This is a genomic window from Magnetospirillum sp. SS-4, assembly GCF_902729425.1.
Lineage (GTDB): Bacteria > Pseudomonadota > Alphaproteobacteria > Rhodospirillales > Magnetospirillaceae > Phaeospirillum.
Genome location: NZ_CACVCH010000092.1, coordinates 109,743 through 164,769 on the forward strand (window position 1 = coordinate 109,743; position 55,027 = coordinate 164,769).

Annotated in this window: 55 protein-coding genes (2 of these 55 only partly in view); 26 read left to right on the forward strand and 29 right to left on the reverse strand. The window is 67.3% G+C overall.

What is annotated here, in order from left to right:
- The 5 genes from MTBSS4_RS16680 to MTBSS4_RS16700 all read left to right on the forward strand — a co-directional run.
- Positions 1-34 carry the 3' end of an ABC transporter substrate-binding protein gene (locus MTBSS4_RS16680; protein ID WP_173984528.1) on the forward strand. Its footprint begins 1,124 nt before the window's first position, so the window shows 34 of its 1,158 coding nt (coding positions 1,125-1,158); its start codon lies beyond the left edge, outside the window; its stop codon occupies positions 32-34.
- A 91-nt stretch (positions 35-125) separates the two neighbouring features.
- Positions 126-1,001: a branched-chain amino acid ABC transporter permease gene (locus MTBSS4_RS16685; protein ID WP_173984529.1), complete on the forward strand. Its 876-nt coding sequence runs from the start codon at positions 126-128 to the stop codon at positions 999-1,001.
- Between the two features lie 5 nt (positions 1,002-1,006).
- On the forward strand, positions 1,007-1,954 hold the full coding sequence (locus MTBSS4_RS16690; RefSeq protein ID WP_173984530.1) for a branched-chain amino acid ABC transporter permease: 948 nt from the start codon (positions 1,007-1,009) through the stop codon (positions 1,952-1,954).
- Complete coding sequence (locus MTBSS4_RS16695; RefSeq protein ID WP_173984531.1) at positions 1,951-2,712, forward strand: ABC transporter ATP-binding protein; 762 nt, start codon at positions 1,951-1,953, stop codon at positions 2,710-2,712. Before MTBSS4_RS16690 ends, MTBSS4_RS16695 begins: the two co-directional genes overlap by 4 nt.
- Positions 2,712-3,425, forward strand: a complete 714-nt coding sequence (locus MTBSS4_RS16700) for an ABC transporter ATP-binding protein (RefSeq protein WP_173984532.1) — start codon at positions 2,712-2,714, stop codon at positions 3,423-3,425. Before MTBSS4_RS16695 ends, MTBSS4_RS16700 begins: the two co-directional genes overlap by 1 nt.
- 86 nt (positions 3,426-3,511) lie before the next feature.
- Here the strand turns inward: MTBSS4_RS16700 and MTBSS4_RS16705 are convergent, their stop codons facing one another.
- A complete protein-coding gene (locus MTBSS4_RS16705; protein WP_173984533.1) occupies positions 3,512-3,685 on the reverse strand; it encodes a hypothetical protein in 174 nt (57 codons plus the stop codon).
- Between the two features lie 283 nt (positions 3,686-3,968).
- Here MTBSS4_RS16705 and padE point away from each other — a divergent pair, with 283 nt between their 5' ends.
- The 6 genes from padE to MTBSS4_RS16735 all read left to right on the forward strand — a co-directional run bounded on the left by padE (position 3,969) and on the right by MTBSS4_RS16735 (position 11,646).
- Positions 3,969-4,541: an NADH-dependent phenylglyoxylate dehydrogenase subunit gamma gene (gene padE / locus MTBSS4_RS16710; protein ID WP_173984534.1), complete on the forward strand. Its 573-nt coding sequence runs from the start codon at positions 3,969-3,971 to the stop codon at positions 4,539-4,541.
- Entirely contained in the window at positions 4,538-4,813 is a 276-nt protein-coding gene (gene padF, locus MTBSS4_RS16715; RefSeq protein WP_173984535.1) for an NADH-dependent phenylglyoxylate dehydrogenase subunit delta, read from the forward strand. Before padE ends, padF begins: the two co-directional genes overlap by 4 nt.
- Positions 4,814-4,913: 100 nt before the next feature.
- The gene (gene padG / locus MTBSS4_RS16720; protein WP_173984536.1) at positions 4,914-6,146 is read left to right on the forward strand and encodes an NADH-dependent phenylglyoxylate dehydrogenase subunit alpha; all 1,233 of its coding nucleotides are present in this window, start codon (positions 4,914-4,916) and stop codon (positions 6,144-6,146) included.
- Between the two features lie 8 nt (positions 6,147-6,154).
- Positions 6,155-7,405 (forward strand): NADH-dependent phenylglyoxylate dehydrogenase subunit epsilon, encoded by a 1,251-nt coding sequence (padH, locus tag MTBSS4_RS16725; protein WP_173984537.1) that lies wholly within the window; start codon positions 6,155-6,157, stop codon positions 7,403-7,405.
- A 4-nt stretch (positions 7,406-7,409) separates the two neighbouring features.
- Positions 7,410-8,822, forward strand: a complete 1,413-nt coding sequence (padI, locus tag MTBSS4_RS16730; protein ID WP_173984538.1) for an NADH-dependent phenylglyoxylate dehydrogenase subunit beta — start codon at positions 7,410-7,412, stop codon at positions 8,820-8,822.
- Between the two features lie 208 nt (positions 8,823-9,030).
- Positions 9,031-11,646: a bacteriohemerythrin gene (locus MTBSS4_RS16735; protein ID WP_173984539.1), complete on the forward strand. Its 2,616-nt coding sequence runs from the start codon at positions 9,031-9,033 to the stop codon at positions 11,644-11,646.
- Here MTBSS4_RS16735 and MTBSS4_RS16740 read toward each other — a convergent pair.
- The 11 genes from MTBSS4_RS16740 to MTBSS4_RS16785 form a co-directional block, all read right to left on the reverse strand.
- Positions 11,624-12,481: a phenylacetyl-CoA:acceptor oxidoreductase gene (locus MTBSS4_RS16740; RefSeq protein WP_173984540.1), complete on the reverse strand. Its 858-nt coding sequence runs from the start codon at positions 12,479-12,481 to the stop codon at positions 11,624-11,626. The two genes, MTBSS4_RS16735 and MTBSS4_RS16740, sit on opposite strands and share 23 nt — an antisense overlap.
- Positions 12,478-13,131, reverse strand: a complete 654-nt coding sequence (locus MTBSS4_RS16745; RefSeq protein WP_173984541.1) for a 4Fe-4S dicluster domain-containing protein — start codon at positions 13,129-13,131, stop codon at positions 12,478-12,480. Before MTBSS4_RS16745 ends, MTBSS4_RS16740 begins: the two co-directional genes overlap by 4 nt.
- Complete coding sequence (gene fdhD, locus MTBSS4_RS16750) at positions 13,128-13,985, reverse strand: formate dehydrogenase accessory sulfurtransferase FdhD (RefSeq protein WP_173984542.1); 858 nt, start codon at positions 13,983-13,985, stop codon at positions 13,128-13,130. The genes MTBSS4_RS16745 and fdhD (MTBSS4_RS16750) overlap by 4 nt, the downstream gene beginning before the upstream one ends.
- The gene (locus MTBSS4_RS16755) at positions 13,982-16,744 is read right to left on the reverse strand and encodes a molybdopterin-dependent oxidoreductase (RefSeq protein WP_173984543.1); all 2,763 of its coding nucleotides are present in this window, start codon (positions 16,742-16,744) and stop codon (positions 13,982-13,984) included. Before MTBSS4_RS16755 ends, fdhD (MTBSS4_RS16750) begins: the two co-directional genes overlap by 4 nt.
- 256 nt (positions 16,745-17,000) lie before the next feature.
- On the reverse strand, positions 17,001-17,978 hold the full coding sequence (gene paaX, locus MTBSS4_RS16760; RefSeq protein ID WP_173984544.1) for a phenylacetic acid degradation operon negative regulatory protein PaaX: 978 nt from the start codon (positions 17,976-17,978) through the stop codon (positions 17,001-17,003).
- Positions 17,979-18,063: 85 nt separating this feature from the next.
- Complete coding sequence (locus tag MTBSS4_RS16765; RefSeq protein WP_254432625.1) at positions 18,064-18,708, reverse strand: XdhC family protein; 645 nt, start codon at positions 18,706-18,708, stop codon at positions 18,064-18,066.
- Complete coding sequence (locus MTBSS4_RS22495; RefSeq protein ID WP_368667800.1) at positions 18,590-19,051, reverse strand: XdhC family protein; 462 nt, start codon at positions 19,049-19,051, stop codon at positions 18,590-18,592. Before MTBSS4_RS22495 ends, MTBSS4_RS16765 begins: the two co-directional genes overlap by 119 nt.
- A gap of 4 nt (positions 19,052-19,055) precedes the next feature.
- Positions 19,056-20,030, reverse strand: coding sequence for a 4-hydroxybenzoyl-CoA reductase subunit beta (gene hcrB, locus MTBSS4_RS16770; RefSeq protein ID WP_173984545.1), 975 nt, complete (start codon positions 20,028-20,030; stop codon positions 19,056-19,058).
- Positions 20,027-22,336 carry a 4-hydroxybenzoyl-CoA reductase subunit alpha gene (gene hcrA, locus MTBSS4_RS16775; protein WP_173984546.1) on the reverse strand — a complete coding sequence of 770 codons (2,310 nt, stop codon included), beginning with the start codon at positions 22,334-22,336 and terminating at the stop codon, positions 20,027-20,029. Before hcrA ends, hcrB begins: the two co-directional genes overlap by 4 nt.
- Positions 22,333-22,818, reverse strand: coding sequence for a 4-hydroxybenzoyl-CoA reductase subunit gamma (hcrC, locus tag MTBSS4_RS16780; RefSeq protein ID WP_173984547.1), 486 nt, complete (start codon positions 22,816-22,818; stop codon positions 22,333-22,335). The genes hcrA and hcrC overlap by 4 nt, the downstream gene beginning before the upstream one ends.
- 26 nt (positions 22,819-22,844) lie before the next feature.
- On the reverse strand, positions 22,845-23,318 hold the full coding sequence (locus MTBSS4_RS16785; RefSeq protein ID WP_217425567.1) for a MarR family transcriptional regulator: 474 nt from the start codon (positions 23,316-23,318) through the stop codon (positions 22,845-22,847).
- A gap of 173 nt (positions 23,319-23,491) precedes the next feature.
- On the opposite strand from MTBSS4_RS16785, the gene MTBSS4_RS16790 reads away from it, so the two are divergent.
- The 6 genes from MTBSS4_RS16790 (at position 23,492) to MTBSS4_RS16815 (ending at position 29,950) form a co-directional block, all read left to right on the forward strand.
- Positions 23,492-24,580 (forward strand): polyamine ABC transporter substrate-binding protein, encoded by a 1,089-nt coding sequence (locus tag MTBSS4_RS16790; protein ID WP_173984548.1) that lies wholly within the window; start codon positions 23,492-23,494, stop codon positions 24,578-24,580.
- Positions 24,580-25,704, forward strand: a complete 1,125-nt coding sequence (locus tag MTBSS4_RS16795; protein WP_173984549.1) for an ABC transporter ATP-binding protein — start codon at positions 24,580-24,582, stop codon at positions 25,702-25,704. Before MTBSS4_RS16790 ends, MTBSS4_RS16795 begins: the two co-directional genes overlap by 1 nt.
- 103 nt (positions 25,705-25,807) lie before the next feature.
- The gene (locus MTBSS4_RS16800; RefSeq protein ID WP_173984550.1) at positions 25,808-26,713 is read left to right on the forward strand and encodes an ABC transporter permease subunit; all 906 of its coding nucleotides are present in this window, start codon (positions 25,808-25,810) and stop codon (positions 26,711-26,713) included.
- Entirely contained in the window at positions 26,710-27,489 is a 780-nt protein-coding gene (locus MTBSS4_RS16805) for an ABC transporter permease subunit (RefSeq protein WP_173984551.1), read from the forward strand. The genes MTBSS4_RS16800 and MTBSS4_RS16805 overlap by 4 nt, the downstream gene beginning before the upstream one ends.
- On the forward strand, positions 27,486-29,567 hold the full coding sequence (locus MTBSS4_RS16810; protein ID WP_173984552.1) for a tetratricopeptide repeat protein: 2,082 nt from the start codon (positions 27,486-27,488) through the stop codon (positions 29,565-29,567). The genes MTBSS4_RS16805 and MTBSS4_RS16810 overlap by 4 nt, the downstream gene beginning before the upstream one ends.
- 209 nt (positions 29,568-29,776) lie before the next feature.
- Entirely contained in the window at positions 29,777-29,950 is a 174-nt protein-coding gene (locus MTBSS4_RS16815) for a Flp family type IVb pilin (RefSeq protein WP_173984611.1), read from the forward strand.
- A 1,091-nt stretch (positions 29,951-31,041) separates the two neighbouring features.
- On the opposite strand, the gene MTBSS4_RS16820 is transcribed toward MTBSS4_RS16815, so the two are convergent.
- The 6 genes from MTBSS4_RS16820 to MTBSS4_RS16845 all read right to left on the reverse strand — a co-directional run bounded on the left by MTBSS4_RS16820 (position 31,042) and on the right by MTBSS4_RS16845 (position 38,101).
- Positions 31,042-31,458: an Hpt domain-containing protein gene (locus MTBSS4_RS16820; protein WP_254432615.1), complete on the reverse strand. Its 417-nt coding sequence runs from the start codon at positions 31,456-31,458 to the stop codon at positions 31,042-31,044.
- Between the two features lie 5 nt (positions 31,459-31,463).
- Complete coding sequence (locus MTBSS4_RS16825) at positions 31,464-31,880, reverse strand: two-component system response regulator (protein WP_254432616.1); 417 nt, start codon at positions 31,878-31,880, stop codon at positions 31,464-31,466.
- A 168-nt stretch (positions 31,881-32,048) separates the two neighbouring features.
- Positions 32,049-32,951: a folate-binding protein YgfZ gene (locus tag MTBSS4_RS16830; RefSeq protein WP_173984553.1), complete on the reverse strand. Its 903-nt coding sequence runs from the start codon at positions 32,949-32,951 to the stop codon at positions 32,049-32,051.
- An 83-nt stretch (positions 32,952-33,034) separates the two neighbouring features.
- Positions 33,035-34,150, reverse strand: a complete 1,116-nt coding sequence (locus MTBSS4_RS16835; RefSeq protein WP_173984554.1) for a DegT/DnrJ/EryC1/StrS aminotransferase family protein — start codon at positions 34,148-34,150, stop codon at positions 33,035-33,037.
- Between the two features lie 81 nt (positions 34,151-34,231).
- Positions 34,232-35,962, reverse strand: coding sequence for a methyl-accepting chemotaxis protein (locus MTBSS4_RS16840; protein WP_173984555.1), 1,731 nt, complete (start codon positions 35,960-35,962; stop codon positions 34,232-34,234).
- A gap of 120 nt (positions 35,963-36,082) precedes the next feature.
- The gene (locus tag MTBSS4_RS16845; protein WP_173984556.1) at positions 36,083-38,101 is read right to left on the reverse strand and encodes a 4Fe-4S binding protein; all 2,019 of its coding nucleotides are present in this window, start codon (positions 38,099-38,101) and stop codon (positions 36,083-36,085) included.
- A gap of 132 nt (positions 38,102-38,233) precedes the next feature.
- Between MTBSS4_RS16845 and fdhD (MTBSS4_RS16850) the strand changes: the two genes are divergently transcribed.
- The 3 genes from fdhD (MTBSS4_RS16850) to MTBSS4_RS16860 are packed head-to-tail and all read left to right on the forward strand — an operon-like array spanning position 38,234 to position 40,693.
- A complete protein-coding gene (gene fdhD / locus MTBSS4_RS16850) occupies positions 38,234-39,115 on the forward strand; it encodes a formate dehydrogenase accessory sulfurtransferase FdhD (RefSeq protein ID WP_173984557.1) in 882 nt (293 codons plus the stop codon).
- On the forward strand, positions 39,108-40,247 hold the full coding sequence (mobA, locus tag MTBSS4_RS22815; RefSeq protein WP_173984558.1) for a molybdenum cofactor guanylyltransferase MobA: 1,140 nt from the start codon (positions 39,108-39,110) through the stop codon (positions 40,245-40,247). The genes fdhD (MTBSS4_RS16850) and mobA overlap by 8 nt, the downstream gene beginning before the upstream one ends.
- Positions 40,244-40,693 (forward strand): DUF3306 domain-containing protein, encoded by a 450-nt coding sequence (locus MTBSS4_RS16860; protein ID WP_173984559.1) that lies wholly within the window; start codon positions 40,244-40,246, stop codon positions 40,691-40,693. Before mobA ends, MTBSS4_RS16860 begins: the two co-directional genes overlap by 4 nt.
- 3 nt (positions 40,694-40,696) lie before the next feature.
- On the opposite strand, the gene MTBSS4_RS16865 is transcribed toward MTBSS4_RS16860, so the two are convergent.
- On the reverse strand, positions 40,697-41,941 hold the full coding sequence (locus tag MTBSS4_RS16865; protein ID WP_173984560.1) for a methyl-accepting chemotaxis protein: 1,245 nt from the start codon (positions 41,939-41,941) through the stop codon (positions 40,697-40,699).
- A gap of 260 nt (positions 41,942-42,201) precedes the next feature.
- Here MTBSS4_RS16865 and MTBSS4_RS16870 point away from each other — a divergent pair, with 260 nt between their 5' ends.
- From MTBSS4_RS16870 to MTBSS4_RS16885, 4 genes are all read left to right on the forward strand, one after another.
- The gene (locus MTBSS4_RS16870; RefSeq protein ID WP_173984561.1) at positions 42,202-42,585 is read left to right on the forward strand and encodes a cyclophilin-like family protein; all 384 of its coding nucleotides are present in this window, start codon (positions 42,202-42,204) and stop codon (positions 42,583-42,585) included.
- Between the two features lie 5 nt (positions 42,586-42,590).
- Positions 42,591-42,839: a hypothetical protein gene (locus MTBSS4_RS16875; RefSeq protein ID WP_173984562.1), complete on the forward strand. Its 249-nt coding sequence runs from the start codon at positions 42,591-42,593 to the stop codon at positions 42,837-42,839.
- A gap of 91 nt (positions 42,840-42,930) precedes the next feature.
- Complete coding sequence (locus tag MTBSS4_RS16880) at positions 42,931-44,532, forward strand: FAD-binding protein (protein ID WP_173984563.1); 1,602 nt, start codon at positions 42,931-42,933, stop codon at positions 44,530-44,532.
- A 2-nt stretch (positions 44,533-44,534) separates the two neighbouring features.
- Entirely contained in the window at positions 44,535-45,311 is a 777-nt protein-coding gene (locus MTBSS4_RS16885; protein ID WP_173984564.1) for an alpha/beta fold hydrolase, read from the forward strand.
- Between the two features lie 18 nt (positions 45,312-45,329).
- On the opposite strand, the gene MTBSS4_RS16890 is transcribed toward MTBSS4_RS16885, so the two are convergent.
- The 4 genes from MTBSS4_RS16890 to MTBSS4_RS16905 are packed head-to-tail and all read right to left on the reverse strand — an operon-like array spanning position 45,330 to position 48,993.
- Entirely contained in the window at positions 45,330-46,472 is a 1,143-nt protein-coding gene (locus MTBSS4_RS16890) for a hypothetical protein (RefSeq protein WP_173984565.1), read from the reverse strand.
- Positions 46,469-46,936 carry a hypothetical protein gene (locus MTBSS4_RS16895; protein ID WP_173984566.1) on the reverse strand — a complete coding sequence of 156 codons (468 nt, stop codon included), beginning with the start codon at positions 46,934-46,936 and terminating at the stop codon, positions 46,469-46,471. The genes MTBSS4_RS16890 and MTBSS4_RS16895 overlap by 4 nt, the downstream gene beginning before the upstream one ends.
- Positions 46,933-48,333 (reverse strand): hypothetical protein, encoded by a 1,401-nt coding sequence (locus MTBSS4_RS16900; RefSeq protein WP_254432617.1) that lies wholly within the window; start codon positions 48,331-48,333, stop codon positions 46,933-46,935. The genes MTBSS4_RS16895 and MTBSS4_RS16900 overlap by 4 nt, the downstream gene beginning before the upstream one ends.
- A gap of 30 nt (positions 48,334-48,363) precedes the next feature.
- Entirely contained in the window at positions 48,364-48,993 is a 630-nt protein-coding gene (locus tag MTBSS4_RS16905) for a penicillin-binding protein activator LpoB (RefSeq protein ID WP_173984567.1), read from the reverse strand.
- Positions 48,994-49,127: 134 nt separating this feature from the next.
- On the opposite strand from MTBSS4_RS16905, the gene MTBSS4_RS16910 reads away from it, so the two are divergent.
- Positions 49,128-50,462 (forward strand): diguanylate cyclase, encoded by a 1,335-nt coding sequence (locus tag MTBSS4_RS16910; protein WP_173984568.1) that lies wholly within the window; start codon positions 49,128-49,130, stop codon positions 50,460-50,462.
- Between the two features lie 6 nt (positions 50,463-50,468).
- On the opposite strand, the gene MTBSS4_RS16915 is transcribed toward MTBSS4_RS16910, so the two are convergent.
- From MTBSS4_RS16915 to MTBSS4_RS16930, 4 genes are all read right to left on the reverse strand, one after another.
- Positions 50,469-51,014 carry a hypothetical protein gene (locus MTBSS4_RS16915; RefSeq protein WP_173984569.1) on the reverse strand — a complete coding sequence of 182 codons (546 nt, stop codon included), beginning with the start codon at positions 51,012-51,014 and terminating at the stop codon, positions 50,469-50,471.
- A gap of 363 nt (positions 51,015-51,377) precedes the next feature.
- Positions 51,378-51,824 carry a dihydroneopterin aldolase gene (locus MTBSS4_RS16920; RefSeq protein WP_254432618.1) on the reverse strand — a complete coding sequence of 149 codons (447 nt, stop codon included), beginning with the start codon at positions 51,822-51,824 and terminating at the stop codon, positions 51,378-51,380.
- Positions 51,821-52,327: a 2-amino-4-hydroxy-6-hydroxymethyldihydropteridine diphosphokinase gene (gene folK, locus MTBSS4_RS16925; RefSeq protein ID WP_173984570.1), complete on the reverse strand. Its 507-nt coding sequence runs from the start codon at positions 52,325-52,327 to the stop codon at positions 51,821-51,823. The genes MTBSS4_RS16920 and folK overlap by 4 nt, the downstream gene beginning before the upstream one ends.
- Before the next feature lie 4 nt (positions 52,328-52,331).
- Positions 52,332-52,538, reverse strand: a complete 207-nt coding sequence (locus tag MTBSS4_RS16930) for a YdcH family protein (protein ID WP_173984571.1) — start codon at positions 52,536-52,538, stop codon at positions 52,332-52,334.
- Between the two features lie 90 nt (positions 52,539-52,628).
- Between MTBSS4_RS16930 and MTBSS4_RS16935 the strand changes: the two genes are divergently transcribed.
- Entirely contained in the window at positions 52,629-53,720 is a 1,092-nt protein-coding gene (locus MTBSS4_RS16935) for an ATP-dependent 6-phosphofructokinase (protein WP_173984572.1), read from the forward strand.
- 185 nt (positions 53,721-53,905) lie between these two features.
- Here the strand turns inward: MTBSS4_RS16935 and MTBSS4_RS16940 are convergent, their stop codons facing one another.
- Positions 53,906-54,487: a TIGR00730 family Rossman fold protein gene (locus MTBSS4_RS16940; RefSeq protein ID WP_173984573.1), complete on the reverse strand. Its 582-nt coding sequence runs from the start codon at positions 54,485-54,487 to the stop codon at positions 53,906-53,908.
- 1 nt (position 54,488) lies between these two features.
- Positions 54,489-55,027: the 3' portion of a thiamine phosphate synthase gene (gene thiE, locus MTBSS4_RS16945; RefSeq protein WP_254432619.1), read on the reverse strand. The gene runs 139 nt beyond the window's last position; only the last 539 of its 678 coding nucleotides appear in the window; its start codon lies beyond the right edge, outside the window — the gene reads right to left on this strand; it ends in the stop codon at positions 54,489-54,491.

The following is a 55,027-nucleotide window of genomic DNA, read 5'->3' on the forward strand; positions in this document are numbered from 1 at the left end:
CAAGAACGGCGACTGGATGCTGATGAAGGACTGATCCGCACGGTAGCCGGCGGTCCGCGCCCCTCCCCTTTGCTGGGGCTTGAGTGCGGACCGCCGGTCCATTTAACCGAAGGACCGGGGGAACCATGTCTGCCGCACTGCTTCAATATCTGTTCTCGGGGCTGACCTCGGGCGCGATCTACGCGCTGGCCGGGTTGGGCTTCGCCATCATCTACAACGCCAGCCATGTGATCAACTTCGCCCAGGGCGAATTCATCATGATCGGCGGCATGGCCTCCGCCACCATGGTCGCCGCCGGCGTGCCGATGCCGCTGGCCATCGTCCTGGCGTTGCTGATCGCCATGGCGGTGGGCGTCATTCTCGAGAAGTTCGCCATCGAGCCGGCGCGCAATGCCGACGTGGTGACCATCATCATCATCACCATCGGCGCCTCGATCTTCCTGCGCGGCGCCGCCCAGATCATCTGGGACAAGGAATTCCACTCGCTGCCCGCCTTCTCGGGCGAGAATCCCATCGCCGTGCTGGGCGCCACCTTGATGCCACAGAGCCTGTGGGTGGTCGGCGTCGCCGGCGTGGTGATCGTGGCGCTGTGGTGGTTCTTCAACCGCACCATGTTCGGCAAGGCGATGCTGGCGACCTCGCACAACCGTCTCGCCGCCCAGCTGGTGGGCGTCGGCGTCAAGAAGGTGCTGCTGGCCAGCTTCGCGCTCTCGGCCCTGCTGGGCGCGGTGGGCGGCGTGGTGGTCACCCCGATCACCTTCACCAATTATGAAGCCGGCATCATGCTGGGCCTGAAAGGCTTCAGCGCCGCCGTCCTGGGCGGCCTGGGCAACGGCACCGGCGCCATCGTCGGCGGCTTGATCGTCGGCATCGTCGAGGCGCTGGCGTCGGGCTACCTGTCCTCGGCCTACAAGGACGCCATCGCCTTCATCATCATTCTCTTCGTGCTGTTCTTCATGCCTAACGGCCTGTTTGGCAAGCGCGGCACGGACCGGGTGTAACCGCCATGAACATGATGACCCCACGAACCGGAGGGCTGGCGTTGCTGGCGGTGATCATCACCGTTGCGCCGATCGGCTTCACCAACACCTACTTCTACGACGTCGCCGTCAATGCGATGTTCAACGCCATCCTCTGCATCGGGCTCAACCTGCTGATCGGCTATGCCGGCCAGATCTCGCTGGGTCATGCCGGCTTCCTGGCGCTCGGGGCCTACGGCTCGGCGATCATGACCACCGCCTACGGCGTGCCGCCGATCGCGGCGATGCTGATCTCGGCCACCGTGGTCGGGCTGATCGCCTTCGTGGTCGGCCGGCCGATCCTGAAGCTGAAGGGCCATTACTTGGCCATGGCGACGCTGGGCATCGGCATCATCATCCACATCGTGCTGAAGACCGAATCCAAGATCACCGGCGGTCCCGACGGCATGAGCCTGGACAACTTCTCCATGCTGGGCTTCACCATCATGGGCGACAAGATGTGGTACTGGGTGGCCGGCGTGCTGCTGATCCTGTCGGCGTGGCTGGCGCTCAACCTGATCGACAGCCCGGTGGGCCGGGCGCTGCGCGCGGTGCACGGCTCCGAGGTCGGCGCCGAGGTGGTGGGCGTCGACACCTCCAGCTACAAGGTGCTGGTGTTCGTGGTCTCGGCGGTGTTCGCCTCGCTGGTGGGATCGCTGTTCGCCCACAAGAACGGCTTCATCACGCCGGATATCGGCAGCTTCTTCGGGTCTGTCCATCTGGTGACCATGGTGGTGCTGGGCGGCATGGCGTCGGTGTTCGGATCGGTGATCGGGGCGGTGATCCTGACCCTGCTGCCGCAGGTGCTGGCGGCGGTCGAGCAGTACGAGGCGATGATCCTGGGCGGCATCATGATGGGCACCATGATCTTCATGCCCAAGGGGCTTCTGCCCAGCATCCTTGCGTCCCTCAAGCGTCGGGAGGCCGGACGATGAGCCTGCTTCAGGTCGAGAGCCTGTCCAAGGAATTCGGCGGCGTCCACGCCGTCGAGGACCTGACCTTCACGGTGGAGCCGGGCCACATCCACTCCATCATCGGCCCCAACGGCGCCGGCAAGACGACGTTGTTCAACCTGATCACCGGCGTCTACACCCCAAGCGCCGGCCGGGTGCTGTTCCAGGACCGCATGGTCTCGGGCATGAAGCCCTACGAGCTGGCCGCCATGGGGATGAGCCGGACCTTCCAGAACCTTCAGATCTTCTTCAACATGAAGGCGATCGAGAACGTGATGGTCGGCAACCACCTCCAGCTCAACCGGTCGTTCCTGCCGTCGTTCCTGCGCCTGCCGGGCGTGGTCAAGGGGGATCGGGCCTGCGTCGAGACCTGCGTCGAGCTGATGGAATTCGTCGGCCTGGGCAAGTATCTCGATGCCGACGCCGCGTCCATGCCCTATGGCGCGTTGAAGCGCCTGGAAGTCGCCCGGGCGCTGGCGGCCAAGCCGAAGATCCTGCTGCTGGACGAACCGGCGGCCGGCCTGAACGCCACCGAATCGCGCGAGATCGACGAGGTGATCAAGCGGGTCGCCGCCTCGGGCATCACCGTGGTGCTGGTGGAGCACGACATGAAGATGGTGATGGGAATCTCCGATCACATCACGGCGCTGGATTACGGCCGCAAGCTGGCCGAGGGCACGCCGGCCGAGGTGCGCGCCAATCCGGATGTGATCAAAGCCTATCTGGGAGCACATGCGTAATGGCGACGCTTCTCGAAATTTCCGGCCTGACCAGCCATTACGGCCGCATCCAGGCCGTCAAGGGCATCGACGTCACCGTCCAGGAAGGTGAACTGGTGGCCCTGGTGGGCGCCAACGGCGCCGGCAAGACCACGCTTTTGCGCTGCATTTCCGGCGTCCAGCCGGTGACCAGCGGCTCCGTCAAGTTCGCCGGCGAGGACATCACCCGCATGTCGCCGGAAGGCCGGGTGGCGCTGGGCATCAGCCAGTCGCCGGAAGGCCGTCAGGTGTTCGGCCCGATGTCGGTGGAAGACAACCTCCGCCTGGGGGCCTATCGCCGCAGCGGCGCCGCCGCCATCAAGGCCGACATGGACCGCATCTACGAGATGTTTCCGATCCTGCACAAGAAGCGGGACCTGCCGGCCGGCACGCTCTCGGGCGGCCAGCAGCAGATGCTGGCCATCGGCCGCGCCCTGATGGCCCGGCCCCGGGTGCTGCTGCTCGACGAACCCAGCATGGGCTTGGCGCCGCTGCTGGTCGCGGAAATCTTTCGCACCATCGTCACCTTGAAGGAAGCCGGCACCACCATCTTCCTGGTGGAGCAGAACGCCAACGCCGCCCTGGCCATCGCCGACCGCGGCTATGTCCTGGAAACCGGCTCGGTCGTCCTGACCGACCAGGGGCAGGCCCTGCTCGCCAACGAGAAGGTCAAGGAAGCCTATCTCGGACTGTGAGGTCGGGCGGGAGCGGCACGGTTAACGGAAACGGGCGGTCCGCCACATGCGGACCGCCCGTTTTGTTTTGGGCAAATATTTGGTGTTCAGGGCTGGGCGCTGGCGATGCGGCCGTCCTGGACCGTCAGATCGACGAAGCCGAAATTGGGCGAGAATGCCACCGCCACGGCAACCGCGCCGAGGAAGACGGCCGAGAGCAACAGCCTGCGCCGGGTTTCGCCCGTCGACGGATCGTCACTGATCGGAGAGCATGCCGCCATAATCAACTCCCTATCCTAAAGTTTCGAAACATATCCTTACGTGGTAGTTCGCATATTTGATATCGCAAATCCAGTGTTTTCTGAAGCAATTCCATATAACCAGTGATGGTGCGGTGCGGAGGGGGCCTGAAAGTCAGGCCGGACCGGCATGTCCCACTGAAGCTCTCGGGAATGTGATACAAAAAAATGGCTTTGACTTCCAAATGTGTAATTTGGTATTTTGATGCCGAATTGATCGCTCGTCCATATTCAAGGACGTCGGCAGCAGGGAGGGACGGAAGGCATGCATGAGGTGCGCCTCCATGGACGCGGAGGGCAGGGTGCCGTTCTGGCATCGGCCATTCTCGCCGCCGCTTTGGTCGAGGAAGGCCAGCATGTCATGGCTATTCCGGCCTTTGGCTTCGAACGCCGGGGGGCGCCCGTCGTGGCCTTCCTGCGCATGTCCGATCAGGTGATCCGCCGGATCACCAACATCTATTCTCCCGACATCGTGGTGGTGATCGACCCCACCGTCGCCCGCGCGGTCGACGTGTTCGCCGGCATGCCGGCGAACGGGACCTATATCCTGGCCACCAACCGCCAGCCGGGCGAGCTCGAATTGCCGTCCCATCTGGGGCGGGTGGCGGTGTGCGACGCCACCCATATCGCCATGGACATCTTCAAGCGCCAGATCACCAACACCATCATGCTGGGCGCCTTCGCCAAGGCCACCGGCCTGGTGTCGGTGGCGGCGCTGGAGACGGCGCTGGAGGAAACCGATTTCCGCGATGCCGGTCTGCGCCAGAATATCGAGGCGGTGCGGCGCGGTTATGCCGAAACCACCGTGGTCAATCTGGGCAAGGAAAAAGCGGCATGACCATGCGCAACGTTCCCGACAACATGTGTCCGATCGCGGTGGAATACACCACCATGCTGACCGGCGACTGGCGGGCGCTGCGCCCGGTGGTCGACCGCGACCGCTGCGTCAAGTGCGCCACCTGCTGGCTGTATTGCCCGGTGCAGTGCGTGGTGGAGCGGCCGGCATGGTTCGACTTCAACTACGACACCTGCAAGGGCTGCGGCATCTGCGCCGAGGAGTGCCCGCACCGGGCCATCAGCATGATCGACGAGTCGGAGGGGCTGCGATGAGCGGCCGGAGTGTAGCGACTAGCCCGTTGAGGGCGCGCGCCACATGGCGCGAAAGCCAAGCCCACGGATGTGGGCGCCCGGCGATTGAGGGGCTGAAGCGATGAGCGACGTCAAGGAGAGCAAGTCCAAGGGCGGCAAGGTCATCGTCTGCGACGGCAACGAGGCCGCCGCCTGGGGCGCCTGCCTGTCGCGTCCCGACATGGTGGCGGTCTATCCCATCACGCCGCAAAGTTCGCTGGTGGAGTATCTGGCCAAGTTCATCGCCGAAGGCAAGATGGACGCCGAACTGATGGACGTCGAAGGCGAGCATACGGTCCTTTCAGTCCTGCATGGCGCCTGTCTGGCCGGGGCGCGGACCTATTCCGCCACCTCGGCCCAGGGGCTGGCCTTCATGTTCGAGCCCTATTTCCGCACGCCGGGCCTGCGCCTGCCCATGGTGGTGTCGCTGGTCACCCGCGACGCCGTGTCGCCCACCTGCGTGTGGGGCGGCCAGCAGGACGCCATGACCGTCAAGGAAGTCGGCTGGATCCACATGTACTGCGAGACCCAGCAGGAAATCCTCGACACCATCCCCATCGCCTACAAGGTGGCCGAGCATCCCGACGTCATGTTGCCGGTCAACGTCAACCACGACGGCAATTACCTGTCCTACGGCGTGGCGCGGGTGGAACTGCCGGAACAGGAACTGGTGGATTCCTTCCTGGGCGAGAAGCAGGTCAACTGGCATGCCTGTCTCGATCCCGAGCGCCCCATGGCGGTCGACCCGTTGACCGGCGGTGCCGGCGGCGCCGGTCCCGCCACCTTCGTCCGCTACCGCAAGGGCCTGTGTTCGGGCATGCAGTCGGCGTTGACGGTGATCGAGGAGGCCCATGCCGACTGGGGGCGGCGCACCGGCCGCTTCTGGTCGCCGCTGATCGAGGAATACCGCATGGACGACGCCGAGGTGGCGCTGGTCACCATCGGCTCCATGACCGGCGCCGCCAAGGACGCGGTGGACGAGGCCCGTCTCGACGGTCGCAAGGTCGGCATCGTCAAGATCAAGACGTTCCGGCCGTTTCCGATCCATCGGATCGCCAAGGCGCTGTCCAGGGTCAAGGCCGTCGGCGTGGTCGACCGCGCCGTCAATTTCGGCTGGAATTCCGGTCCGGTGTTCCAGGAAGTGCTGGCGGCGCTTTATCACCTGCCGGTCCGCATTCCCGCCATGAGCTTCATCGGTGGTCTGGCCGGCGCCGACATCACCGTCGAGCATTTCGCCCGTGTCGTCGACCGGGTCAACCGGCTGGCGGCGGGCGAAGCGTCTTCCCTGCCGGTCTGGCTGAACGAGAACGATTGAGGTCCCCCATGCCCGAGGCCAAATACCTTCTCGTCGGTTCCAGCCATGCGGCGCTGGAAGCCCTGCGGTCCATCCGCCATTTCGACCCGGACGGGTCCATGGCCATGCTCACCCGCGACGTCTATCGGCCCTATTCGCCGACCATCCTGCCCTATGTGGTGTCGGGGCGGTCCAAGCCGGCGGCGGTCATGTTGCGTGACGAGGCCTTCTTCGAGGCCAACAACTGCGCCTTCGTTCCCGAAGCCGTGGCGCAATCCCTGGATGCCAAGGCCCGGACGGTCAGGCTGGAGAACGGCGAGTCCTGGCGATACGAGCGCCTGTTGATCGCCACCGGCGCGGCCCCCGCCATTCCGCCGGTCAAGGGCATCGACGACGTGCGCTTCCATGTGCTGCGCTCGCTGGAGGACGCCACCGGACTGCGCTCGGCCATGGGCAGTTCGCGTCACGCCGTGGTGCTGGGCGCCGGCCTGGTCGGGCTGCACGCCGCCGAGAACATGGCCGAGGCCGGCCTCAAGGTGTCGGTGGTGGAGATGCAGGGCCATGTCCTGCCCGGCTATTTCGACGCCAAGGCCTCCGAGCGGATCGAGGCGGCCTTCACCGGCCATGGCGTCAAGCTCTACCTCAATCACAAGGTGGTGGCGGTGGAACCCCGCGACGGCGGCCATTCCTGCGCCGTCCACCTGGAAGACGGCAAGGTGCTCCAGGCCGATCTGCTGCTGGTCGCCACCGGCGTCCGCCCGGTCACCGACTGGCTGAATGGGTCGGGAATCGCGGTGGACAAGGGCGTGCTGGTGGACGAGGCCATGCGCACCAATGTCGAGGGTGTCTGGGCCGCCGGCGACGTCGCCCAGGCGGTCGACTTCCACACCGGCCAGCCCGCCCTGATCGGAATCATCCCGACTGCGGTGGAGCAGGGCCGCATCGCGGGGCAGGGCATGGCCGACGACCCTTACGTCAAGGCCTATCCCGGCGGCATTCCGGTCAACACCTATCGCTTCTTCGGCCGGGTGGCGCTGTCCATCGGCCAGGCGGCGGCCAGCGGCGATGTCGAAGTCTCGGAACATGACGATGGCGGTTATCGCCGGGTGGTGCTGTCCGACAACCGGCTGGTGGGCTATGCCAGCGTCGACGAGCCGTTCGACGTCGGCATCATGGGAGAGCTGATCCGCCGCAAGGTCGATCTGACGGCAGTCAAGGATGCGTTCATCGCCCGTCCGGTGGAAACCGGCCGCCGGCTGATGAGCGAGCAGTGGAGGTAAGCCCATGGGCGCGGCATTCGATACCATCGCCTTCAAGGGCAGCCTGTGCGACGGCTGCGGCGACTGCATGACGGCCTGTTCCTCGGCCAAGAAGGGCGCCAGCCGCCTGTCCATCGTTCCGGGCGCCAGCGAAAAGGTGTTCGAACTGGCCATCTGCCGCCAGTGCGGCGATCCCAAATGCGCCATGGTCTGCCCGTCGGGCGCCCTGGCCAAGGATGGCGGCTCGGGTGTGATCGGCTGGGATGCGGACAAGTGCATCGACTGCCTGCTGTGCACCGCCGGCTGCGCCTATGGCGGCATCGCGGTGGACCCCGGCATCTCGCGCGTCGCCAAGTGCGACATGTGCGACGGCGATCCCGCCTGCGTCAAGTCCTGCCCCACCGGGGCGCTGGAATACCGCAAGGCCGGCAGCATCTACAACGAATACGGCGGTAAGGAAGACCTGTTCGTTCCGGGCCTGTCCGGCTGCCTGGGCTGTAATTCCGAGCTGATCATGCGCCATACCATGCGCAAGATCGGCCGCAACTCGGTGCTGGCGACGCCGCCCGGCTGCATTCCCGGCATGGGCTCGGTGGGCTATAACGGCAAGACCGGCACCAAGGTGCCGGTGTTCCATCCGCTGCTGACCAACACCGCCTCGATGCTGGCCGGCATCCGCCGCCATTACGACCGCATCGGGCGCAAGGACATCGTGGTGATGGCGCTGGCCGGCGACGGCGGCACCGCCGATTGCGGCTTCCACGCCGTTTCCGGCGCCGCCGAGCGCGGTGATAAGATCCTCTATATCTGTGTCGACAACGAAGGCTACATGAATACCGGCATGCAGCGGTCCGGCACCACGCCCTACGGCTCGTGGACCTCGACCACTCCGGTGGGCGAGCACATGAAGGGCAAGACCCAGGACGCCAAGAACCTGCCGATGATCATGGCGGCGCACAAATGCCGCTACGTCGCCACCGCGTCCACCGGCTACATGGAGGATCTGTACGAGAAGCTGGACCGGGCGGTCGAGGCGTCGTTCGAGGGGTTCGCCTATCTGCACATCTATTCGCCCTGTCCGACCGGCTGGCGCGTGCCGTCGTCCAAGGTGATCGAAGCCTGCCGCATGAGCGTCGAGAGCAATTTCGTCACCCTGTGGGAATACACCCCCAAGACCGGCATCCGCTTCACCCGTTCGCCCGACAACGCCCTGCCGGTCAGCGCCTATGTCAAGATGATCGGCAAGTACAGGCATCTCTCCCAGGACCAGCTCGACCACATTCAGGCCAAGGTGGACGAGCAGGTTGCGTTGCTGAAGGTGATGGCGGCGGACTCTCCGCCACCGCCGGCGGCGCACAGGCCCCCGGCCGGATCCTCCACTCCGGCCGGGGGTGAAACTTCCCAGACCTCCCTGCGGCGCGAGATTTCCCGCAATTAGCGGCCTTCCCTTGCTCTGCGGGATTTTCCCGTGGCGGCTCCTTTGCGACACACCGCGAACCATTCCCTTACTTTTTGATCCACAGGAGGGGCTGGTTCGCGGACTCGCGCATGCTATATATGCATGATCATGGAGTCCGGGTGGGCGGGAATCCCTCGGTCGTCGATTTGAAGCATTCGATTGGAACGTTCCGGGGTGGGGAGGCTGAATGCCGCTGCTGCGCAAGATCGAGGTCACCACCGGGGTCTGGTGGATAGAAGTGCCCGAAGCCGGCCTTTGCGTGCTGTGCGGATGCCCGGCCGACACGGTCAAGCACCTGATGAAGCGCGGGCTGATCGTCTCGACCGAAAGCAACGGCGTCGCCTTCGAGACCGGCCCCAACGCCATCTTGCTGTCGGACGCCATGGTCCAGAACGGGAATTTCTCCAATCTGGCCGAGTTTCCCGTCCTCCAGATGCTGTATCGCCAGGGTATGATCGTGCCCGGCCATCCCGGTAACACCGGGGTGAAGCCGTTGCTGATCGGCAGCGCCGATCAGGTCCAGGCCCAGATGCAGTACATCTATCGCGGCAATTATGGACTGGTCACCGAGGAGGAGATCGTCGAGGCCGGCGAGACGCCCGGGCGGGCGCGCGAGATGATGCGCATGAAGCTGAAATTCGCCTTCGGCACCATCCGCCATCCGGGTGAACTGCTCGACACCCTGGCGGTGGACACCGATCCGGTGGAAATCCGGAACGGCGTATTCGTGCGGCGTATGCTGTTCAACGTGTTCGAGTTCTCGTACCAGGGTGAAACCGCCGTGGTCGACCTGAACCTGCCGGCCTACGAGGCCTATGAATCTCCGTATCCGTTGGGGTTCTACCGGCTGCGCCGCGAATATTTCGCGGTGATCCATTGCGGCGAGGGCGACGGCTGGGACATCAACCGCCCCAGCATGGCCTCCATCGTCATGTTCCAGGGCAAGGTCTATCTGGTCGACGCCGGCCCCAATGTCCTTTATTCGCTGAATGCCCTGGGAATCGGCGTCAACGAGATCGAGGGCATCTTCCACACCCATTCCCACGACGATCATTTCGCCGGTCTCACCACCCTGATCCGCTCGGATCACAAGCTGAAGTACTACGCGACGCCGCTGGTGCGGGCCTCGGTGGCCAAGAAGGTCGCCGCCCTGCTGTCCATCGAGGAAGAGGCGTTTTCCGATTACTTCGACGTCCACCCCCTGTTGGAGAACGAGTGGAACCAGATCGACGGCCTGGAGGTGAAGCCGGTGTTCTCGCCCCATCCGGTCGAGACCACCATCATGCATTTCCGCGCCATGTGGGATGGAAGCTACCGAACCTATTCCCATCTTGCCGATATCTGCCGGTTGTCGGTGCTTCAGGGCTTCGTCACCGACGATCCGGACCAGCCGGGCATCACCAAGGCCCTGTACGACAAGGTCGCGGTCGATTACCTGATGCCGGCCGACGTCAAGAAGATCGACGTCGGCGGCGGCATGATCCATGGCGACGCCTATGATTTCCGCAACGATCATTCGGGCAAGATCATCCTGGCCCATACCTCGCTCAGGAACACCCGCGCCCAGAAGGCGATCGGTTCGTCGGCATCGTTCGGCACGGTGGACGTCCTGATCCCCTCCAATCACGACTTCATCTGGCCCTATGCCTACGAGGCGCTGGATTCCTATTTCCCCGACATTCCGCGCCACCAGCTCCGGTTGCTGCTCAACAATCCGGTGGTGACCTTCAATCCCGGCACCATCTTGGTGAAGGAGCGGGTGGTCAACGACCAGATCTATCTGCTGCTGTCGGGCAGCGTCGAGATGATCCCCATCGAGGTCGAGATGCGCTCGGTCCTGTCGGCCGGCGCCATGATCGGCGAATTGTCGGGGCTGTTCAGCGTTTCCGCGTCCGAGACCTACCGCGCCGCCAGCTTCGTGCAGGCCCTGGCGATTCCCTGTTCGCTTTATGCCCAGTTCGTGCGGCACAACGACGTGTTCCCCACGGTCTCGCGTCTTTTGGAGCATCGCGAGTTCCTGCTGCGCACCAGCCTGTTCGGCGAGGTGGTGTCGTCCAAGTCGCTGAACCGCATCGCCCAGAGCATGACCAGCCGCGTCTTCGCCGCCGATACCCTGATCGAGCTTGGCCACGACGTGGTCGGCATGATCAAGACCGGCAGCGCCGGCCGCTTCCTGGGCGATCACCTGTTCGAGACCCTGAAGATCGGCGACTTCTTCGGCGAGGACGTGGCCATCTTCAACACTCCCAGCCTGATGCGGGTCCGCGCTCTGGAGGATTGCGAGGTGTTCCTGGTGCCGGCCGAGACGCTGGGCGACATCCCGTCGGTACGCTGGAAGCTGTTCGAGGCCGGCACCAAGCGGACCCGCGCCATGGTCGAGGCCGGCGAGCACGCCCGTGTCCTGATCCGCTGGCATGACGAATATTCCGTTGGCGTGCAGCGCATCGACAGCCACCATCGCCGCCTGTTCGAGATCGCCAATTCGGTGCTGGATCAACTCGACCGCGGCAATTCCATGGCCGAGGTGTCGGAGACCATGGGGCTGCTGCGCGAATACGCCCGCTTCCACTTCGGCGAGGAGGAGGGGCTGCTGATCCGCTACAAGTATCCGGATCTGAAGGCCCATCTCGCCCGCCATGCCCGGCTGCTGGAGCAACTGACCGAATTGCAGTCCTCGGTCGCCGGCGGGCGGGGCTGCAACGAGGCGGAGTTGTTGACCTTCCTTCAGGAATGGATCGTCGGACATACCCTGTCCGACGATCACCGCGCCGCGCTCTTCCTTAATTCGAAGGGTGTGTACTGACCTCGACGTCGCGGCTGATGCCTCGGCCGCGCACCGGGGTGTGGGTGATGAGCGGTCCGCGGGTGAACGCGGCCCTGGTCACCAGCACGGCCTTGATGCCCCAGCCCGACGCCGCCGCCAGCAGGCCGCCCAGGGCGGCGGCCGGAGTGACCCCGAACAGCGCCGCAGCCAGCAGCGGCAAGGCCGCCAGTTGCGCCATCCGCAAGGCGCGGGCCGAGGGCGAGTCCAGGGCTTGCAGGGTGCCGGCCGGCGCCTTGGCGGCCAGCAAGCCCCGGCGATAGGTCCACCAGACTCCCTCGCGGGCCAGCCCGGCCGCCAGGGCCAGGGCGGCCCACGGGGCAAAAGCCGTTCCCGCCAGCAGGAACAGCCCGGTTCCCTCGGCCAGTCCGGTGACGATGATCAGCGGCACGATCTCGGGCTGCTTCCATGCCGGAATGCCCCGCGACGCCTTGAGGATGCGGGCCTGGCAATACAGGAATCCCGCCGCCAGGATCATGATCGCCGGCAGCAGCAGCGGCAGGCGCAGCACGACATAGCCGGCGGTGGCGGCGGCCAGCGGTCCGGCGATGATGCCTTCGCGGGTCATCCACGAGGTCTGGGGGTGGAAGAACACGTTCAGCGCCCGCCACGGCTTGCCGATCTCCAGCCACACCAGCGACAGACCGGCCATGACGAAGCAGAGGCCCGCCGCCAGGGGGATGGTTGCGTCGTGTCCCGCCAGGGCCGCCGCCGCCGAGACCATCAGCAGTCCGGTTCCCGTTCCACCACCGATGAAATTGCCCGCCGCCCGCAGGTCCCAGAATCCCTGCCGCCTGGCCGTCGCGATCTGCCTCATAGCGTTCCCCTGTCCCAGATGTAGTAGAAGCCCGGCCCGGTTCCCTCGTCCTCGTGCATGCGGAACCACTGGTTGTCGGCGATCAGGCGCTTGATCTCGCTGTCGGGAGCTTCGATGTCGCCGAAGCGCAGCGCGCCGGAGATGCAGGAATTGACGCAGGCCGGCGTGGCCTCGGGATCGCGGCCCGGCACCTTGCCGGCCTTGATGCCGGCATCGATGCGGTCGACGCAGAAGGTGCACTTGGTGGCGACGCCGATCTTGGCCGGGTCGAAGCGGGCCTGCTCCGACGCCATGGCGGTCCCGCCATAGGCGAAGTCGGCATGATCGACCTTGTAGCGGGCCTCGTAAGGGCACGATATGGCGCAGTAGCCGCAACCGATGCAGATGTCGTAATCGATGGTGACGATTCCGTCCTTGCGTTTCCCGGTGGCGGTCGACGGGCAGACCTCCATGCACGGCGGATCGTCGCAATGCTGGCAGCCGGTGGGCACGAACACCCGGCTGACGTCGGGGTATTCGCCGGCCTCAAGGTCGAGGACGCGGCGCCATTGCACGCCGGGCGGCGTGCCGTTGGTTTCCTTGCACGACGCTGTGCAGGTCTGGCAGCCGACGCAGCGGCGCAGGTCGGCGATCATGACGTAACGGGTCATGGGGCAACTCCCTCGGACGGATCGGATTCGCCGATGCGCTGGCGGCCGGCGTAAAGGACGTGATGGTCGCGCCGGGCGAAGCCAACCAGGGTCAGGTTCAGTGCCTCGGCCATGCGGATGGCCAGGACGGTGGGAGCGCTGATGGCGGCCAGGATGCCGATGCCGGTGGCGGCGGCCTTCTGCACCATCTCGTAGCTGGCCCGGCTGGTGACCATGGCGGCGCCGGCGGCGGCGTCGATGCCGGCCAGGGCCATGGCGCCGACCAGCTTGTCCAGCGCGTTGTGGCGGCCGACATCCTCGCGGATCAGGACCACTGTTCCGTCCGGCTCGGCCCAGGCGGCGGCATGGGTGGCCCCCGTCAGGCGCTGGAGAGGCTGGTTGGCGGCCAGGTCCATGAAAGCGCCTTGCAGGGCCGATGGCTTCATCCTGGCCGTGGCCGCGACGGGGGCGATGTCGCGAAACACCTGCGACAGGCTTTCGGCGCCGCAGAGCCCGCAGCCGGTGCGTCCGGCCAGGGTGCGGCGGTGTTGCTTCAGGCGGTGGAAGCGGGCGGAGGCGATGGTCAGGCGCACGGCGAAGCCCTCGCACCGCTCGTCCACCTCCAGGTCCAGGATATCGCCGGGATGGTCGACGATCCCTTCGGTCAGGCTGAAGCCGATGGCGAAATCCTCAAGGTCGGACGGAGAGGCCAGCATCACCGCGTGGGAGATTCCGTTGTATTCCAGGCTGACGGGAACCTCGGCGGCGGCCATGTCCATGGCGGTTTCGGTCCTGCCGTCCCGCCAGCGGTCGACGGCGACCGCCTCCATGGAAGGATGGCCGGTGGCGGCGGGGGATGCGGACATGACGGTCATGATGCCTGCTCCTCGTTCAACGGGCCATCCACCGGGCGCAGTCGCACCCGCACCACGTCGGCGCCCGATCCGGTGGCGTCGGTCAGTTCCAGGGCCATGCCCGACATGGACGAGACCGCGTTCAGCGACGGATAGCCGAGGTCCTTGGCATAGGGCGTCTTCCAGTGCTGGAACTGTCCGGGAATGACGATGGTGTCGGGGCGGCAGCCCTGGACCACGGCGGCCTTGCCCCGGGTCGCGCCCACCGGCGAGGCCACCTCGACCCAGCCGCCGTCATTGATGCCGAGCCGCTTGGCCGTCCCGGCATTGATGATGATCCGGCCATGGCCGCGCATGTTGGACGCCACCTCGTTCATCAGCGGGATGCCGGAATTGCTGCCGGTGGAGTACTGCATGCTCTTGGTGGTGATGCCCCAATAGGGATACTCGCCGGGGTCCTCGCCGGCGTTGCGCAGCGCGTCGACCCAGTGTCCGGGCACGTCGTCCCAGTGGGGCAGAGCGCGGTATTCGGTCAACTGGGTGTCCCACCAGTGGATGCCCTGGCTGTGCAGGCGGCGCTTCAACTCCTCGCCGATCTTCAGCAGGCGTTCCTGATAGGGCAGCTCGAAGCGCAGGCCCTGTTCCACCATGGTGGGGTAGAGGTACCAGTCGGCGCGGGCGAAGGGCACGACGAAGAAGCCGTTGGCCTTCATCCATTCCAGATCCTTGACCTCCTTGCCGCCGGTCATCTCGAAGGTGGCGGCCTTGCAGGCGGCGTCCCAGATGGAATCGGTCTCGGGAAACCGGTCGGTGGGCAGGCTGAAGTCGTAGCCCTCACCTTTGAGCGGCACCAGGGCGGCGCCGCGATTGATGCGCTCCACGTATTCCGGCAGCAACCCGACGCGGCGCGACAGTTCGGTGGCGATCCAGGTGAAGTCGCGGGCCTCGCCCTGGGGCTCGGTCACCGGCTGGCGCAGCACCACGCCGCGGTGGTCCCAGTGCTGCTCGACGAACTTGGTGCCGCCGACCCGGATCAACTGGGTGCCCTCCAGGTCGGTGGCCTCGGGCAGCAGGATGTCGGCCATGTGGTTGGTTTCGTCCATGGTGTAGGCGAAGGCCACGATGTAGGGCATCTGCGAGATGGTCTCGGCCAGCCGCTCGATCTCCCAGAACGAGATCGCCGGGTTGGTGCGGTAGGCGAACCACACTTCCGGCATGGTCGGCTTCGGCCAGTTCTCGGGCGATTCGCGCATGAACATCCAGGCGAGATGGGTCGGCCCCAGCGCCTGGCTCCACGGCCCGTTGCCCACATGCGGCACCAAGGTGCGGTGCGCGTTGCGCCCGGTCGGCTTTCCGATCCATTTGTCGGGGGTGGTCGGATTGAAATTGCAGGTCATGAAGCCGTCCTCGCCGGGCTTCACCGTGGCCAGACGGTTGTCGTGCGGACGGTTGATGCGAACCGTGGTGCCCAGCGTACCGCCCGGAACCTCCAGCGCGCCGACGATGGTGGCCAGCACGGTACGGCCCCAGCAGCATTCGAAGGCGCCCCAGCCGTTGTTGACGGTCTTGCCCAGCGTCACCGCCACCGGGCGGAACGGCAGGATCTGGCCGTCGATCTCGACGGTCTCGCCGACGCAGGCGTTGTCCAGGTATTCCAGCGCCACCCGGCGGATGGTGGCGGCCGGCACGTCGCAGACGGCGGCGGCCCATTCCGGGGTGTAGGGGCGCATGGCCTCGACCATGGCGGCGAACGAGGGATGGGCGGCAACCGATTCGAAGCGTTCGACCTCGCCGTCGGGGCCGTGGGTGATCGCGGCGGCGACGGTGTAGGTCCCGTCCAGCGCCGGCACCGCGCCGGGATGATCGAACGGCACGGCGGCGCCGGTGAGGGTATCCCACATCAGCGGCTTGGCGGTCTCGGGATCGCGCAGGTAATAGCCGTTGGGCGCCACCAGATAGGGGGCGGCGGTGCGGTCGCGCAGGAAGGGCACGTCGAGCCGGTCCAGCGGCACCTCGGACAGCAGGACGTGCAGCATGCCGAACATGAAGGCGGGATCGGTCTTGGGCTTGATGGGAACCCATTCCGCCGAGCAGCCGGCGGTCACCGACAGATGCGGCTCGACATGGACGCGCTTGACGCCCCGGATGCGGGCGTCGGCATGGCGGCGCACGGCGCAGACGCCACCGGTCACCTCGACATTGGCGCCGAACGAGACGATGTAGCGGGTGTTGGTGGTGTCGGCGCAGACGGTGAAGGCGCGGTGCCAGAACTCGCCGTAGAGGTGCTCGGAGTGGGTGCACTTCACTCCCTGGCCCGAGCCCAGGCTGTAGTCGATCGGCCCCCAGGCGGCCAGGAAGGCGGGCAGGGTGCCCATGTAGCTGGCCGGGGTGCCGCCATGGCCGAAGGTGGCGGCGACGCGGGGCAGGCCCTGCTCGTCCAGCAGGCCGCGCTCGCGGATGCCGTTCAGCCTGGCCGCTACCAGATCCAGCGCCTCGTCCCACGAGATCGGCACGAAGCCGGGGTCCTGGTCCTTGCCCTTGCTTGGGTTGGTCCGCTTCATCGGGGTCAGAACCCGGTTGGGATTGTAGGTCTTCTGGATCAGGCCATAGGCCTTGACGCAAGGCCGCCCATCGGCGGGGTGGATGCCCTTGCCGGCATGGTTGGGTTCCACCGCGACGGCGACGCCATCCTCGACCGTGACACACATGAAGTCGGGTCCGGCGACGCAGTTGTAGCAATAGGTCGGGATCGATTTCCTGGCGGAAGCCTTGGCGGGCATGGTGTTTTCTCCTTCCCGGCGCGGTCTGTGGATATGCGTTAAAATGCGTAATAATGCAAAAATTACGGAAGAGTCAAATAATTTGCATCAATTTGCGCTTTGGTATTGGGGCGCGGGCATGCCGAAGGCTGGACGGCATGATGCCGTCCGGCGTGATGCGGATGCGCCCAATGCGTTGAGGAGTCGTTCCCGTGCCCAGTCCCGTCGTTCGGGATGGGCCTTCGGTTCCCCGTTTCAGGGGAGGCCGGGCGCCATGCTACGGATTGGCGGCCGGTTCGAAGATGGGAGGAGAGGAGGGAGGAGCGTCGCCCGACTGAAGCCCGCCAAAGCGGGTGTAGTAGATGGGATGGGCCTCGGGAACCGGGCCTTCGGCGGTTTCCAGCATGCTCATGACATGGGTTTCCGCCGCCGCCTGGACCAGACGGTAGAGGTTGCGGCACAACTGGCGGGCGGTGGTGCCGGGCCAGTTGGCCGGCAGCAATTCGTCGGGCAGCATGGGGTCGCGCAGCAGGGCGCGGCGATAGCCGTGCATCAGCAGGGTGCGGACCACGAAGCACATCTGCGGGTCCAGTTCGCCGTTGCCCGACAGGGACTGCCACAGCGGCCGGAACATGTCGAGGAACTCGTCGTAATCGACCGCCAGCCGTTCCAGGTCCCACGAGGAATGGATGATGTCGCGGATGACGTCGGGCGAGGTCCAGGATTCGGCCTCGGCGGTCATCACCATGGCGCGTTCGGCGAATCCGGTATCGGTCAGCGCGTTGCGCATGGCCACCTTGTCGGGGTCGGGATGCAGCATGACGCTGTTGGCCAACTGACCGAATCCCAGCCAGCCGAGATTGCGCCGCACCGTGTCGCGTTCCTCCGGCCCGGCGCCGGCGGTGTTGAGCGCCACCAGGGTCCAGCGTCCGTCCCAGGGGGTGCTGACATGATAATAGATGCGGCCGTTGACCGCGTCGAAGCGCCGCCGCCCCAGGTCGGTCAGGCGGTAATAGCTGCGCCGGCCGATCTGGCTGGAGGCCAGCCAGTCCTCCTTCGACAGGCGGAACACCGAGGTCCGCACGATGCGTTCGTTAAGACCCAGCGGCTCCACCAGATTGATGACGCTGCCCAGCCACGCCGAGCCGCCGTGATGCAGGATGGCGTCGCCGTAGACGGTGATGATCAGCGACTTGGCCTTGGGGCGCAGGCGCTGGAATATCTGGTCGACAAGGTCGCCGATGCGGCGGTTCATGCGAAAAGCCTGGGGTATGAAGGACGCGCCCATCCTATCCATGATGGCGTTCAGAGCAACCGTGATTTTGTATCACTTCACGGTATCAGCGCCCGGTCTTGCCCCGTCGGGCGGCAATCAGCTGAGCCAGGATGGAAACGGCGATCTCGGCCGGGGTCTTGGCGCCGATGTCGAGGCCGACCGGCGCGCTGATGCGGTCCAGCTCGCGCTGGCCCAGGCCATGGTCTCCCAGGCGCTGGCACCTTTTGGCATGGGTTCGCGTGCTGCCCAGCGCGCCGACATAGAAGGCCGGCGAGGCCAGCGCCACCCGAAGCGCCGCGTCGTCCAGACGGGGCACATGGGTCAGGCTGACCACGGCGGTGCGGCGATCCAGCGTCATTTCGCCCAGCACCTCGTCGGGCTCGCCGCAGACCAGGGTGATGCCGGGAAAGCGTTCCGCCTGGGCGAAGGCCCGGCGCGGGTCGACCACGGTGACGGCGAAGCCCACCGAGCGGGCCATGCCGGCCAGCACCTGCCCGATATGCACCGCGCCGGCGATGATCAGGGTCCAGGCGGCCTCGTGCGGGCGGATGAACAGGGAGTCCCGGTCGCCGGGCAGGCGGTCGATCTCGTCATCGCCCACAGCCAGGCTCTGGGCTCCGCTGGCGAGGTCGAGGGCCAGGGCGGTGGGGACCCGCTCGGCCTGGCAGGCGATGATGCGTTCCAGCACCGCCTGATCCGGCCGGAACACGGCGACACGGATGTTGCCGCCGCAGGGCAGGCCCACATGCCAGGCGGTCTCGTCCTCGACCCCGAAGGCAAGCTGGCGGGGGGGGCTCGCCCTCCTCCATCTCGCAGGCTTCGGAAATCACCGCCGATTCGACGCAGCCGCCCGAGACCGAGCCGGCGAAGGCCCCGTCCCCGGCGACCGCCATGTAGGACCCGCGCGAGCGCGGCGCCGAGCCCCAGGTTTCCAGCACCACCGCCAGCCGGACGCTGCGGCCGACCTTCATCCAGGACAGGGCGGTGACCAGCACCTCCGCGTCGTCGGCGGCCATGTCGGTGGGATCGCAGCGGATGGCGTCGGAGCACATGGGATCAGACTCCCGTCCAGAGATCGTCGACCAGCTTGCGGGTCACCGCCAGCAGCACTCGGCGGCGATACTTGACGCCGGTGACGGTGGTCTTGAGCACGTTGGAGGTCTTGCGCACCGCCTGAAGCAGGGTCTCGGCGGTTTCGGGTCCCCAGCCGCCGCCCACCACCGCCTCGGTCGGCGCCAGCAGCGGCGCCGAATTGGTGCCGGTGATGGCGACGCGAAGGCCGGCGATGGCGTCGCCGTCCCGCTTCAAGGCCACCGCCACCCCGGCCAGCGGGAAGTCGATGGCGTCGCGGACGCGGACCTTGACGTAGCCGGCGACCCAGCCGGTGGCGGCCGGAACCGTCACGCCGGCCAGAACCTCGCCCTTGTCCAGCGCGAGATGGTCGGCGCCGCTCTCCTTGAACAGCGCTGCCAGCTTCAAGGTGCGCTTGCCCTTGGGGCCGACGATCTCGGCCGAGGCGTCCAGCACCATCAGGGCCGGCGCGACGTCGCCGTGATAGGTGGCGTAGCAGCGGTCGGACTTGACCACCACATGGCACTTGTCGCCCTCGTATTTCAGGCAGAAGCCGTTGCCGGACCGCCACCACTCGCTCTGGTTATAGAAGACGCAGCGGGTGTCCTGGCACAGATTGCCGCCCAGCGTCGCGGCGGCGCGATGGGTCGGCCCCGCCACCAGTTCGGCGGCCTGGGCGATGGCCGGCCACGAGGCGCGGATGGCGGCATCCTCGGCGATGGCTTCCAAGGTGGCGCCGGCGCCGATGCGCAAGCTTCCGTCGGCCAGGACGGCGATACCGCCCAGATTGCCGATGGCGGTGAGATCGACCAGCGTGCCCGGCTGGCCGAGGCCGCGCCGGAGATTGGGCAGCAGATCGGTGCCGCCGGCCAGCGCCTGGGCGCCGTCGGCGGCCAGGGCGGACACCGCCTCGGCCAGGGTGGCGGGACGCAGGGTGCGGAAATCGGGAAGGATGTTCATTCTGCGGCTTCCTTCGCGTCGAGGAGTTCGACCACCCGGTCGGGGGTCAGCGGCAATTCGGTCGGGCGGATGCCGACGGCTTCGTGGACGGCATCCATCACGGCGGGCAGGAAGCCCGCCAGCATGCCTTCCGAGGCCTCCTTGGCGCCGAACGGCCCGTTGGGATCGATGCTTTCGACGATGATCACCTCGATATCGGGACTTTCCGCCATGGTCGGCACCCGGTAATCGATGATGTTGCCGTGCATCATGCGGCCGTCGTCATAGCGGGTTTCTTCCGACAGGGCCTGGCCCATGCCCATCCAGACGCCGCCCTGGGTCTGGCCTTCCACCGCCAGCGGGTTGAGCGCCTTGCCCACGTCCACCGCCACCCACACCTTGTGGGCGGTGACGCGGCCGGTGATCTCGTCCACCGAGGCCTCGACCACCTGGGCGGCGTAGCAGAAGCCCATGGTGGCGCCGATGGCGCTGCCCCTGATCTTCTTGTCGCCCTGGAATTCGGTCGGGCAGGTGAAGGTGCCCTTCACGGTGATGGTGCCGCAATCGATCATCGCCGCCTTGACCACCTCCTGGAAGGTGAGGCCGGGGTCCTGGCTGCCGGCGACCATGAACACCTCGTCCATGACCTCGATGTCTTCCTCGCGGGCGTCCAGCTTCTTGGCGGCGGCCTTGACCAGCACGCCCTTCAGCGCCATGGCGGCGTCCAGCGCCGCGTTGCCGACCATGAAGGTGACGCGCGACGAGTAGGAGCCGTTGTCCTTGGGGGTCAGGGCGCTGTCGGCCGAGATCACCCGGATGCGGTTGAGGTGGACGCCCAGAATTTCGGCCGCCACCTGGGTGGCCATGGTGTTGGAGCCCTGGCCGATGTCGGCTGCGCCGGTCAGCAAGGTGATGCCGCCGTCGAAATCCAGCTTCAGGTTGACGGTGGCGTGGGGCTCGCCGGTCCAGTGCTTGGGCGTCGAGGTGCCGGAGACGAAGTGCGAGCAGGCGATGCCCAGCCCGCGGCCCTTGGGCATCTTGCCGCGCCGTTCGTCCCAGCCCGACGCCTGCTTCACCTTCTCGATGCATTCCGGCAGGCCGTAGCTCATGACATGCTGGGCGTACAGCGTGGTGTAGGGGATCGAGGGCAGCAGATTGATCTCGCGGATCTTCATCGCGTCGATGCCCAGTTCCTCGCCCATCTCGGTCAGCAGGGCCTCGAAGGCGGCCCGCGTGTCCACCGTGCCGTGGCCGCGCATGGCGCCGCAGGGCGGGGTATTGGTGTAGACGCGCCAGGCGTCGTGCTTGATGGCCGGGATGTGGTAGAGCCCGTGCATCAGCGCGCCGGTATAGAGGATGGTGATGATGCCGTAGCCGGCATAGGCGCCGCCGGCCTGGGTGGCCTCCAGCGCCAGGGCGGCAATCTTGCCGTCCTTCTTGAGGCCGATCTTCATCTTGACCTCGGTCCACGGCCGGCCGCGATGCGAGATGAAGGTTTCCTCGCGGGTCTGGAGCAGTCGCACGTCGGCCTTGGCCTTGCGGGCCAGCAGGCCGGCGATGATCTCGAAGCTGAGGCATTCGGTGCGGGCGCCGAAACCGCCGCCCAGGAACGGCTTGATCACCCGGATGCGGGCGGTGTCCATCTGGAGGCAGGCCGCCACCTTGAGGTGGACGTAATACGGCACCTGGGTGGTGGTGTTGAGCGTCAGCATGTCGCGCTCGACATCGTATTCGGCCAAGGTGGCGTTGAGTTCCATGTGGACGTGGTTCACTTCCGCGAAGGTGTAGGTCTTCTCGCGGATCAGGTCTGCCTCGCCGAAGGCGGCCTCGACATCGCCGAACTCGGCATGAACCTCGCGCAGCACGTTGTTGGGCTTGTCGTCGTGCAGCGGCACGGCGCCGGCCTTCATGGCCGCCTTGGGCGTCATGTAGGCGGGCAGGACCTCGTATTCCACCTTGATCAGGCCGAGCGCCTTTTCGGCGGTGATCTCGTCGATGGCGGCGACGGCGGCGACCGGATCGCCGCGATAGCGCACCTTGCCGCGCGCCAGCGGATATTCGTTCTCGGCGATGGGCAGAACGCCGAACGGCACCGGGGTTTCCTCGCCGGTGCAGACGGCGTGGACGCCGTCCAGCGCCTCGGCGGCCGAGGTGTCGATGGACTTGATGACGGCATGGGCGACGGGAGAGCGCAGGATGCGCCCGACCAGGGCGCCCACCGCCGGAATGTCGGCGGTATACTTGGCCTTGCCGGTCACCTTCTCGACGCCGTCCACCAGGGGGGTGCGGGCGCCGACCTTGCCGTTCTTGGGAATATGGACAGTCATTCCGCAGCCTCCTGGCCGGAGCAGGCCGAGGCCGCGCTCTCGACCGCCTCGATGATCTTCACGTAGCCGGTGCAGCGGCAGATGTTGCCGGCCAGCGCCGTCTTGATCTCGTCGCGGGACGGCTTCGGCTTTTTGCGCAGCAGGGCCTCGGACGCCATGATCATGCCCGGCGTGCAGAAGCCGCACTGGGTGCCCAGCTTCTCGTGGAAAGCCTGCTGAAGCGCGGTCAGGCGACCCTTGGGGGCCAGACCCTCGACGGTTTCCACCGCCTTGCCGGCGACCTGATGCGCCAGGGTGGAACAGGCCAGACGCGGCCGGCCGTCCACCAGAACGGTGCAGGCGCCGCATTCGCCGCCGTCGCAGCCCTGCTTGGTGCCGGTGTGGTTGGCCGTCTCGCGCAGATAGTCCAGCAGCAGCATGTTGTCGGGCACCAGATCCTCGCGGGCGCGCCCGTTGAGGGTCAATCGCAGAATGCTTTTCAAGGTCATCCTCCCAGTCCGGGGGTGGTTCAGTCTCGTTGATACAGTCGTTTCAGCAGATCGATCAGGGTGGCGCGCTCGGCCGCCGACAGGGCGGCGGCGAACTGGCGGTCCTGATGCATCACCGCTTCCTCGATGCGCTTGAGGGCCAGCTTGCCCTCGGGCTTCATGCGCAGGCGGTAGGACCGGCGGTCGGTGGGCGAGGGCTCGCGGGCGATCAGCCCCTTCTCCTCAAGCTGGTTCACCACCTTGACGATGGACGAGCGGTCCACCTCCATGGCCTCGGCCAGCGCGCTCTGCGACAGGCCGGGATTGTTGGCGATGACTTGCAGCATGCCGTAGAGGCCGGGCGTGATGCCCTCGGCCGCCGTCACCGTCTGGGCGAACACCTTGAACGCCGCGATCTGCGAGCGCCGCAGGTGAAAGCCAAGCTCGCGGGCCATGGGGCCGACGGAGATCCCCGTCTGGGCGGCGTCGACCTGTCTGGCCCGGCTGGCGGTCATGGCATTCCCTCAATTCCAGTCCGGACATTGTTTACCAGGTCAACGAATTTGGCAAGAGGATTGTTTGCCTGGTAAACAATATTGCCGGGACAGGGTTGCGATCGCGGTTGACAAGAGCGGCGCGGGGTCCGAAATATCGCTCCCGTCTCGTTCCGATTCCGAGGGGGCTGTCGATGCGTATCGCCGCGATCATGGGACTGATGCTGCTGGCCAACCCGGCCTGGGCCGCCGAGGAAAAGGTGGTCAACGTCTACAACTGGTCCGATTACGTGGCGCCCGACACCTTGGAGAAGTTCACCAAGGCCACCGGCATCAAGGTCAATTACGACGTCTACGACAGCAACGAGATCGTCTCGACCAAGCTGATGGCGGGACGGTCCGGCTATGACGTGGTGTTCCCGTCGGCCTCGCCGTTCCTGGCCAGCCAGATCAAGGCCGGCGCCTACCAGAAGCTGGACCCGGCCAAGCTGAGGAATTACGGCAAGCTGGATCCGGCGGTGATGAAGACCCTGGCCAGCGTCGCCGATCCCGGCAATCTGTACGCCGTTCCCTATCAGATTTCGGCGACCGGCATCGCCTATAACGTGGACAAGGTCGCCAAGGCCGCTCCCGGCCTCGTCCCCGACGGATGGTCGGTGCTGTTCGACGCCGACACCGTCGCCAAACTGAAAGGGTGCGGCGTCAGCGTGCTGGATACGCCGACCGAGGTTTTTCCGGCCGCCCTGATGTATCTGGGCAAAACCGGCGCCAGTCTCGCCACCGACGACCTGAAGGCGGCGGCGGCGGCGGTGTCGAAGGTCCGGCCGTCGCTGAAATATTTCCACTCGTCGAAATACATCAATGACATGGCCAACGGCGACACCTGCGTGGCGCACGGCTATGTCGGCGATCTGGTCCAGGCCCGCAACCGCGCCAACGAGGCCGGCAAGGGTGTCAGGCTCGCCATCGTCATTCCCAAGGAAGGCGCCGTGGTCAATATCGACGCCGCCGCCATTCCCAAGGATGCGCCGCATCCCGACAACGCCCATGCCTTCATCGACTTCCTGCTGAATCCCGAGATCATGGGGGCGATCACCAATACCACCGGCTACGCCAACGCGGTGCCCGAGTCCAAGGCCTTCGTCAGGAAGGAGATCCTGTCCGATCCGGTGATCTATCCTCCGGCCGAGGTGGCGGGGAAACTGTTCCAGGTGCCGCCCGCCGACCTCGCCAAGGAGCGCGAGCGCACCCGCCTGTGGACCAGCGTCAAGACCGGCCGCTGATGACCGTCGCTCCCGCTCCCTGGACCGATCCGGCCTCGGTGCCGCTGATCCGCTTCGACGGCGTCTCCAAACGCTTCGGCGACGTGGTCGCGGTGGATCGGGTCGATCTGGCCATTCACAAGGGCGAGTTCTTCTCGCTGCTGGGCGCGTCCGGCTGCGGCAAGACCACGCTGTTGCGCATGCTGGCCGGCTTCGAGGCGCCGAGCGACGGCCGCATCCTGATCGACGGGGCCGACGTCACCGCCGTTCCGCCCTACGAGCGGCCGGTCAACATGATGTTCCAGTCCTATGCCCTGTTTCCCCACATGACCGTGGCCGGCAACATCGCCTTCGGCCTGAAGCAGGACGGGTTGGCGAGGCCGGTTATCGCCGCCAAGGTCAAGGCCGTCCTCGATCTGGTCCAGATGGGCAAGTTCGCCGATCGCAAGCCGCACCAGCTGTCGGGCGGCCAGCGCCAGCGCGTCGCCCTGGCCCGCTGCCTCGCCAAGGAGCCCAAGGTGCTGCTGCTGGACGAGCCGCTGGGGGCGCTGGACAAGAAGCTGCGCCAGCAAACCCAGCTGGAACTGGTCAACATCCAGGACCGGGTCGGCGTCACCTTCGTCATGGTCACTCACGACCAGGAAGAGGCGATGACCATGTCGTCGCGCATCGGGGTGATGAATGCCGGCCGGATTCAGCAGGTCGGCACGCCGGTCGAGATCTACGAATATCCCCAAAGCCGCTATGTCGCCGACTTCATCGGCGCCGCCAACATGTTCGAGGGAACGGTGTCCTCGGCTTCCTCGGCCGGGGTGGTGGTGGCTTGTCCGGAACTGGCCCATGACCTGACCACCGCCCATGCCGATCCGCTGGCGGGCGGCCATCCGGTGACCGTCATGGTCCGTCCAGAGAAGATGTCGATCGGCCGTGACGCGCCGGCCGACGGTTTCAACTGGGCCAGGGGCACCGTCGCCGACATCGCCTATCTGGGCGACGTCTCCATCTACCACGTCCGGCTGGACTCGGGCCGCAAGGTCGAGGCGCTTCAGGCCAATCTGCGCCACACCGAGCGGCACAAGCTGACCTGGGACGACCCGGTGTTCCTGTCCTGGCATCCGGCCGACGCCCTGGTGCTGACCCGATGATATCACCGCCGCCCCATCTCGCCTGCGGGCTGGAAGCCCGCGCTCCGAAGCGGGTGACGGCGGAGCGCGGCCGTCCCGGCCGCATTTCCGAAAGCTTGTCGGCATGACCGGCCGGCTGGGGCGTTTCCTGGTGGGGCTGCCGCCTTATCTGTGGCTGGCGCTGTTCTTCCTGGCGCCGTTCGCCATCGTCCTCAAGATCAGCCTGTCCCAGCCCGATGCCGGCATTCCCCCCTATCTGCCGCTGTGGGACGCTGCCGCCGAGGCCGGGCGGCAATGGCGCGGCACCTTCGACAACTACGCCCGGCTGGCGGAGGACGGACTTTATCTGGCGGCCTACCTCAATTCTATCCGTATCGCCGGCATCGCCACCCTGGCCTGCCTGCTGATCGGCTATCCCGCCGCCTATGCGATCGCGCGCGCGCCGACGGCGTGGCGGAACTCGCTTCTGCTGCTGGTGGCGCTGCCGTTCTGGACGTCGTTCCTGATCCGGGTCTACGCCTGGATCGGCATCCTGAAGACCGAAGGCCTGCTGAACGCCTTGCTGTTGTGGCTGGGGGTGATCGCCGAACCGCTCCAGATTCTCCAGACCGATCTGGCGGTGATCATCGGCATGACCTATTCCTATCTGCCGTTCATGGTGCTGCCGCTGTACGCCACCTTGGAAAAGATGGACCTGTCGCTGCTGGAAGCGGCCGCCGACCTGGGCTGCCGGCCGTTCAAGGCTTTCCTGGCCGTCACCTTGCCGCTGTCCATGCCCGGAATCATCGCCGGCTCGCTGCTGGTGTTCATCCCGGCGGTGGGCGAGTTCGTCATTCCCGATCTGCTGGGGGGCACCGATACCCTGATGATCGGCAAGATCCTGTGGTCCGAGTTCTTCGACAACCGCGACTGGCCGGTGGCGTCGGCGGTGGCGGTGGCCATGCTGGTTCTGCTGGTGGCGCCGATCATGATCGTCCAGAACGCCCGCGCCGGGGCCGAGGACAAGGCCGGGGGGAAGGGGCGGCGATGATCCTCTACGTCCTGCTGGCCTTCGCCTATGCCTTCCTCTACATCCCCATCGTGGTGATGATGGTGTTCTCGTTCAACGCCTCCAAGCTGGTGACGGTGTGGGGCGGCTTTTCCACCAAGTGGTACGCCGAACTGCTGACCAACGAGAAGGTTCTGGACGCCGCGTGGCTCAGCCTGAAGGTGGCGGTGGTCAGCGCCACCATCGCCACCGTGCTGGGAACCCTGGCGGCGGTGGTGCTGGTCCGCTTCCGCCGGTTCCATGGTCGCACTCTGTTCGCCGGCATGGTGACGGCGCCGCTGGTGATGCCGGAAGTGATCGTCGGTCTGGCGCTGCTGCTGCTGTTCGTCGCCATGGAGCAGGCGATCGGCTGGCCGGCCGGCCGGTCCATGACCACCATCGTGGTGGCGCACGGCACCTTCAGCCTGTCCTTCGTCACCGTGGTGGTGCGTTCGCGGCTGGACCGGATGGACGCCTCGCTGGAAGAGGCCGCCATGGACCTGGGGGCGCGGCCGCTGCGGGTGTTCCTGTCCATCACCTTGCCGCTGATCGCGCCGGCCCTGCTGGCCGGCTGGCTGCTGGCCTTTACGCTGTCCATCGACGACGTGGTGATCTCGTCCTTCGTGTCGGGGCCAGGCGCGTCGCCCCTGCCCATCGTCATCTTCTCCAAGGTCCGCCTGGGGATCAGTCCGGACATCAACGCGCTGGCCACCATCGTGGTGGCGCTGGTGGGGGTCGCCATGGCCATCGCCGGCCGCGTGGCGCTCGGCCGCCGATGAGCGGGCCCGTCGCCGCCGAGGACATCGCCCGGCTGCGGGCGGCGCTGGAGGCCGATCCGGGCGAGGGGCGGAACTGGGTCGCCTATGTGGCGATTCTGCTGGATGCGGGCGACGATCCGATGGCTGCCGCCGCCGTCTTGTGGCTGGGGCGCGGCCGGGGACTGGCCGGCGAGGAGGTCGACCGGTTGCAGGAACGGGTGGCCGACGCCTTGTTCCAGCGGGCCGTCGCGTCGCATCGCGCCTGGCGGACCGAGCGGGCGGGTGGCGCAGCGGACCGGAGCCTGCTGGACCGCGCCGCCCTCTGCTACGAGTGGGTTGCCCGTCTTTGGCCCGACAACGTGCGTGCCGTCATCAATTTGGCGCATGCCCGCCGGGACATGGGCCGCTACGACGACGCGGCCGACCTGCTGGAACAGGTCGTCGCCCTGGTTCCCGATCTGGCCGAGGCCTATTTCCATCTGGCCTCGGTCCGTCGCGACCAGGGGCGGCCGGATCTGGCCGCCGACCTGCTGGACCGCGCGCTGGCCCTGGACCCGTCCGATTACAGGGCGCATGGCAATCTGGGCGGCATTCGCGGCCAATTGGGCGATCATGCCGCCGCTTTGGCTTGCTATCGCCGGGCATTCGAGCTGAGGCCCGACGATCCGCTGGTTCTGCTCAGCTACGGCCAGAGCCTGTGCCGCCAGGGCCAGACCGCTGAAGGGCTGTCCCTGCTGCGGCAGGCCCTGGCGCTCGATTCCGACCTTCCCGAAATCCTGGAATCCCTTCCCGAGGTCCTGGTGGAGGCCGGCGAGATCGATGCCGCCCGCCATGTCTGGGGGCGGATCATCCACCGCCATCCCGCCGTCGACGACCGGGTTGGCGGGATGGAAAACATCACCGCCCTGATTCCGGTCGGTCGGGCGGGGTCGCTGTTCGTCCATTCGCTGGTCGATGGGCACCCCCAGGTCTCGACCCTGCCGGGGGTGTATCTCAAGGGCTGGTTCGGCCGTGGCGTCTGGGGCAGGTTCAGCCCGTCGTCGGGCGATTCCGACTGGCGGCAGACCCTGGTCGGGCGGATTCTCGACGAGTTCGAGCCCATGTTCGACGCCCGCTCGCGCCGGAACGTCGTCGGCCGGCCATTCGACAATTCCGCGTGGCTGGCCTCCGACATGGGATTCGTCGAGATGGGACCGGACCGGACCACTCCCTTCGTCGTCGACCGGGACGCCTTCGCCGCCGCCATGCTGGATCTGCTGGCGCCGCTGCCGGATGTGGGCCGCAAGGACTGCTTCAAGCTGATGCATGCCGCCTTCGACCGGGCGACCGGACGCGGCGGTCCGAAAGAGGCGCTGTTCTACCACATCCACAATCCCAATGCCGGCGAGCTTGCGGGCTTTCTTGGCGATTGTCCCCGGTCGCGGCTGCTCTACGTGGTCCGTCAGCCGGTCCAGTCCATCGAATCGTGGCTGATGCTCGACGTGGCGTCCCCCGATTCCCCGGCCGACAACGCGGCGCGTCTGGGATCTTGGGCCGAGATGGTCAACACCATCGTCACCGTCTTCCAGAAGATGCACCCCCACTTCCATCCCGGCATTTCCGATGCCGGCATTCGGCTTGAGGACCTGAAGGCCGAACCGCGGCGGGTGCTGCCCCGCCTTGCCGCCTGGATGGGGGTGGCCGACCATTCCGCCCTCTACGAATCCGCCTTCTGCGGTTTGAAATATTGGGGGACATTGTCGGTCAGCGGCCCGGTCGACGGCTTTTCCGACAAGAACCTGCGCCAGTCCAGGGGGCGGGTGTTCGGAGAGCGCGACATCTTGATCCTGGAAACCCTGCTGTGGCCGTTCTCGCGGCGCTATGGCTATACCTCGTGGGGACCGGACGAGTTCCGCGCCCGTCTCGCCGATATCCGTCCGTGGCTGGACCAGCCGCTGGAGTTCGAGACCGTCAACCACGCCGGACTGCGTCATCCCGCTCCACCCTTGGACGACGTGCCGGCCTATCGTCGCCTGCACGCCTTTCTCCAGGCCCATTGGACCTTGCTGGACCGCGACGGCGATTACCGGGGCATTCCCGAGCCGCTGTCGCTGGAGTGATGCGGGCGATTCCACGCGGAATTGGATAAAATTGCCCTCAAATTGCCAACAATAAAAAATACGTAATGTGACATCATGCACAGTTTGCGTGGCTGGATGTTGTTAGTGTTTGTTCATGAGACACGAGGCGGGAAGAAAAAGCCAAGTATCTCTTGACGCAAATCGGACGGAGACCCGGCATCGGGACGTCCCACCAAGGAGTGAAAGCCATGTTGACCTATGCCCGCAGCCTGATCCGCCAGCTGGTTCGTGACGAAAAGGGCGCCACCGCCATCGAATACGGCCTGATCGCCGCCCTGATCGCCGTCGCCGCCGTCACCGTGATGGGCACCGTCGGCACCAACCTGACCAGCACCTTCACCACCGTGGCCGGCAAGCTGTAGGCGCGCGTCACGGGGTCCAGACAGGCGCTCCCGACCGGGGGCGCCTTTGCTGTTGCGGAAGGGGCATTCCCTGGCGGTCCGGCCCGGCAGCAGCAGGACGGCGACCAGCAGCAGCGGGATGAACCCGATGAAGATGCGGGTTTCGAAGAACTTTCCGACCACCATGGCTCCGGCGACCATCACCAGATGGACGAGGCCGAACGCCAGCAGGCGGACCGGGAAGCGCCAGGCCAGCACCAGGGCGATGGCGGTGATGGCGACGACGAAGACGGGGTAGAGCAGTTTCATCGACAGGGCCGGATTGGCGATCTCGAACGCGATGTCGTCCAGGTTCGGGAACAGGTTGATCAGCATGCTGTCGAATTGCTGGTCGTGGATGGCCTGGGCGTCGCTGGAAAGCCTGGGTCCCGACGCCTCGACGAACAGCAGGGCGCGCAGGGACAGCACCGCGCCGATTCCCGCCGGAATGCTCAGCAGTCCCGCCAATATCCTGGCCCGATCCGGCGCCGTCGCCGGTCCCAGGCCAAGGCGGCCCAGACCCCAGCGGCACCACGGGTCCAGAATCATCCACATGGAGATGTAGAACGCGCTTTCGCGATTGAGGAGGGCAAGCGGGAACAGCGCCATGAACCACGTCCACGGACGTCCCGACAGGACGAACTCGGCGAACAGGATGAAGGTGATGATCTCGATGTAGTCCCAGGCATAGAGCCAGGGCGGCGACAGCAGGAACGAGAACGAGGCTTGCAGCGTGAACAGGCACAGCAGCCCCGGGATCATGCCGCCGCCGTGCCGCCGTCCCAGCCGGAACGCCAGGAAGCCGGCGATGGACAGCGCCAGGGCGGAAAAGGCGATGTGGGCGAGGAAATAATCGGCGAACAGATGGCTCAGCCCCTGGACCAGATAGGGGGCCAGAACGCGGTTCTGAACCTCGCGCCAGTGCGGCTGGCCGATGGTGACGCCGAAGGCGGCCTCGACCGAGTCGTTGTACCCGTCTCCCAGCACGAGAAGGATCAGGCGAAGCTGAACCAGGGCAAGGAAAACGGCCAGCGCCGCTCCGGTTGCGTTCTCGCGCCAATCGCACCGCGGCATCACGTCTCTTCCGCCAGCAGGCGGCGGCCTTCGTCGCCGCCGTCGCCGGACAGGCGTCCGCGCACCACCTTGCCCAGGGCGGCCACCAGCCGGGCGATACGGTCCAGGGATTCGGGGCTGGGCGACGGCGAGCCCTCGACCAGGCGGCACAGGCGGTTGCCGAGGTGGCTGACCAGGGGGTAGTCGAAGGTCGCCCCCTGTCCCTTCATGTCGTGGGCGACGGCGAACAGGCGGCCCAGCAATTCGGGGCGATCCTCGGGCCGGTCCATGATCTCGCGCAGGCAGGCCTCCATCCGGACCAGATCGGCCTCGGCCCATTCCAGATAGCGTCCGGACAGATCGGCCAGCGCCGCCTCGGCCCGGGCCAGGGCGGCCGGGTCCAGAACCGGAATATGATCCGCGGGAGGAGGGGACACGATGCCTATTCCGCCGCCTCGGCGTTGTCGCCGTGCCGGCTTTGAGCGATCAGGGTGGCGGCGCGGCCCAGTATCTCCACCGCCGAGATGGGCTTGGCGATGACTTCGTCGATGCCGGCATCGTCGGCCTGCTCCAGCACCGCGTGATGCAGGCTGGCGCTGATCGCCAGGACGGGAATGTCGGCGCGGCCGATTTCCCCGCGCCGCAGGTGGTGGACGAACAGCAATTCGTCGGTGTGATCGTTGGACCAGTCCATGACGATCAGATGCGGGTCATGCGATTGGATCAGCGGCGCCGCAGCGCTGGCGGAGCGGGCCTCGACCACCGAGGTGGCGGGCAGCACCGCGAGCAGGCTGCCGATCAGCCGGCGCATGTGCGCATTGGCGTCGATGATGACGACGCAAGCGGTCCGGGTTGTCACCCAACGCCCTCCCAGGCCTTCCGGACCGTTTTCGGCCCATCCCCGTTCACTTGGTTTGCCGGATGGCTTCTTTGTCCATCCGGTGAACACCCTAGCATTATTGCCAGGGGGATGGAAGTGTCCACAAAGCCGGCGTGGTTTCTTGGCCGGCCGCGATGCCGGAGAGGGTCATTCCACCTCGGGAAACACCGCCCAGGCCGGCTTGCGGGCGGTCAGGCGGGCCGTGCCGCAGGTCAGGCCGTTCCCGCCCGAGGCGCGGAACTGATCCAGCCGGAGCAGGGCCACGCCGACGGTGCCGCAGGCCGAACGCATCTCGCCGGCCTCGGAATCGCCGAACAGGATCTCGGCGCCGGGTTCGGGGCAGGGGCCTTCGATCTCCACCGGCATCAGCCGCTTGCGGACCAGTCCGCGGTACTTGGTGCGGGCGGTCAGTTCCTGGCCCATGTAGCAACCCTTCTGGAAATCGACGCCGTTAAGCTCCTCGAAGCCGTTTTCCAGCAGGATCGCCTTGTCCACCAGCAGGTCGCGGCTGCCGTCGGGCAGGCCAAGGCGCAGGCGGGCGATATCCCAGACCGGGAACCCCACCGCCACGAATCCGTTGGCCTCCAGCACGCGGGGGCCGGCATCGGCGGGCAGCAGCGCCCTCAGGCCCAGGTCGGGGTGGCGGGGGTCGACGAACACGGTTCCGCCGGCGAATTCCCCGGCGGCGCCGGTATCGCGGTCCACCCCCAGGGATGCGGCGGCGCCGTCGCCCATGACGGCGAAGACGGCGACCGGGTCCGCCGGGAGAATCCGGACCTTGGAGCGCAGCTTGTACATGCCGAGCTTCTTGCGCAGTTCCTCGGCCCGGCCGGCCTCCACGTCGAGCAGGAAGGATTCGCCCAGTTCCACCACGAACAGATCGAACAGAAACTTGCCCTGCGGGGTCAGCAGGGCGGTCCACACCGCCCGGTCGGGCGCCACCCTGTCCATGTCGTTGGACACCAGCCCCTGGAGGAAGGCGCGGCGATCCTCGCCGCCGATTTCGATCACCGCGCGCTGGTCGAGCCGGGTATAAGCCTTGTCCGCCATGTATCAACCCTATCGTGACTGCCTCTGCGGAAAGGTGGGGCATTCCCGCCGGCTTGGCAAGAACCGTCGTTTGGCAATGGCGGTCAGCCCAGCCGGGCGACCGCCGCCAGGGTGGCGGCGGCGATGGCGTCCAGGGCGGCGGCGTCCAGGTCGACATGGCAGGGCAGTCCCAGCACCCGCCTGGCCAGGGATTCGGTGACGGGCAGCGCCTCGCACAGGCAGTCGGCGAAGGCCGGGTGATGGTGCAGGCCGTCGTCCCACCAGCGTCTGGTGCCGATTCCTTGCGCCGCCAGCATCATGCCCACCGCCTGGGCGTCGACCGGCAGGCCAAGACAGAAGCTGCTGGACACCCAGTCGTCGCCCATGCCGGCGGGGCAGGAGAGCCCGCCGGCTTCCAGTCGTGCCCGCAGCCCGGCCTGGGCCGCGGCGAACGAGGACCGCGTCTTCCGCCAGCCGTCCAGCGCCGCCAGTCCGATGGCGGCGTGATATTCGCTCAGCTTGGCGTTGGTGGCGGCGACGCCGGCCACCCGCATGCCCTGAAAGCCGAAATTGATCCGCCGCTTGGCCTCGGCCACCAGGTCGGCGTTCTCGCACACGATCACCCCGCCCTCGCCGACGCCCAGGACCTTGGTGGCGTGCAGGCTGATGACGGCGGGCAGTGGGGTCGGCCGGTAGGAATCGAAGGCGGCGGCGGCGTCGATCACCACCGGAATGCCGGTGCGGTCCTGAAAGTCCTGCCATGCCCGCCAGTCCACCGGCTGGCCGAACGGGCAGACCGGAATGACGGCTCCCATCTCGTCGGGAGCCGAGGCCAGGGCGCGTTCCACCGCCGCCGGGTCGAGCTGCCAGTCGTCCTCGCGCACATCCAGCAGCCAGGGGCGCAGTCCCGCCGACAGGACGGCGTGGCCGGTGGCGACGAAGGTGAAGGCGGGAATGGCGCACAGCGCGCCGCGCCTGGCGCCGACCGCCAGCAGGGCGGCGACCAGTCCGAGAGTGGCGTTGGCCACCGGCAGGACGTTGCCGCCGTCGGCAAGTCCGAAATGGCCGGCGAAGCGGTGGGAGAACTCGGCCGAGAGCGGGCCGAAATTGCTGTAGACGTGGGATTCGTCGATGCGGCGCAGCCAGGGCAGCAGGGCGTCGGCCGAGGGAAGGCGCGGACGGAAGATGGGTATGGTTTCGACCGCTCTGGCACTCGGCATCGAAGGTAGCCCCTTCTGGCGCTGAAACACTCATTCTCACGGCGAGAATGCAGCGAAAAGGGTTACCACAAAGTTGAGGGGCTACACATAGGCCAGACGCAGAGCCCCCCAATGGCGTCCCGAGACGGTGATGGGGGCCGAGACGTCCAGCATCAGCGCCTGCCGGCCGCCGCCCATGTCGCGGCGATAGCTCTGCACCGTGAACGGGTCGGTGGCGCGGGCCGCCTTCAGTCCGACCTCGTCGTCGAACTTGCGGCGGTTGCGGCAATTGGCGGCGTTCCATGCCGGATCGGCCCCCTGGGGCTGCGAGAACCTGGCGTTATGGGTGGGCAGGTAGCCGTTGCGGTCCACCGGCGCGCAAAACACGATGCGGGGATTGCCGGCCACCACCGCCTCGATCACGGGAGGCAGGATTTTGTCGGCCAAGGCGGTGAAGGCGGTGGTGAACTGGGGCGGGTTGCTGCCCGCCACCGGGCGGTAGGCCTCGTCGAACAGGGCGTCGATGGTGATTTCGCCCCGGCCTGCCGCCTGCTCGAACAGGGTGCCGATCTCGCGGGCCTTGTCGCGGGCCATGGCGACGAAGGGGGTTTCCGGGGTCTCGATGCCGGCCTCGGCGGTCAGCACCACCAGCCGCTCGCCGGCGCCCAGCAGTTCCTGAAGCCGGTTGCGGGCGTGATCCAGGCGCCCCTGGAACTCGGTGAGACCCGAGGCGGCCCGGTCGATCTCGGCGATCATCTCCGACGAGGAATCGCGGATGGCGGTGGCGTCGCTGGCGACGTTGCCCACCTGTCCGGCGATGTCGGCCAGCGACAGACGGATATGGTCGATGGCGCCGGCCATGGCGGTGGTCTGGGTGGTCAGGCCGCCGGCGCGGTTGGCGCTGGCGTCGCCCTGTTCCACCAGCCGCCCGGCGGTGCCGGTGAGTTCCTCCAGCGTCTTGCGGATCTCGGTGCTGGCGACGGCGGCCTTGCGCGACAGTTCCTTGACTTCGGTGGCGACCACGGCGAAGCCCTTGCCGTGCTCGCCGGCGCGGGCCGATTCGATGGTGGCGTTCAGCGCCAGCAGGTTGGTCTGCCGGGCGATGGTGCCGATGCCGTTGGCGACGCCGACCACGCTGGCCATGGCCTCCTGAAGTTCCAGCAGCAGGCCGCGCCCGTCGGTGACCATGCGCACGACCTCGTCGATGTCGGCCAGCGATCCGCGCACCCGCGCCTGGGAATCCTCGGCCTCGGTCGAGGCCAGGCGCGCCCCGGTCAAGGTCTCTCCCACCACCTCGACGATGCGTTCGTTGCTGCCGGCCAGATGGCGGATGCCGCGCTGAAGATCTTCCAGCAACGCCTGCTGGCCGGCCACCCGCGCCGCGATCTCGTCGATGTCCTCGGCGATCTCGATCATCTGCTTGCCGACGCCGCCGGTCTCGCGGGCGAACGCCGCGACGATGGTGGTTTCCTCCTGGCGGATGCGCAGCAGCGAGGTGACGCAGAAGCGGACGATGCGCGCCAGCGGCCGCACCGTTTCCAGAGGTCCGGCGATGCCGAAATTGATCAGCCGCTGGCCCTCGAAGTCGATTCCCATGTTGACGCCCTCGCGCATGCCGGCCGAGCGGGCGGCCTCGTCGCGGGTGACGCCGTATTCGTCCATCTCGCCCTTCATGATGCGTGCCGCGATGGCGTGGACCGAGCCGATGCGGTCCTTGAGGCTGGAGGCGACGATGCGGCCCTCGTCGCCCATGAAGCTACAGACCAGTCCGAGTTCCTGCGAGAACACGTCGCACAATTCCTGTCCGAAGCGGACATCGAACTCGATCGTCATGGCCTTCCTCCATTCCGGCCGGCTTGGCGCGCAATGGGAAAGGTATATAGGCCAGCGGCGTCTATATGGTCAAGTTATTTAACCATCGGAGAGTTATTCGAAATCAAATGTTACCGCCGGCTATTTTTCCGTCTTGCCGTCCCGTTCCCGCAGGTAGTCGTCGGTGGTGCGGGGCACACGCGGCGCGGCGGCCGCCATCGGCCGGGCGCCCTCCTCCAGTTCGTACTGGGCCACCACCCGGCAGTCCTCGCACATCCTGATCAGGTCCAGGCGGCCCGGCTGGGCGAACATGGAATGGCCGCTCATGCGCTCGACCATGCGGTCGATGCCGGATTTCGAGGCGAACGGCTTGCCGCAGCGGAGGCAGGGATAGGGTTCCTCCTCCTTGAGCACCTGACGGGTGCGGGCGGCGGCGGTGAAGGTCAGTCGCGGTGCCAGGGTCACCGCCTTTTCCGGACAGGTGACGCGGCACAGGCCGCACTGGACGCAATTGGCCTCCAGGATGCCCAGCGACGGCTTGTCGGGCAGGCCGGACAGCGCCTTGGCGGGGCAGGCGCCGACACAGGCCAGGCACAGGGTGCACCTGGCCTGGTCCACCAGGATGGTTCCGAACGGATCGCCGGCGGCCAGCGGCATCGAGTCCACCGGATTGGGGGCATGGCGGTGCAGATGGGCCAGGGCCAGCGTCAGGGTCTGGCGCTTGCCGCCGAGCACCAGGAACTCGGCGGCGGGATCGACCGGTTCCGGTACCGGGCCGGCCAGCAGGGCTGCCAGGGCGGCGGGGTCGGTCTCTTCCGCCAGTTCGGCGCGGCAGGTCCAGCCCAGCGCCCCGGCCACCCGGTTGGCGAGGTCGACGGCGGCCCGCGCCGGCCCCAGGTCGTCGCCGTGGCGCGGGTCGGCCAGCAGCAGCACCCGGCCGGCGCCCTTGGCCAGGGCGGCGAGCAGCAGGTCCGGCCCCAGGGCGGCCACCGCCGGCACCGTCAGCGGCAGCGCCGCCGCCGGCAGGCCGGCGCCGAATCGGGCCAGGGCGGCGATCAGGTCCTCGCCATGCCCGGATTGATGGATCAGCAGCAGCGGCCGCCCGCCCCCGGCCGTCCGGAAGGTTTCCAGCAGGGTCGACAGGTGCTGGAACAGGCTGTTTCCGGCGGGAACGTTGAATCGGATGGCGCCGGTGGGACAGACGCTGGCGCAGGACCCGTGACCGCCGCAGACATGCGCATCCACCGAGGCGGCGTCGCCCAGCGGGGTCAGCGCGCCGGACGGGCAGGCGTCGAGGCAGCGGGTGCAGGCCACCTGCCCGTTGCGGGAATGGGCGCACAGCGCGGCGTCGATCCTGATCCAGCGCGGTTTCTCGAACTCGCCCACCAGCCCGGCGATTTCGGCCAGCGCCCGTTCCAGTCCGGCGCGGTCATTGGGATCAACCACTAGCCAGCCGTCGCGGGGCGGCAGCAGGGCCGGCCCGCCGGTCAGGTCCAGCACGATATCGGCGGATAGGGCGCGTTCGCCGATTCCGGCCTCGAAGGCCAGGGCGCCGCGCGCCGAGGGCGAGGCGCCGGCTAGACCGGCCACCGTGACCGCGAAGGCGCCCAGATGGCCGGACGCCTTCATCGGCCGGCCCCGGAACAGGCCGAGACCGCGCACCGGCGGCGGCACCAGGTCGGAGTCGCAATCGGGCAGCAGCAGGCAGGTCGTCGCCCGCTCGGCCGACAGCCGCCGTCCGGCCTCCAGCACCACTTGTGAACGCCCCAGCACCAGCACGCCGCCGCCCGAGGTCAGGGTGACCGATGGCGTCGGCTCGGTGGCCAGCGCCGCCTGGGCCAGCAGCGCCGCCATCTTGGGGGTGGCGGCTCCGGCCTGATCCGACCAGCCGGCGCGGTCGCGCAGGTCGACGCACAGCGGCGGCTCGGCTCCCGCCTGTCCGGCCAGTTCGCCGAACAGCGGCGCTTCCTGGCCGCAGCAGACCAGCAAGGGCTCGCCGTCGGCCAGGGCCTCGCGGTAGGCCGCCGCCTGGGCGCGGCAGAGCTGGGTGAACACCCGCTCCGGCGGCTCGGTTCCCAGCGCCTTGGCCAAGGCCTTGACGTCGAGCGGCATCGAGCCCTCGCACGAACACATCAGAACCCGCCGTCCGCCGATCTTCATATGCCGCTCTCCCATTGCTCCCCGTCCGGGGGACGCCTACTCTATAACCGACGACGGAATGATTATATCCATTCCGTCGGAGTCTAAGGGAAAGCCCGGCGCCTGAGGGACAATGAAGAATCAGAGGACTTGATGACAGACCAACCCATGCTGGTTCGCCCCGACCCCGATGACGAGCGCCTGTATCAGAAGGTGGCCGGCATCGACCACGAGGGCAAGGCCGTCGAGGCGGCGGTGATCAACGAGCGCCCGCTGACCATCTTTCTCAATGGCCGCGAGATCGTCACCGCCATGACCATCGGCGACCATCCCGAATATCTGGCGCTGGGCTATCTGCTGAACCAGAACATGCTGCGCCCCGACGACGAAATCCGGGCGGTGGATTACGATTCCGAGATCGAGACCGTGGTGGTGCGCACGGCGCGCCAGACCGATTACGAGGAGAAGCTGAAGAAGAAGATTCAGACTTCGGGCTGCGCCATGGGCACGGTGTTCGGCGACGTCATGGAGAAGTTCGAGACCGTCAGCCTGGATTCTTCGGCCCGTTTCCACACCTCGTGGCTCTATGCCTTGCAGAAGGCCATCAACACCATGCCGTCGTTCTATCTCAAGACCGGCGCCATTCACGGCTGCGTGCTGTGCGAGGCGGACCGGCCGCTGATCTACATGGAAGACGTCGGCCGCCACAACGCCATGGACAAGATCGCCGGCTACATGTTCCGCCACGGCTTGGCGGCGACGGGCAAAAGCCTCTACACCACCGGCCGCCTGACCAGCGAGATGGTGATCAAGACGGTGCAGATGGGCATTCCGGTGCTGCTGTCACGTTCGGGTTTCACCGCCTGGGGGGTGGAACTGGCGAACAAGGCCGGGTTGACCCTGATCGGCCGCGCCAAGGGAAAGCGCTTCGTCGCCCTGGCCGGAACCGGACGCATCGTGTTCGACGCCGACCCGGGACAGGCCGCCGACGAGCCCGGCCATCTGTCCCGCAAGGGGAGCCGCGACGATGAGTAAGGAGACGACTCCCATCGCCGGAGTGATCCTGGCCGGCGGCCTGTCGCGCCGCATGGGCGGCGGCGACAAGGCCCTGATCGAGGTGGACGGCCAGACCCTGCTGGACCGGGTGATCGAACGGCTGTCGCCCCAGGTCGGCCCGATGGTGCTGAACGCCAACGGCGATCCCGCCCGCTTCGCCGCCCTGACCCTGCCGGTGGCCCCCGATGTCATCGACGGCTATGCCGGGCCGCTGGTGGGCGTGCTGACCGGGCTCGAATGGCTGAATCTCCACACCATGGGGGTGGAGTGGATGGTCAGCGTCGCCGCCGACACCCCGCTGTTCCCGTCCGATCTGGTGGAGCGGCTGCTGGCGGCGGCGACGGCCGAGGGCGCCGACATCGCTGTCGCCTGCACCAATGACCGCACCCATCCGGTGTTCGCCCTGTGGCCGGTCCGCCTCGCCGCCGAACTGCGCGCCGCCACCGAGGGCGAGGGGCTTCGCAAGATCGAGGCCTGGACCGACCGCCATAAGGTGGTCCGCGTCGACTGGCCCTCGCGTCCGGTGGACCCGTTCTTCAACGTCAACACCCCGGAAGACGTGGTGCGGCTGCGGATGATCCTGGATGGATCGCTGCCGGCCGAACCACCGCTTCGGGCCGCCACCGGGATCGCGGTGGTGGTGGAGCGCCGCGACGGCGCCAGCGCCTGGGTGAAGGATTCGTGGCGGCCGCTGGAGGTGATGGCCGAACCGCCCGCCGACGCCGCGCCGTGGGTGATGCTGCGCCGGGGCGAGGGCTTCGAGCATTATCTGGCCACCGGCATCCCCCTGGTCCTGCACCGTTCCGACCTCGCCAGCTACCGCTACAACCTGGGCGGATTCGACCCCCGGCTTTACGTGGTGCTGCGCCGCCAGGACGACGGCGGCCAGCCGGTCAAGGTGGCGCTGGCCACCGCCGCCCCGGACGAGGCCCAGGCCATGAGCGAAAGCGGCGAGGACGTGGTGGACGGTCTGTCCATGCCCGGACCGTTGCGCGACTGGGTCGAGATGTTCTGCGCCTGTCATCCGCCCGACGAGCCCATGCGCAAGCGCAAGCGCGATGCTGTCGACACCGCCGACAGCTTTGCCGGCAAGGGTCGGGGGCGGCCATGAGCGAATCCGTCCTTGGCCGCTGGTCGCGGCGCAAGCTGGCGGCCAAGGCGGACCCGCCGTCGGCACCTTCGGAGGAGGAGGTGGTGGCGACGGCCGGGGAGCCGGCTTGTTCGGAGCGGTCCCCGGCGGCGGAACCGCAGCCGATGGAACTGCCCCCGGTCGAATCGCTGGAGGCCGATTCCGACTATTCCGTCTTCATGAAGCCCGGTGTTCCCGCCGAGCTGCGCCAGCAGGCGCTGACCCGGCTGTGGGCGACCAATCCCGGCCTGATGCAGCCCGAGGTCATGGACCTGCATGTGGGCGACTATACCAGTCCGGTGGTGGCCGAGGTGGTCAAGACCGCCTGGCGTCTTGGCAAGGGGGTGCTGGACGCCGCCGAACTAGCCGCCGAGGAGGAGGAACGGCGGCAAGCCACCGCCGCTAAACGGCTCGACGACGACGCTTGAACTCTAGCCCCTGATCCCGGCGATGAAGCGCGAGGTTTCGGCGCTCAGCACCTCGGATCGCCGGGCGATGCCTTCGGCGGAATCCAGGACCGAATGAGCTGAGCGACCGGTGGAGGCCGCCGCCTGGGTGACGTCGGCGATGGCCTGCGACACCTTATCGCTGTCGGCGGCGGCGGCGGCGGTGGAGGCGGCGATGCCCTGGGTGGCGCCGCCCTGCTCGTCCACCGCGGCGCTGATGGTGGCGGAAATGTCGCTGATGCGGCCGATGGTCTCGGCGATCCGGCGGATGGCCTCGACCGCCTGTCCGGTCGAGGCCTGGATGGCGATCACCTGATCGCCGATCTCGCCGGTGGCCCGCGACGTCTGGTTGGCCAGGGTCTTGACCTCGTTGGCGACCACGGCGAAGCCCTTGCCGGCCTCGCCGGCGCGGGCGGCCTCGATGGTGGCGTTCAGGGCGAGAAGGTTGGTCTGGCCGGCGATGTCGTTGATCAGGCTGACCACCTCGCCGATGCGCGACGCGGCGTCGGACAGGCTGAGAATGATGGAATCGGTGGTTCTCGCCTGCTCCACCGCCGCCTGGGCGATGCCGGCCGCCTCCGAGACCCGCCCGGCGATGCGGGCGATGGAGCCCGACAGCAGATCGGCGGCGTTGGCCACTTCCCGCACTTCGGAGGCGGCGCGGTCCGAGGCGCCGGCGGCGGCCTCGGACTGGCGGCTGGTCTGCTCGGCGGTGCCCGACATGGCGAGGGCGGTGGCCTTCAGTTCGGCCGACGCGGAGGCGAATCCCTCGACCACGCTGCGGATGCTGGCCTCGAAGCCGCTGGCGATCCGGTTCAACGCCTCGCGTTTGTCGTCTTCGGCGCGGCGTTTCTCGGCCTCGGCTTCCCGCTCCAGGGCCAGCTTCTCGGTGGCGTTGCGGCGGAAGATTTCCAGGGCGCGCGCCAGTTCGCCGATCTCGTCGCGGCGGCCGCCATAATCGAGTTGCTCGTCCAGATTGCCGTTGGCCAGGTGCTCGGTCACCTCCACCGTACGGCGCAACGGCGGCACCACCGACAAAATCAGCCAGATCACCACCAGGCTGCCCATGCCGATTCCGGCCAGTCCGAGGCCGAGCACCACTCCGAAACTGTCGGGACGGTGGGCGTGGACCTCCATCAGCGTCATGACGAAGAACAGCCACGCCAGGGCGACCGGGGGAACGAAGGCAACGACGATCTTCAAGCCGATACCGCTGAGAAAGGCCTTCAAGATTCCACCTATTCCAATATTATGACCGGACATGACGTCAGACTCCGTCACACTCACATATGCAGTGTGGCGCAACGGCGAACATCAGGCAATACGCCTCGGCGACCGTCGGTGTCGGCTTCAACTTTGGAATCATTATCTTTTATTGCGTATGTTCCCGTGATCTTGGGCCTCTGGCCGGATCTGACGCAAGCTCTGGTCATCGCTGCCCGAAACGGGCAAACTGCCATCCACCAGGGATGGCACGGGAGCCCGCTTTGATGCCGAAGCTGAAGATTACCATCGGACGGATCGCCGTCGAGGTTCGCCCATACGACACTCCGACGGCGGCGGCCGTTCTTGCCGCGGCGCCGTTCGAATCAAGGGCGACCATCTGGCCGGGCGAGGTTTATTTCCAGGCCCCGTTTCACGCCCCGCGCGAGGAGGGGGCGCACGACGTGGTGGAACTGGGCGAGATGGCCTTCCGGCCCGAGGGCGAGGTTCTCATCATGGGCTATGGTCCGACCCCGTGTTCCGAGGGGGACGAGATCCGCCTTGCCAGCGCGTCCAACATCTGGGGCAAGGTCGAGGGGGATGCCGGCCACCTTCGCGATCTGGCCGGAATCGAGGCGGGGGAACTGGTCAGGGTCGAGGTGGTGGAGTAGGCGCGATGTATCGGTCCTTCCTGCTGGCGCTGATCGTGGCGCCGCTGCTTGGCGGCTGCGGCATTCCGGATCTGGTCGCCCATACGGTCAAGGCGGTGGAGAAGTCGCGGCGCGACGGCTCCGGTCAGGCCGAGGCGCAGCCGTCGGCCGCCCAGTCGCAACCGGCCGCCGCCGCCGAGGAGCCGCCGCAGCCCGTCGCCGCGCCGCTGCCGCCCCGCAGTTCGGTCACCGCTGAGGAACTGCCCGCCCGATAGACCGGCGCGACCGAGCCGCCACGCGCCAAGGGGTTCCAAGGCGAGGGCGGTTGGTGCTATGGTCCCGCGCCTTTCCAGGTGTCGGACCCCAATGAGCGACGCTGCCATCGATTTTCTGTCCCTGCCCGAAGCCGACCTGACCGATGACGGCGGCAGGCCGCTGACCGCCCGGATTTGCGCCACCCATGACGTCGCCGGCGCGGTGGCGGCGGCGGTGCGGGCCAACTGGGCGGTGATGCCGGCCGGCGGGTTGACCAGCGCCATCGGCTCGTTCGACTACCGTCCCGATTCCGTCGCCGGATTCGGCGGCGTCGTCGCCATCCGCCCCAAGGGGGCGCTGGCCGCCGAGGTGATCGGTCCGGCCGCGCCGCTGGACGGCCTGCTCAGTCACCAGGTCAGCATCGACGCGGATCGCGGGCTGGTTTCGGCCGGCGCCGGCCTCACCTTCGCCCAGGTCAACGCCGCCCTGGCCGAGCATGCCGGCCCCACCGCCCGGTTGCTGATCGACCTTACCAGCATTGGTTCCGCCTTCGTCGGCGGCGTCGTCGCCACCGGCGGCATGGGACCGTTGCGGCTGCGTCCGTCCCGGTCGCTGGAGGCGGTGTGCGTGGCCGACGGCGGTCCACTCCGCGTGCTGACCGGCGACGACGTCGCCCTGGTGGAGGGGATGCAGGGCTGGACCGGCATGGTCGCGGCCGCCCGTTTCCGCTATTGCCGGGTTCCGGCCAGCGAGTTCGGGCTGGTGCTGCCGGTGCAGGGCTCGGACGTGGATACTGTCGCCGGCCTGCTGGCCTATCTGCGGCCGTGGACCCGGCTGGACCAGCCCGAGGCGGGGGGGCGGATCGGCGGCGAGGGCGGCGACACGGTGCTGAACGGCATCGAACTGGTCAGCCGCGACTCGCTGGAGGCCTTCATCCGGCATGCCGAGGAACCGGCCCGTTCCAAGGCCGAGGGTTTGCTGCAATCTTGCGAGTATGCTGGCGCCGACTGGCTGGCCTGCCTGACCGGATGGTCGGAACTGTCCATCGACGATGTGCTGATGACCCTGCTCGATCCCGAGACCGAGACCATCGGCGGCGTCGGCATCGATTTTGGCGTCGGCTTCTCGTCGGGGGCCGAGATGGAGACCTTCCGCGCCATCCGCGAGGGCGCGCCCGATCTGGCCCGCACCCGCGCCCGCGTGGTTCAGCCCGGGCGGCTGAAGCCGTGGAGCACGTCCACCGACATCAACATGGTGCTGCCGGCCGACAGTTCCGCCATCGTCGCGGTGCTGGAGGCCTATGCCGATTATCGTATCGCCATCAAGGCGCTGTCCAGGGAACTCGCCGGAACCGTCGAGGTCGAACTGTCGGCCTACGGCCACCTGTCGCCGGCGGGACTGGATCCTCACCACCGGGTGACCCTGTTCGCCGCCGAGGGGGCCGAGGCCGCCCTGGCGGCGGCCCGTCTGGCGGTGGCCGCCAACAAGCGCACCTTGATCCATGACCTGCTGTTCGCCGCCCAGCGTCACGGCCTGGCGGTGACCGGCGGCGAGAAGGGGGCGCCGTCGCTGGTGGAGATCGCCCGCGCCGCCGGTGGCGAGAGCCGCCTGTCCGACGCGCTCAAGACCGCGTTCCGGCGGACGCGGGACGCGGTGATGGCGGCGCCGGCCCATTTCTCGTTCCGGGCTCCGGCCGAGCTGCGCGGGGAATAGCCATGCATCTGAACGCCATCGAAGCCGGTCCCGATTCCCCCTCCGGCCTGGCGCCGCTGCTGATCCTGCACGGCCTGCTGGGCTCGGCCCGCAACTGGGGGGCGGCGGCCAAGGCCCTGGGCGGGAATCGCCGGGTGCTGGCGCTGGACCTGCCCAATCACGGCTCCAGTCCGTGGACCGAGATCATGGATTATCCGTTCATGGCCCGCGAAATCGCCAAGGTGATCGAGGGGCTGGGTGGACGGGCGGCGGTGCTGGGCCATTCCATGGGCGGCAAGGCGGCCATGGTCCTGGCGCTGACCCGGCCGGACCTGGTGGAGCGGCTGGCGGTGGTCGATATCGCGCCCGTATCCTATTCCCATACCTTCGCGCCTTATATCAAGGCCATGCGGAGCGCGCCGCTGGCCGAGGCCCGGTCGCGCTCGGACGTGGACGCCCACCTTGCCGGACATGTTCCGGACCGCGGCGTCCGCGCCTTTTTGATGCAGAATCTGGAAGGTGGCGCCGCCGGATACCGCTGGCGGCCCAATCTGGCGGTGTTGCAGGCCCATATGGACGACATCCTGTCGTTTCCCCGTTTTCCCGACGGGACGTGCTACCAGGGGCCGGCCTGCTTCATCGCCGGGGCGGAATCCGACTATATCCGTCCGGCCCACCAGGACATCATCGAGCACCTGTTTCCGATGGCCGAGACGGTGGAGATCGCCGGCGCGGGCCATTGGGTCCATGTCGACCGGCCGGCCGAATTCATCGCGGCGGCGCGGGAGTTCATCCGATAGGGCGGCGGGGCTCCTCTCCTATTGCACGGTCGGACGCGGCATGGGCGGTTCGTCGGACGGGACGGCGGGGGCGGCCGCCTGTGACGTCGGCTTGACCGGGGCGGGCAGGGGCTTGGCCTCGACATCCGGCAACGGCAGCGCGCTGTCGTTGGCGGCCGGCTTGGCCTCGGTCGCGGCGGGGGTTCTGACGGGAACCGGGGGCTGAAGGGCGGCGGGGGCCGGGGACGGCCCGTTCTCCAGCCTCGGCGTCAGGGCGATCATGACATTGTAGGCGAGGTTGCGGGCGACGTCGCCGATGCGGGGCGGCTTGCGGCCGCGCTCGAAGCCGGAAGACGTGGCCCGGTAGCGCTGGTCGTGGCGCTCGGGGCCGAACGAGTCGTCGTCCTCGTCGGGCAGGTCGAAGCCGCGCGCGGTGGCGACCGCCTGGCCGTCCTTGCGCCATTCCGGCAAGGAACGGCTGTTGACCATGGCCAGGATGGTGCCGGTTCGCACGTCGAGGATGCGGGCGCGCAGTTCATACCCCGAACCCGACTTGGCGGAATCGGCGACCAGCACCTCCACCAGCAGGTCGGACATGGTCTGCAACGCCATCACCTCGACGGTGCGGGGATCGAAATCCTCGGCGCCGGCTCCCATGATGCGCAGGATGGCGGCACGGTCCATCACCTCGGCGTTGGCGTTGAGGAAGGGTGAGACGAAGCCGTCCTGGAATTCCCATTCCCAGGTTTCCTCGGGATTGTCGCGGTCGGCGGAGCCGGCGGTCCGGCGCTGGGTCTCGGTGGCGGTCTGGGTGGTGCGTTGCTGTTTCAAGCTGTAATCGCCATCGGTGGCCCCGGTGGTGCGGGCGGTGGACACCGTGCGGCTGTCGCTGTGCCATTGGGTCAGGGTATCGGTCAACTGGCGGTTCCAGTAGAAAGCCAGGCGCGGCCGGCCGCCCTTGGCATACGATTCGGCGAAGTTCAGCACCACCTCGTCGCGACGGCGGAACGGGTCGGGCCGGGCGGCCCGGTCCAGGTCCGCGCCGGTCTCGGCCGATGCCGGGGGGGCGGCCTTGGCCGGCGGCTGATAGGGCGGGACCTTGCCTCCGACGGTCTGGGCGTCGGCGGCGAACGGCAGCAGCAGCAGCGCCGTCAGCAGCAGGGTGAACGGATGGCGGTTCATCGTGTTTCCCTCATCTCGATCAGGTAGTGCTCGACGGTCTGGGCGCCGATGGAGAATTCGTGATAACCGGTGACGGCGCGCGCCGGCAGGGCCAGGCGCCGCCAGGCGCTGGCCGGCTCGGACGGCGACAGGGCTCCGTCGTAGAACTGGGTTCTGGCCTCGGCGTTGAGTGGGAAGTCGGTGCAGTTGACCACCTGGGCCACCACCTCCACCGTTCCCGTCGCGGTGCGCCGGGCGGTGATGGCGCGGACATGCACCTTGTTGATGATGTTGGCATCGATGATGCTGGCCGAATTCAGCGGCATCTCCTTCAGGGGCGACGGTTCGCCCGGGATCATGGCCGGTCCCGGAACCAGATCGCGCTGGCTGGACACCCGTCCCATGTCGCAGTGGGGGGCCGGCTCCATGCCGGAGCAGCCGCCCAGCAGCAGCAGGCCGAGCAGCGGGGCGAGGAAAGCTCTCATGGGGGTGACTCCTTGGTTTCCCGGGGGGGAGACGTGGTGACCAGGACGACCGGCGGCGGGATGGTCACCGGGGTGGCCATGATATCGGCGGGAACGCTGTTGGGGGCGCGGGGATTGCGGGGCAGGGTGGCGGCGCCGTCCCTGATCCAGGCGAGGCCGCACCGTCCGGCCCGCTGGATGGCGACGCGATCCTGGCGCAGGACGTTTCCGCCGGGCGACAGGAACTCGACCCCAAGGGTCTTGACCCCGTCGGGCAGCGTCAGGGTCAGGCCGAGGACCCGGTCGGACAGGTTGTCCCAATAGCGGATATCGGCCTGGGCCTCGATGGTGCTGGCGAAGGCCTTGGACAGCAGGCCGATCACGGCGAGGCCGCCGGCCACCATGGCGGCGGCGGCGCGGGCGTCGTTCTCGTTTTCCCGCTGCTGCCGGGTCTTGCGGCCATAAGGGGAACCGCCACTGGTGGCGACGTTGGCGGCGACGACGGCTCCGACCAGGGCGGCGTCGCCGACGGTGTCTGCGGTGGACTTGAATTCCGCCTTGCCCTCCAAGATGGCGTCGAACGGCCTGCCGCCACGGGTGGAGGCCTGGTGGAAAATGTCTTCCAGCAGCAATGCCTGGCCGCCGTTGCCGGGGCGGCCGGGACGGTCGGGATCGTTCCAGACGATGCGGGCGGAGCCGGTGCCGGCGGTGCGGCGCAGGCGCAGGCGTGGACCGTCCGAGACCTTGACCGGCGCGCCGCCGGTTTCGACCAGCACCAGGACATTGTCGGTTCCACCGGGGAGGGGGGCGTCCTTGTTGAAATCCTTGAACTCGCGGTAATCCTCGGCCGCCAGCGCATCCTTGCCCGCGCAGTGGGCGGCCCAGCCCTGAAGGAACGGCATCAGGGCGAAGTCGGCGCGGTACTGCTCCTCCTCCGCCAGCGCGTCCTGGAGCATGCCGCCCTTGAAGCTGGCCCTGGCGTTGTCGTAATCGCCGTCGCGCAGGTAAAGCAGGCCGCGATAGTAATAGGCCATCACCCGCTCGTAGGGCTCGCCCTTGAAATCCTTGATCCGCTCCCCGGTCATCAGTCCCTGGGCCTTGCGGGTCTCGGGGGTGTCGGCATGGACGGCCTCGATGCCGGCCAGGGCGTCGTCGAACAGTTCGGCCGCCAACCGGTCACGGTTGCCCATGGCGAAGCTCGCCAGACCCAGCCGCATGTGGTTCAGGGTCCGGTTGCGCGGCCCCTGGGCCAGGGTGACGTAGAAATGCCTGTGCAGTTCGGCGGGCTTGTCGCTCAGATAGGAGTGGACCAGGGCGGCCTCGGGGACGGCTTCCCGCTCGCGCGCGGTGACGCAGCCGCCGGTCAGCGCCGCCATCAGCAGGCAGGTGGTCCAGCGCAAAGCCCCCACGACGGCCATGGCCGCGTTTCCTTAAGCCTAGGGTCAAGATCACCGGTAGATGATGTCGTCCTGTGCCGACTTGGCGAATTCGTAGATTCCGCTCCAGACGATTTCCGAGGTTTCCAGGTCGATCATCTCGAAGACGATCTGGCTGTAGCGCTGCATGGCGCCGCTTCTGGGATCGCGGGAATCGAGCGAGGTGATGCGTCCGCCCAGGCGATAGTCGCCGCCCTTCTGCGCCCTGGCGGCGGGCAGGCCGCCGCGGTCGACCGTGCCCTGGCGCTTCAACTCGCGTTCCTTGGCCACCATGTCGGCATAGTGGCGGCCGACGAACTGCATGCGGCCGGCCGCCGCGCGGTTGAGGCCGATGCGCAGGCGGTCGGTGATGGTGTTCTTGTTCAGCCGCGACGAGCTTTCGTTGTGGAAGTATTCGGAATCGATGATGACGCTGGGCGGCGTCGCGGCATTGGTCAGCCGGGGCTGGCTCAGCATGTCGCGCATCATCTGGTCGGTCATGCCGACGATGTCCTGGCTTTCGATGCCGACGCCCTTGACCGGACCGGAGGTGGCGGGGTCGATATAGACGGTCGGGGCGCCGGCGGTGTTGTCCACCTGCTGGCACGCGGCAAGCGACAGGCCCGCCACGATGACGGCAATTGCTGCGTGCGTTCGGCGCATGACGGTGTCTCCGGTTTCGGGCTGAACAGAGTTTCTCCCAGAATTGGGGCGATGATATGGCATTCCGGGGATGCTTGCATCACGTCACTGCGCTAAAGTCGGGAGGACGCTTATCGCTGGAGAACTATTCCACCGTGACCACGACACAACATGCCCTGCTGGTCGAGGACAGTCCGACACAGGCCCTGCTGATCATGGCCGAACTGGAACGGCTTCCCGGAATCGAGGTGGAGCACGCCACCAATCTGGCGTCGGCGCTGGAGGCCATCGCGAAGAAGCGCTTCGACGCCGTCTTCCTCGATCTGACCTTGCCGGATTCGGTCGGGGACGAGACGGTGCGGCGGTTCTGCGGCGCCGCGCCGGAACTGGCGGTGGTGGTTCTGACCAACCAGGACGACGACCAGCAGGCCATGTCGGCCCTGGAACAGGGCGCCCAGGACTACATGCTGAAGGCTCGCATCGATTCCTCCAGCCTGTCGCGGTCTCTGCGCTATTCCATCCATCGCAAGCGCGCCGAGATTCAGGTGCGCGACGCCCGCGACGCCGCCCTGGAGGCCAATCGCCAGCTGGAACGGCGGATGCGCCAGATCAATTGCCTCTATGGGGTGTCGCGGGTCCTGGAATCCCACGAACTGCCATTGCAGGTGGCGCTGGAGGAGGTGGCCTCGCTGGTGCCCTCCGCCTGGCTGCGCTCGGAAACCATCGGTGTCCGCCTGACCTGCCTGAACGGCCTGCTGCCCATGGGATACGTGGAAAGCCAGGGATTCGTCGAGACCCCATGGCGGCTGGAGGCGCAGGTCTTCGCCGGCTCCATTCCCGCCGGCCGCATCGAGATCTGCTGGACCGAGGGCCGGCCGGCCGAGGGGGACGAGGCCTTTGCCGCCACCGAGCGGGAACTGGTGCGCGAACTGGCGCGGCGGATCGGCCTGGCGATGGAACGGGCCTGCGTCCAGAAGGAACTGGTGCAACTGGCCACCACTGACTTTCTCACCGCCGCTTTCAACCGCCGCCATTTCCTGCAACTGGCGGGGGCGGAACTGGCCCGCGCCGGCCGCTACGGCCGGCCGGTCGCGGTGATGATGCTCGACATCGACCACTTCAAGCGCGTCAATGACGAACGCGGCCATGCCGCCGGCGACGAATCCCTGAAGGCCTTCGTCAACCTGCTCCGGGACGTGTTGCGCGATCAGGATCGCCTGGGGCGCATGGGGGGCGAGGAATTCGCGGTGGTGCTGCCGGAAACCTCCATGGAGGCCGCCATGGTGGTGGCGGAACGGGTGCGGTCCCGTCTGGCCCTGCTGGATATTCCGGTGGGAAGCGGTGCGCCGGTGCGCCTGACCACCAGCATCGGCATCGCCGAATGCAAGATCAGGGATGGCGAGGGACTGGAGGCCTGTCTCAGCCGGGCCGACGTGGCGCTGTACCGGGCCAAGGCCTTGGGGCGCAACCGGACCGAAGCGGCGGAGTAAGTCCGGTTACAGGCGGGCGCGGAAGGTTTCCAGCCAGTCCAGCCGGCTTTCCAACAGGGAAATGTCGTGGTCCAGCCAGGCGACCAGGGCGCTGTCGGGGCCGTCATCCAGGGCGTTGCCGCCCCGCAGGTCGACCAGACGGGCCAGTTCGGTCTCGACCCCCTCGATCAAAAGATCGATCTGGTCGCGGCGCTCGGCCGGGTCCAGCAGGTCGAGGAAGCGGACCTTCAGCGCCACCACCAGCTTGGACAGGTCGCTGGCCGGACGCAGGCGCGCCGTCAGCAGGGCGTGCAGTTCCCGCCGCCCGGCCGCCGAGATGGTCAGCAGGGCGTCGTCCTCCATGCCCTTGCCGTCGATGGCCTCCACCAGCCCTTCGTAGCGCAGCAATTCGATGGAGGTTCCCATTAATTCCAGCGACGGCCCCATGATGCGGCCGGTGAAATGCCTGACCGACCCCGCCAGCTCGCTGTAGCGCATGGGGCTGGCCGCGATGGTGCCCAGCGCGCACAGGCGAACGGCTTCCTTCGGGGTCAGGGTGTTGTCGGCGAACATGGCGCGTCTTTCGAACAAGGCGACGGTCGGCCAAATATAGTGGTTTCCTCCGCCCGCGTCCACCAGGACGGATTGCCGGCCGACAATGCCGCCAGGAAGAGATTTGGGCCGGCCTTGTTCAAGGGCCGGCCCGTGGTGTCGCGGGGGGAGGAGATTAGGTTCGCCCCCGCGATGCCGTCTCTTGCGGAGCGGACGCCCGCGCCATCGCTCGTCCCGCCTGAAGGCGGGGATTGACGGCACAACGAATTCCGACCCGAACCACTGACGCAGAATGCGCCATGGCGATGCCGGTGTCCAGCTAGATGTTGTGTCGAGAATGGATTTGCGCACTATATGTGCGCGGATGCGGGCGCGTCCGGGATTTCAGGCGCGGCCGCGCTCGATCTCGATGCCGACCGAGGCGGCTTCCGCGTAGACGTCCAGCTTCTCGACGCGGATGCGCGCGGTCTCGACCCGCTCATCCTCCAGGCAAAGTCCGGCGATATTTTCCGCCAGGGTCTCCACCAGATTGATGTGGCCTTCGGCCAGCATGGCCTTGATGCCGTCGATGACGTCTTCGTAGGACACCACGTTGGCGATGTCGTCGCTGAGGGGGCCTGCCTGTTCCAGCACGCTCATGTCGACGTTGATCCGCACCCGCTGGGGGGCCAGCCGTTCGTGGGCGTGGATGCCGATGGAGCATTTCAGCACCAGGTCGCGCACCAGGATGCGATAGAGCCGCCGGACCGGCGATGCCGCCGGATGGTTTTCTGCTTGCTTGCGATGCACGAACACGACGGGCCGGTTCCTTTGCGAAGAAAGCAGGGTCATAGCGCTTTCGGGAAGGCCGATGCAAGTGCCACGGGCCGGATGTCGCCGTCGTCGGGAAGGGCGGCCAGCAGGGAGGCGATGGTCCGGCCGGAGACGGGATGGATCAGCGTCGCGGCGATCTCGGCCAGCGGCGCCAGGGCGAAGCGGCGTTCGGCCAGCCGGGGATGGGGCAGGGTGAGGCGGTCGCCGTCCATCACAACGTCGTCGTAGAGCAGGATGTCGAGGTCGATCAGGCGGGGGCCATAGCGGACCGAGGCGACCCGGCCCAGCCGGTTCTCCAGGTCCTTGAGACGGTCCAGCAAGGCCAGTGGCGCCAGCGTCGTCTCTCCCGCCAGGGCCATGTTGAGGAAGGCCGGCTGGTCGGTGACGTAAAGCGGCGCCGTCTCCCACACCGTCGACACCTCCTCGATTCGCAGGACGTCGCCCAGCGCGGCGATGGCCTCGCCAAGATTGGCGGCGCGGTCGCCCAGATTGGTTCCCAGCCCGAGATAAGCGCGCGGCATGGGGTCAGGCGATGATGTCGGGAATCAGCAGGTTCTCCAGCCGGGCGATATCGTCCTTCAGCGCCAGCTTGCGCTTCTTCAGCCGCTGGAGGCGGATCTGGTCGAACTGGGGCTCGTCGGAAACGCGGGAGATCACATCGTCCAGGTCGCGGTGCTCGGTCTTCAGTTCGGCGAGGCGGCGGCGGACGTCTTCGAGATTGTCATCGATCATGGCGGGATTGAAACCTATTCGAGACCTGGACGGTAGCAGAACTCGCCGGGAAACGGTATGGGTAAGGTAGGGAATTCGGGAGAATCGACCATGGCTGACAAGCGTATAGGCATTCTGACCAGCGGCGGCGACTGCGCCGGCCTCAACGCCGCCTTGCGGGCGGTGGTCCATCGGGCCATCCGGAATTACGGCTGGAAGGTGTTCGGCATCCGTGACGGCAGTCTGGGACTGATGAAACGTCCGCTGGATTACATCGAACTCGATCTGTCGCTGGTGACCGGCGACATGCTGCGGCTGGGCGGCACCATTCTCGGCACCATCAACAAGGGCGACCCCTTCGCCTATCCCATGCCCGACGGCACCAAGAAGGACAGGTCGCAGGACTTCGTCGACGGCTACCGCGATCTCGGCATCGAGGCGCTGGTGGTGATCGGCGGCGACGGCTCCATGCGCATTCTCAACAATCTGTGCCGCAAGGGCGGCATTCCCATGGTCGGAATTCCCAAGACCATCGACAACGACGTCGCCCATACCGACTACGCCATCGGCTTCGCCACCGCCTTGAACGTCGCCGGCGAGGCCATCGACCGTCTGGCTCCCACCGCCGCCAGCCATCACCGGGTGATGATCCTGGAGGTGATGGGGCGCGATGTCGGCCACATCGCCATCAATGCCGGCATCGCCGGCGGCGCCGACGTGGTGCTGATCCCCGAGATTCCCTATTCCCTGGAAGGCATCGCCCGCAAGATCGACGAGGTTCGCCGGGAAGGCCGCAACCATGCCCTGCTGGTGGTGGCCGAGGGCTGTAAGACCGAGACCGGCGAGGCGGTGACCACGGTGCAGACCGGCGGCGAGAACCGCTATGGCGGCATCGGCCAGTATCTGGGGGCCCGCCTGTCCGAGATGGTGGATGCCGAGACCCGCGTTACCGTTCTGGGCCATGTCCAGCGCGGCGGCATGCCGTCCATGCGCGACCGCATCATCGCTTCCGCCTTCGGCATCCACGCCGTCGACCTGATCGCCCAGGGCAAGCTGGGCCGCATGGTGGCGTGGCAGCACGGCCAGGTGACCGACGTTCCCATCTCCGACGTGGCCGGGCTGACCCGGGCCATCGATCCCTACGGCACCCTGGCCCAGACGGCGCGCGGCCTTGGCATCTATATCGGCGAGATGGGGAGCTGACAAAGAAAGACCCCCGGCGCATGCACGGCGCCGGGGGTGTCCGCCCAGAGGTTGTGCCCCAAATTCACCCTCGGGCTCGTCCCAGACCAGTTCGTTCAGAGGAGGGATCGAACGCGAGGCGCCAGTGTAGGGGGCAAGGATGCCCCCGTCTGTGAAGCGGATCACACAGGCGAATGGCCGGGTGGTCAGGCGGTGTCGCGGTCGATCACCCGCACGGTGTCCGGGGGGCGGTAGCCGCCCATGCGGTCGAGCAGGGTCGCGGGGTCGCCGTCGACCATCACCATGTCGCGGTGGCGGGGCTTCAAAAAGCCCTCGGCGGTCATGTGGTCGAGGAAGGCGTGCAGGTGGGCGTAATAGCCGGCCACGTCCAGGAAGGCCAGCGGCTTGGCGTGCAGCCCCAACTGGCCCCAGGTCCACACCTCGAACAGCTCTTCCATGGTGCCGATGCCGCCGGCCAGGGCGATGAAGCCGTCCGACAGTTCGGCCATGGTGGCCTTGCGTTCGTGCATGCTGGCGACCACTCGCAATTCGGTGAGGTCGAGATGGCCGACCTCCCAGCGCATCAGCGCCTCGGGGATGACGCCGATGACCTTGCCGCCGGCGGCGAGGGCGGAATCGGCCACCACCCCCATCAGCCCGACATTGCCGCCGCCATAGACCAGCTCCAGGCCGGATTCGGCGATCAGGCGGCCGAGGGTGCGGGCCGATTCGGCGTATTCGGGGCGGTTGCCGAAGCTGGAGCCGCAGAAGACGCAGACCCGGCGCATCTCAGCCCCGCTCGCCGGACAATATCCAGTTGAAGGTCTTGACCGCTGCCGCCGGTCCCTGCGGGTGGTTCCAGATTCCGCCCGACACCGCCAGGAAATCGGCGCCGGCCTCGATCAGCGGCCGGCAATTCTCGGTGGTGATGCCGCCGATGGCGACGCAGGGGATGGTGAACAACTCGCTCCACCATTCCAGCAGGTCCGGACCGGCATGGAACTGAGGCTCCTTGGTCGTGGTGGGAAAGAAGGCGCCGAAGGCAACGTAATCGGCGCCCTTCTCGCCGGCTTCCATGGCGAGATGACGGGAATCGTGGCAGGTCACGCCGACGATGCCGTTGGCTCCCACCGCCTTGCGGGCGTCGGCATAGCTGGAATCGCTCTGGCCGATATGGACGCCGTCGCAACCGGTCTCGAACGCCAGATCGGGACGGTCGTTCAGCAGCACCGCCACGCCGCGCCGCTGGGCCACCGGGCGCAGCACGTCGACCACCCGGGCAAGGGCGTCGTCGTCCAGGCCCTTCAGCCTGATCTGGAGACAGGCGA

Bases quoted from the DNA above. Each gene is read 5' to 3' on its own strand.
- MTBSS4_RS16685 (WP_173984529.1), top strand. From the start codon at position 126: ATGTCTGCCGCACTGCTTCAATATCTGTTCTCGGGGCTGACCTCGGGC.
- MTBSS4_RS16690 (WP_173984530.1), top strand. From the start codon at position 1,007: ATGAACATGATGACCCCACGAACCGGAGGGCTGGCGTTGCTGGCGGTG.
- MTBSS4_RS16695 (WP_173984531.1), top strand. From the start codon at position 1,951: ATGAGCCTGCTTCAGGTCGAGAGCCTGTCCAAGGAATTCGGCGGCGTC.
- MTBSS4_RS16700 (WP_173984532.1), top strand. From the start codon at position 2,712: ATGGCGACGCTTCTCGAAATTTCCGGCCTGACCAGCCATTACGGCCGC.
- MTBSS4_RS16705 (WP_173984533.1), bottom strand. From the start codon at position 3,685: ATGGCGGCATGCTCTCCGATCAGTGACGATCCGTCGACGGGCGAAACC.
- padE (WP_173984534.1), top strand. From the start codon at position 3,969: ATGCATGAGGTGCGCCTCCATGGACGCGGAGGGCAGGGTGCCGTTCTG.
- padF (WP_173984535.1), top strand. From the start codon at position 4,538: ATGACCATGCGCAACGTTCCCGACAACATGTGTCCGATCGCGGTGGAA.
- padG (WP_173984536.1), top strand. From the start codon at position 4,914: ATGAGCGACGTCAAGGAGAGCAAGTCCAAGGGCGGCAAGGTCATCGTC.
- padH (WP_173984537.1), top strand. From the start codon at position 6,155: ATGCCCGAGGCCAAATACCTTCTCGTCGGTTCCAGCCATGCGGCGCTG.
- padI (WP_173984538.1), top strand. From the start codon at position 7,410: ATGGGCGCGGCATTCGATACCATCGCCTTCAAGGGCAGCCTGTGCGAC.
- MTBSS4_RS16735 (WP_173984539.1), top strand. From the start codon at position 9,031: ATGCCGCTGCTGCGCAAGATCGAGGTCACCACCGGGGTCTGGTGGATA.
- MTBSS4_RS16740 (WP_173984540.1), bottom strand. From the start codon at position 12,481: ATGAGGCAGATCGCGACGGCCAGGCGGCAGGGATTCTGGGACCTGCGG.
- MTBSS4_RS16745 (WP_173984541.1), bottom strand. From the start codon at position 13,131: ATGACCCGTTACGTCATGATCGCCGACCTGCGCCGCTGCGTCGGCTGC.
- fdhD (WP_173984542.1), bottom strand. From the start codon at position 13,985: ATGACCGTCATGTCCGCATCCCCCGCCGCCACCGGCCATCCTTCCATG.
- MTBSS4_RS16755 (WP_173984543.1), bottom strand. From the start codon at position 16,744: ATGCCCGCCAAGGCTTCCGCCAGGAAATCGATCCCGACCTATTGCTAC.
- paaX (WP_173984544.1), bottom strand. From the start codon at position 17,978: ATGAACCGCCGCATCGGCGACCTTGTCGACCAGATATTCCAGCGCCTG.
- MTBSS4_RS22495 (WP_368667800.1), bottom strand. From the start codon at position 19,051: ATGTGCTCCGACGCCATCCGCTGCGATCCCACCGACATGGCCGCCGAC.
- hcrB (WP_173984545.1), bottom strand. From the start codon at position 20,030: ATGAACATCCTTCCCGATTTCCGCACCCTGCGTCCCGCCACCCTGGCC.
- hcrA (WP_173984546.1), bottom strand. From the start codon at position 22,336: ATGACTGTCCATATTCCCAAGAACGGCAAGGTCGGCGCCCGCACCCCC.
- MTBSS4_RS16785 (WP_217425567.1), bottom strand. From the start codon at position 23,318: ATGACCGCCAGCCGGGCCAGACAGGTCGACGCCGCCCAGACGGGGATC.
- MTBSS4_RS16790 (WP_173984548.1), top strand. From the start codon at position 23,492: ATGCGTATCGCCGCGATCATGGGACTGATGCTGCTGGCCAACCCGGCC.
- MTBSS4_RS16795 (WP_173984549.1), top strand. From the start codon at position 24,580: ATGACCGTCGCTCCCGCTCCCTGGACCGATCCGGCCTCGGTGCCGCTG.
- MTBSS4_RS16800 (WP_173984550.1), top strand. From the start codon at position 25,808: ATGACCGGCCGGCTGGGGCGTTTCCTGGTGGGGCTGCCGCCTTATCTG.
- MTBSS4_RS16805 (WP_173984551.1), top strand. From the start codon at position 26,710: ATGATCCTCTACGTCCTGCTGGCCTTCGCCTATGCCTTCCTCTACATC.
- MTBSS4_RS16810 (WP_173984552.1), top strand. From the start codon at position 27,486: ATGAGCGGGCCCGTCGCCGCCGAGGACATCGCCCGGCTGCGGGCGGCG.
- MTBSS4_RS16815 (WP_173984611.1), top strand. From the start codon at position 29,777: ATGTTGACCTATGCCCGCAGCCTGATCCGCCAGCTGGTTCGTGACGAA.
- MTBSS4_RS16830 (WP_173984553.1), bottom strand. From the start codon at position 32,951: ATGGCGGACAAGGCTTATACCCGGCTCGACCAGCGCGCGGTGATCGAA.
- MTBSS4_RS16835 (WP_173984554.1), bottom strand. From the start codon at position 34,150: ATGCCGAGTGCCAGAGCGGTCGAAACCATACCCATCTTCCGTCCGCGC.
- MTBSS4_RS16840 (WP_173984555.1), bottom strand. From the start codon at position 35,962: ATGACGATCGAGTTCGATGTCCGCTTCGGACAGGAATTGTGCGACGTG.
- MTBSS4_RS16845 (WP_173984556.1), bottom strand. From the start codon at position 38,101: ATGAAGATCGGCGGACGGCGGGTTCTGATGTGTTCGTGCGAGGGCTCG.
- fdhD (WP_173984557.1), top strand. From the start codon at position 38,234: ATGACAGACCAACCCATGCTGGTTCGCCCCGACCCCGATGACGAGCGC.
- mobA (WP_173984558.1), top strand. From the start codon at position 39,108: ATGAGTAAGGAGACGACTCCCATCGCCGGAGTGATCCTGGCCGGCGGC.
- MTBSS4_RS16860 (WP_173984559.1), top strand. From the start codon at position 40,244: ATGAGCGAATCCGTCCTTGGCCGCTGGTCGCGGCGCAAGCTGGCGGCC.
- MTBSS4_RS16870 (WP_173984561.1), top strand. From the start codon at position 42,202: ATGCCGAAGCTGAAGATTACCATCGGACGGATCGCCGTCGAGGTTCGC.
- MTBSS4_RS16875 (WP_173984562.1), top strand. From the start codon at position 42,591: ATGTATCGGTCCTTCCTGCTGGCGCTGATCGTGGCGCCGCTGCTTGGC.
- MTBSS4_RS16880 (WP_173984563.1), top strand. From the start codon at position 42,931: ATGAGCGACGCTGCCATCGATTTTCTGTCCCTGCCCGAAGCCGACCTG.
- MTBSS4_RS16885 (WP_173984564.1), top strand. From the start codon at position 44,535: ATGCATCTGAACGCCATCGAAGCCGGTCCCGATTCCCCCTCCGGCCTG.
- MTBSS4_RS16890 (WP_173984565.1), bottom strand. From the start codon at position 46,472: ATGAACCGCCATCCGTTCACCCTGCTGCTGACGGCGCTGCTGCTGCTG.
- MTBSS4_RS16895 (WP_173984566.1), bottom strand. From the start codon at position 46,936: ATGAGAGCTTTCCTCGCCCCGCTGCTCGGCCTGCTGCTGCTGGGCGGC.
- MTBSS4_RS16900 (WP_254432617.1), bottom strand. From the start codon at position 48,333: ATGGCCGTCGTGGGGGCTTTGCGCTGGACCACCTGCCTGCTGATGGCG.
- MTBSS4_RS16905 (WP_173984567.1), bottom strand. From the start codon at position 48,993: ATGCGCCGAACGCACGCAGCAATTGCCGTCATCGTGGCGGGCCTGTCG.
- MTBSS4_RS16915 (WP_173984569.1), bottom strand. From the start codon at position 51,014: ATGTTCGCCGACAACACCCTGACCCCGAAGGAAGCCGTTCGCCTGTGC.
- MTBSS4_RS16920 (WP_254432618.1), bottom strand. From the start codon at position 51,824: ATGACCCTGCTTTCTTCGCAAAGGAACCGGCCCGTCGTGTTCGTGCAT.
- folK (WP_173984570.1), bottom strand. From the start codon at position 52,327: ATGCCGCGCGCTTATCTCGGGCTGGGAACCAATCTGGGCGACCGCGCC.
- MTBSS4_RS16930 (WP_173984571.1), bottom strand. From the start codon at position 52,538: ATGATCGATGACAATCTCGAAGACGTCCGCCGCCGCCTCGCCGAACTG.
- MTBSS4_RS16935 (WP_173984572.1), top strand. From the start codon at position 52,629: ATGGCTGACAAGCGTATAGGCATTCTGACCAGCGGCGGCGACTGCGCC.
- MTBSS4_RS16940 (WP_173984573.1), bottom strand. From the start codon at position 54,487: ATGCGCCGGGTCTGCGTCTTCTGCGGCTCCAGCTTCGGCAACCGCCCC.